General features: G+C 39.7%; 67 protein-coding genes and 3 pseudogenes (2 of these 70 only partly in view). All 70 read right to left on the bottom strand.

Annotated features, from left to right (window positions below):
* Positions 1-466, bottom strand: the start of a protein-coding gene (gene glpO, locus ACOXXR_RS04265) for a type 1 glycerol-3-phosphate oxidase (protein ID WP_445278821.1). 1,361 nt of this gene lie to the left of the window's left edge; 466 of the gene's 1,827 nt are visible here — the first part of the coding sequence; the start codon lies at positions 464-466; its stop codon lies beyond the left edge, outside the window.
* A gap of 33 nt (positions 467-499) precedes the next feature.
* Positions 500-2,008, bottom strand: a complete 1,509-nt coding sequence (glpK, locus tag ACOXXR_RS04260; RefSeq protein ID WP_195323855.1) for a glycerol kinase GlpK — start codon at positions 2,006-2,008, stop codon at positions 500-502.
* A gap of 313 nt (positions 2,009-2,321) precedes the next feature.
* Complete coding sequence (locus ACOXXR_RS04255) at positions 2,322-3,758, bottom strand: helix-turn-helix domain-containing protein (RefSeq protein ID WP_445278820.1); 1,437 nt, start codon at positions 3,756-3,758, stop codon at positions 2,322-2,324.
* A 147-nt stretch (positions 3,759-3,905) separates the two neighbouring features.
* Positions 3,906-4,565 (bottom strand): ankyrin repeat domain-containing protein, encoded by a 660-nt coding sequence (locus ACOXXR_RS04250; protein ID WP_223344400.1) that lies wholly within the window; start codon positions 4,563-4,565, stop codon positions 3,906-3,908.
* A 181-nt stretch (positions 4,566-4,746) separates the two neighbouring features.
* A complete protein-coding gene (locus ACOXXR_RS04245) occupies positions 4,747-5,634 on the bottom strand; it encodes an IS3 family transposase (protein WP_081697786.1) in 888 nt (295 codons plus the stop codon).
* Entirely contained in the window at positions 5,565-6,131 is a 567-nt protein-coding gene (locus tag ACOXXR_RS04240; protein ID WP_023023319.1) for a helix-turn-helix domain-containing protein, read from the bottom strand. Before ACOXXR_RS04240 ends, ACOXXR_RS04245 begins: the two co-directional genes overlap by 70 nt.
* A gap of 73 nt (positions 6,132-6,204) precedes the next feature.
* The gene (locus ACOXXR_RS04235; RefSeq protein ID WP_445278819.1) at positions 6,205-6,954 is read right to left on the bottom strand and encodes a CPBP family intramembrane glutamic endopeptidase; all 750 of its coding nucleotides are present in this window, start codon (positions 6,952-6,954) and stop codon (positions 6,205-6,207) included.
* A gap of 8 nt (positions 6,955-6,962) precedes the next feature.
* Positions 6,963-7,706 (bottom strand): lysostaphin resistance A-like protein, encoded by a 744-nt coding sequence (locus tag ACOXXR_RS04230; RefSeq protein WP_445278818.1) that lies wholly within the window; start codon positions 7,704-7,706, stop codon positions 6,963-6,965.
* A 61-nt stretch (positions 7,707-7,767) separates the two neighbouring features.
* Positions 7,768-8,619: a CbrC family protein gene (locus tag ACOXXR_RS04225; RefSeq protein ID WP_445278817.1), complete on the bottom strand. Its 852-nt coding sequence runs from the start codon at positions 8,617-8,619 to the stop codon at positions 7,768-7,770.
* A 66-nt stretch (positions 8,620-8,685) separates the two neighbouring features.
* Complete coding sequence (locus ACOXXR_RS04220) at positions 8,686-9,075, bottom strand: hypothetical protein (protein WP_445278816.1); 390 nt, start codon at positions 9,073-9,075, stop codon at positions 8,686-8,688.
* A 53-nt stretch (positions 9,076-9,128) separates the two neighbouring features.
* On the bottom strand, positions 9,129-9,320 hold the full coding sequence (locus tag ACOXXR_RS04215) for a hypothetical protein (protein WP_126404356.1): 192 nt from the start codon (positions 9,318-9,320) through the stop codon (positions 9,129-9,131).
* A gap of 54 nt (positions 9,321-9,374) precedes the next feature.
* Positions 9,375-10,262, bottom strand: a complete 888-nt coding sequence (locus ACOXXR_RS04210; RefSeq protein ID WP_414284089.1) for a DUF4300 family protein — start codon at positions 10,260-10,262, stop codon at positions 9,375-9,377.
* Between the two features lie 363 nt (positions 10,263-10,625).
* The gene (locus ACOXXR_RS04205) at positions 10,626-11,360 is read right to left on the bottom strand and encodes an Ltp family lipoprotein (RefSeq protein WP_314369653.1); all 735 of its coding nucleotides are present in this window, start codon (positions 11,358-11,360) and stop codon (positions 10,626-10,628) included.
* Between the two features lie 163 nt (positions 11,361-11,523).
* Entirely contained in the window at positions 11,524-11,835 is a 312-nt protein-coding gene (locus ACOXXR_RS04200; protein WP_445278815.1) for a hypothetical protein, read from the bottom strand.
* Between the two features lie 333 nt (positions 11,836-12,168).
* On the bottom strand, positions 12,169-12,849 hold the full coding sequence (locus ACOXXR_RS04195) for an Ltp family lipoprotein (protein WP_350018518.1): 681 nt from the start codon (positions 12,847-12,849) through the stop codon (positions 12,169-12,171).
* A 153-nt stretch (positions 12,850-13,002) separates the two neighbouring features.
* Positions 13,003-13,542 (bottom strand): RDD family protein, encoded by a 540-nt coding sequence (locus tag ACOXXR_RS04190; RefSeq protein WP_350018519.1) that lies wholly within the window; start codon positions 13,540-13,542, stop codon positions 13,003-13,005.
* Between the two features lie 229 nt (positions 13,543-13,771).
* Positions 13,772-15,520 carry a glycoside hydrolase family 13 protein gene (locus tag ACOXXR_RS04185; protein WP_445278814.1) on the bottom strand — a complete coding sequence of 583 codons (1,749 nt, stop codon included), beginning with the start codon at positions 15,518-15,520 and terminating at the stop codon, positions 13,772-13,774.
* A 219-nt stretch (positions 15,521-15,739) separates the two neighbouring features.
* Positions 15,740-16,615 (bottom strand): Abi family protein, encoded by an 876-nt coding sequence (locus ACOXXR_RS04180; RefSeq protein WP_445278813.1) that lies wholly within the window; start codon positions 16,613-16,615, stop codon positions 15,740-15,742.
* Positions 16,616-16,801: 186 nt separating this feature from the next.
* Entirely contained in the window at positions 16,802-16,978 is a 177-nt protein-coding gene (locus tag ACOXXR_RS04175; protein ID WP_173019392.1) for a hypothetical protein, read from the bottom strand.
* A gap of 119 nt (positions 16,979-17,097) precedes the next feature.
* A complete protein-coding gene (locus tag ACOXXR_RS04170; protein WP_445278812.1) occupies positions 17,098-18,117 on the bottom strand; it encodes a DNA/RNA non-specific endonuclease in 1,020 nt (339 codons plus the stop codon).
* Positions 18,118-18,300: 183 nt separating this feature from the next.
* On the bottom strand, positions 18,301-18,744 hold the full coding sequence (locus tag ACOXXR_RS04165) for a GNAT family N-acetyltransferase (protein WP_445278811.1): 444 nt from the start codon (positions 18,742-18,744) through the stop codon (positions 18,301-18,303).
* A 15-nt stretch (positions 18,745-18,759) separates the two neighbouring features.
* Positions 18,760-19,197 (bottom strand): hypothetical protein, encoded by a 438-nt coding sequence (locus ACOXXR_RS04160; protein ID WP_445278810.1) that lies wholly within the window; start codon positions 19,195-19,197, stop codon positions 18,760-18,762.
* A 13-nt stretch (positions 19,198-19,210) separates the two neighbouring features.
* Complete coding sequence (locus ACOXXR_RS04155) at positions 19,211-19,912, bottom strand: DUF443 family protein (RefSeq protein ID WP_445278809.1); 702 nt, start codon at positions 19,910-19,912, stop codon at positions 19,211-19,213.
* A gap of 11 nt (positions 19,913-19,923) precedes the next feature.
* Entirely contained in the window at positions 19,924-20,262 is a 339-nt protein-coding gene (locus ACOXXR_RS04150; RefSeq protein WP_445278808.1) for a type II toxin-antitoxin system RelE/ParE family toxin, read from the bottom strand.
* Positions 20,255-20,548, bottom strand: coding sequence for a type II toxin-antitoxin system RelB/ParD family antitoxin (relB, locus tag ACOXXR_RS04145; RefSeq protein WP_445278807.1), 294 nt, complete (start codon positions 20,546-20,548; stop codon positions 20,255-20,257). Before relB ends, ACOXXR_RS04150 begins: the two co-directional genes overlap by 8 nt.
* A 254-nt stretch (positions 20,549-20,802) precedes the next feature.
* Positions 20,803-21,540 (bottom strand): DUF4336 domain-containing protein, encoded by a 738-nt coding sequence (locus ACOXXR_RS04140; RefSeq protein ID WP_445278806.1) that lies wholly within the window; start codon positions 21,538-21,540, stop codon positions 20,803-20,805.
* 32 nt (positions 21,541-21,572) lie between these two features.
* Positions 21,573-22,349: an alpha/beta fold hydrolase gene (locus ACOXXR_RS04135; protein ID WP_445278805.1), complete on the bottom strand. Its 777-nt coding sequence runs from the start codon at positions 22,347-22,349 to the stop codon at positions 21,573-21,575.
* Between the two features lie 129 nt (positions 22,350-22,478).
* Positions 22,479-23,357, bottom strand: coding sequence for an aminoglycoside phosphotransferase family protein (locus ACOXXR_RS04130; RefSeq protein WP_445278804.1), 879 nt, complete (start codon positions 23,355-23,357; stop codon positions 22,479-22,481).
* Between the two features lie 106 nt (positions 23,358-23,463).
* A pseudogene (locus ACOXXR_RS04125) lies at positions 23,464-24,072 on the bottom strand (Type 1 glutamine amidotransferase-like domain-containing protein).
* A 47-nt stretch (positions 24,073-24,119) separates the two neighbouring features.
* Entirely contained in the window at positions 24,120-24,548 is a 429-nt protein-coding gene (gene aac(6'), locus ACOXXR_RS04120) for an aminoglycoside 6'-N-acetyltransferase (RefSeq protein ID WP_295347946.1), read from the bottom strand.
* A 248-nt stretch (positions 24,549-24,796) separates the two neighbouring features.
* Positions 24,797-25,117 (bottom strand): annotated as a pseudogene (locus ACOXXR_RS04115) (TfoX/Sxy family protein).
* Positions 25,118-25,138: 21 nt separating this feature from the next.
* Positions 25,139-25,288 (bottom strand): annotated as a pseudogene (locus ACOXXR_RS04110) (VOC family protein); the annotation flags it as partial.
* 110 nt (positions 25,289-25,398) lie between these two features.
* Positions 25,399-25,890: a nucleotidyltransferase gene (locus ACOXXR_RS04105; RefSeq protein ID WP_445278803.1), complete on the bottom strand. Its 492-nt coding sequence runs from the start codon at positions 25,888-25,890 to the stop codon at positions 25,399-25,401.
* A 489-nt stretch (positions 25,891-26,379) separates the two neighbouring features.
* Positions 26,380-26,778: a hypothetical protein gene (locus ACOXXR_RS04100; protein WP_125378369.1), complete on the bottom strand. Its 399-nt coding sequence runs from the start codon at positions 26,776-26,778 to the stop codon at positions 26,380-26,382.
* Positions 26,779-26,790: 12 nt separating this feature from the next.
* A complete protein-coding gene (locus ACOXXR_RS04095) occupies positions 26,791-27,756 on the bottom strand; it encodes a DUF4365 domain-containing protein (RefSeq protein ID WP_037596774.1) in 966 nt (321 codons plus the stop codon).
* A gap of 59 nt (positions 27,757-27,815) precedes the next feature.
* Complete coding sequence (locus ACOXXR_RS04090) at positions 27,816-28,148, bottom strand: hypothetical protein (RefSeq protein WP_125378368.1); 333 nt, start codon at positions 28,146-28,148, stop codon at positions 27,816-27,818.
* Entirely contained in the window at positions 28,148-28,816 is a 669-nt protein-coding gene (locus ACOXXR_RS04085; RefSeq protein ID WP_125378367.1) for a DUF4417 domain-containing protein, read from the bottom strand. Before ACOXXR_RS04085 ends, ACOXXR_RS04090 begins: the two co-directional genes overlap by 1 nt.
* A gap of 115 nt (positions 28,817-28,931) precedes the next feature.
* Entirely contained in the window at positions 28,932-29,462 is a 531-nt protein-coding gene (locus tag ACOXXR_RS04080; protein WP_445278802.1) for an ImmA/IrrE family metallo-endopeptidase, read from the bottom strand.
* A complete protein-coding gene (locus tag ACOXXR_RS04075; RefSeq protein WP_125378426.1) occupies positions 29,452-29,826 on the bottom strand; it encodes a helix-turn-helix domain-containing protein in 375 nt (124 codons plus the stop codon). The genes ACOXXR_RS04080 and ACOXXR_RS04075 overlap by 11 nt, the downstream gene beginning before the upstream one ends.
* A 188-nt stretch (positions 29,827-30,014) precedes the next feature.
* Positions 30,015-31,361, bottom strand: coding sequence for a recombinase family protein (locus tag ACOXXR_RS04070; protein ID WP_427151604.1), 1,347 nt, complete (start codon positions 31,359-31,361; stop codon positions 30,015-30,017).
* Positions 31,267-32,490 carry a recombinase family protein gene (locus ACOXXR_RS04065; RefSeq protein ID WP_445278801.1) on the bottom strand — a complete coding sequence of 408 codons (1,224 nt, stop codon included), beginning with the start codon at positions 32,488-32,490 and terminating at the stop codon, positions 31,267-31,269. The genes ACOXXR_RS04070 and ACOXXR_RS04065 overlap by 95 nt, the downstream gene beginning before the upstream one ends.
* 141 nt (positions 32,491-32,631) lie before the next feature.
* Positions 32,632-33,582 (bottom strand): LysM peptidoglycan-binding domain-containing protein, encoded by a 951-nt coding sequence (locus ACOXXR_RS04060; RefSeq protein WP_445278800.1) that lies wholly within the window; start codon positions 33,580-33,582, stop codon positions 32,632-32,634.
* Between the two features lies 1 nt (position 33,583).
* Positions 33,584-33,985 (bottom strand): phage holin family protein, encoded by a 402-nt coding sequence (locus ACOXXR_RS04055; RefSeq protein WP_445278799.1) that lies wholly within the window; start codon positions 33,983-33,985, stop codon positions 33,584-33,586.
* A complete protein-coding gene (locus ACOXXR_RS04050; RefSeq protein ID WP_002904770.1) occupies positions 33,982-34,323 on the bottom strand; it encodes a hypothetical protein in 342 nt (113 codons plus the stop codon). The genes ACOXXR_RS04055 and ACOXXR_RS04050 overlap by 4 nt, the downstream gene beginning before the upstream one ends.
* Positions 34,298-34,534: a hypothetical protein gene (locus ACOXXR_RS04045; RefSeq protein WP_101771487.1), complete on the bottom strand. Its 237-nt coding sequence runs from the start codon at positions 34,532-34,534 to the stop codon at positions 34,298-34,300. The genes ACOXXR_RS04050 and ACOXXR_RS04045 overlap by 26 nt, the downstream gene beginning before the upstream one ends.
* Before the next feature lie 12 nt (positions 34,535-34,546).
* On the bottom strand, positions 34,547-37,840 hold the full coding sequence (locus tag ACOXXR_RS04040) for a phage tail spike protein (protein ID WP_445278798.1): 3,294 nt from the start codon (positions 37,838-37,840) through the stop codon (positions 34,547-34,549).
* The gene (locus ACOXXR_RS04035) at positions 37,840-38,568 is read right to left on the bottom strand and encodes a phage tail protein (RefSeq protein WP_200771881.1); all 729 of its coding nucleotides are present in this window, start codon (positions 38,566-38,568) and stop codon (positions 37,840-37,842) included. The genes ACOXXR_RS04040 and ACOXXR_RS04035 overlap by 1 nt, the downstream gene beginning before the upstream one ends.
* The gene (locus tag ACOXXR_RS04030; RefSeq protein ID WP_445278797.1) at positions 38,565-41,681 is read right to left on the bottom strand and encodes a phage tail tape measure protein; all 3,117 of its coding nucleotides are present in this window, start codon (positions 41,679-41,681) and stop codon (positions 38,565-38,567) included. Before ACOXXR_RS04030 ends, ACOXXR_RS04035 begins: the two co-directional genes overlap by 4 nt.
* Before the next feature lie 186 nt (positions 41,682-41,867).
* Entirely contained in the window at positions 41,868-42,287 is a 420-nt protein-coding gene (locus tag ACOXXR_RS04025; RefSeq protein WP_445278796.1) for a hypothetical protein, read from the bottom strand.
* Between the two features lie 2 nt (positions 42,288-42,289).
* Complete coding sequence (locus tag ACOXXR_RS04020; protein ID WP_445278795.1) at positions 42,290-42,868, bottom strand: major tail protein; 579 nt, start codon at positions 42,866-42,868, stop codon at positions 42,290-42,292.
* A 14-nt stretch (positions 42,869-42,882) separates the two neighbouring features.
* Positions 42,883-43,200 carry a hypothetical protein gene (locus ACOXXR_RS04015; RefSeq protein ID WP_445278794.1) on the bottom strand — a complete coding sequence of 106 codons (318 nt, stop codon included), beginning with the start codon at positions 43,198-43,200 and terminating at the stop codon, positions 42,883-42,885.
* Positions 43,197-43,565 (bottom strand): HK97 gp10 family phage protein, encoded by a 369-nt coding sequence (locus ACOXXR_RS04010; protein ID WP_445278793.1) that lies wholly within the window; start codon positions 43,563-43,565, stop codon positions 43,197-43,199. Before ACOXXR_RS04010 ends, ACOXXR_RS04015 begins: the two co-directional genes overlap by 4 nt.
* The gene (locus ACOXXR_RS04005; RefSeq protein WP_445278792.1) at positions 43,552-43,896 is read right to left on the bottom strand and encodes a head-tail adaptor protein; all 345 of its coding nucleotides are present in this window, start codon (positions 43,894-43,896) and stop codon (positions 43,552-43,554) included. The genes ACOXXR_RS04010 and ACOXXR_RS04005 overlap by 14 nt, the downstream gene beginning before the upstream one ends.
* Complete coding sequence (locus tag ACOXXR_RS04000) at positions 43,896-44,177, bottom strand: head-tail connector protein (RefSeq protein WP_445278791.1); 282 nt, start codon at positions 44,175-44,177, stop codon at positions 43,896-43,898. The genes ACOXXR_RS04005 and ACOXXR_RS04000 overlap by 1 nt, the downstream gene beginning before the upstream one ends.
* Before the next feature lie 8 nt (positions 44,178-44,185).
* On the bottom strand, positions 44,186-45,367 hold the full coding sequence (locus ACOXXR_RS03995) for a phage major capsid protein (RefSeq protein ID WP_000036012.1): 1,182 nt from the start codon (positions 45,365-45,367) through the stop codon (positions 44,186-44,188).
* Positions 45,368-45,380: 13 nt separating this feature from the next.
* Positions 45,381-46,064: a head maturation protease, ClpP-related gene (locus ACOXXR_RS03990; RefSeq protein ID WP_004186346.1), complete on the bottom strand. Its 684-nt coding sequence runs from the start codon at positions 46,062-46,064 to the stop codon at positions 45,381-45,383.
* Positions 46,057-47,319, bottom strand: a complete 1,263-nt coding sequence (locus ACOXXR_RS03985) for a phage portal protein (RefSeq protein ID WP_268684888.1) — start codon at positions 47,317-47,319, stop codon at positions 46,057-46,059. The genes ACOXXR_RS03990 and ACOXXR_RS03985 overlap by 8 nt, the downstream gene beginning before the upstream one ends.
* A gap of 87 nt (positions 47,320-47,406) precedes the next feature.
* A complete protein-coding gene (locus tag ACOXXR_RS03980) occupies positions 47,407-48,999 on the bottom strand; it encodes a terminase large subunit (RefSeq protein ID WP_445278790.1) in 1,593 nt (530 codons plus the stop codon).
* On the bottom strand, positions 48,996-49,469 hold the full coding sequence (locus ACOXXR_RS03975; RefSeq protein ID WP_445278789.1) for a phage terminase small subunit P27 family: 474 nt from the start codon (positions 49,467-49,469) through the stop codon (positions 48,996-48,998). Before ACOXXR_RS03975 ends, ACOXXR_RS03980 begins: the two co-directional genes overlap by 4 nt.
* 48 nt (positions 49,470-49,517) lie before the next feature.
* Positions 49,518-49,733, bottom strand: a complete 216-nt coding sequence (locus tag ACOXXR_RS03970) for a DUF4314 domain-containing protein (protein ID WP_445278788.1) — start codon at positions 49,731-49,733, stop codon at positions 49,518-49,520.
* A 79-nt stretch (positions 49,734-49,812) separates the two neighbouring features.
* Entirely contained in the window at positions 49,813-49,935 is a 123-nt protein-coding gene (locus ACOXXR_RS03965; RefSeq protein WP_272943094.1) for a hypothetical protein, read from the bottom strand.
* A 106-nt stretch (positions 49,936-50,041) separates the two neighbouring features.
* On the bottom strand, positions 50,042-51,214 hold the full coding sequence (locus ACOXXR_RS03960; protein ID WP_445278787.1) for a DNA cytosine methyltransferase: 1,173 nt from the start codon (positions 51,212-51,214) through the stop codon (positions 50,042-50,044).
* The gene (locus ACOXXR_RS03955) at positions 51,211-52,470 is read right to left on the bottom strand and encodes a site-specific DNA-methyltransferase (RefSeq protein ID WP_445278786.1); all 1,260 of its coding nucleotides are present in this window, start codon (positions 52,468-52,470) and stop codon (positions 51,211-51,213) included. The genes ACOXXR_RS03960 and ACOXXR_RS03955 overlap by 4 nt, the downstream gene beginning before the upstream one ends.
* Before the next feature lie 9 nt (positions 52,471-52,479).
* The gene (locus ACOXXR_RS03950; RefSeq protein WP_445278785.1) at positions 52,480-52,902 is read right to left on the bottom strand and encodes a helix-turn-helix domain-containing protein; all 423 of its coding nucleotides are present in this window, start codon (positions 52,900-52,902) and stop codon (positions 52,480-52,482) included.
* Between the two features lie 208 nt (positions 52,903-53,110).
* Positions 53,111-53,476 carry an HNH endonuclease signature motif containing protein gene (locus ACOXXR_RS03945; RefSeq protein ID WP_445278784.1) on the bottom strand — a complete coding sequence of 122 codons (366 nt, stop codon included), beginning with the start codon at positions 53,474-53,476 and terminating at the stop codon, positions 53,111-53,113.
* A gap of 214 nt (positions 53,477-53,690) precedes the next feature.
* Complete coding sequence (locus ACOXXR_RS03940) at positions 53,691-54,284, bottom strand: PBECR4 domain-containing protein (RefSeq protein WP_268684894.1); 594 nt, start codon at positions 54,282-54,284, stop codon at positions 53,691-53,693.
* Positions 54,285-54,492: 208 nt separating this feature from the next.
* Complete coding sequence (locus ACOXXR_RS03935) at positions 54,493-54,732, bottom strand: hypothetical protein (protein WP_445278783.1); 240 nt, start codon at positions 54,730-54,732, stop codon at positions 54,493-54,495.
* A gap of 148 nt (positions 54,733-54,880) precedes the next feature.
* Positions 54,881-55,108: a DUF7678 domain-containing protein gene (locus ACOXXR_RS03930; RefSeq protein ID WP_053092366.1), complete on the bottom strand. Its 228-nt coding sequence runs from the start codon at positions 55,106-55,108 to the stop codon at positions 54,881-54,883.
* Positions 55,109-55,287: 179 nt separating this feature from the next.
* Entirely contained in the window at positions 55,288-55,638 is a 351-nt protein-coding gene (locus ACOXXR_RS03925; RefSeq protein WP_445278782.1) for a type II toxin-antitoxin system PemK/MazF family toxin, read from the bottom strand.
* Between the two features lie 11 nt (positions 55,639-55,649).
* Positions 55,650-55,937 carry the 3' portion of a hypothetical protein gene (locus ACOXXR_RS03920; protein ID WP_445278781.1) on the bottom strand. Its footprint extends 201 nt past the window's final position, so 288 of the gene's 489 nt are visible here — the last part of the coding sequence; its start codon lies beyond the right edge, outside the window; it ends in the stop codon at positions 55,650-55,652.

Here is a 55,937-nt window from a genome sequence, read left to right as displayed (position 1 = left end):
TCAACTCAGGCTCACGAGCCAACACTTCTTCTTTGGTCAAGACCTTGTTGGCAGCTGGAGTATTGCTGACACCTGCCAAGAGGTCATAGAGGTCCATGGCTACCTTAAGACGGAAGAGGCTAAAAGTTGCCCCATCTTCATCATAGACTGGTAAGAGCATTGGGTCTGGTTTTGGAATATGAGGAGCAATTTGTTGCACTACTGCACGTTCTGATACCGTATCTGATACCACTTCTACGTCAAATTGTTTGAGGTAACGAAGTCCACCGTGGACCAATTTTGTTGAACGGCTAGATGTCCCTTCCGCAAAGTCCTGCATCTCAATCAAACCAGTTTCAAGACCACTTGCCGCTGCCTGCAAGGCTACCCCAGCACCTGTGATCCCACCCCCGATAATCAAAAGATCCAGGGTGCGTTCTTGCATTTTCTTAATCGATAATTCACGAGTTTTCTTTGAAAATTCCATAATTCTTCACTTTCTATCCTACTGAAGTCTTGTCTAGTCTTCAATTTCTGCAAAGAGTTGGGTAGCTTTAACAGCTTTCTTCCATCCCTTGTAGAGTTGTTCTTTACGAGATTCGTTCATAGAAGGCTCAAATAGTTCACCAGTTGCATTGAGTTCTTTCAATTCATCTAGGTCTTTCCAGTAGCCGACTGAAAGCCCAGCAAGGAAGGCAGCACCCAAAGCTGTTGTTTCCAAGTTTTTGGCACGAGCGATATCAATACCGAGAATATCCGCTTGGAACTGCATCAAGAAGTTATTCATAGCTGCTCCACCGTCTACTTTAAGGACTTGAATAGCCGTCTTGGCATCAACCTGCATAGTATCAATAATATCCCGTACTTGGTAAGCGATGGATTGAAGAGTCGCCTTGATAAAGTCTTCTTTGGTTGTTCCACGGGTCAAGCCAAAGACAGAACCACGAGCATTTTGATTCCAGTATGGTGCTCCTAGACCTGTGAAGGCCGGTACCACATAGACTTCATCGTTGTTGTGAGAATCACGCGCATATTGTTCAGATTCAGGTGAGTTTTCCACCATTCGAAGACCATCACGAAGCCATTGAATGGCACTACCCGCGATAAAGATGGAACCTTCCAAAGCGTAGTAGACTTTACCATTGATTCCATATCCAATGGTAGTTAACAAGTTATTTTCAGATAACTGCATCTCTTCACCTGTATTCATGATGATGAAAGATCCAGTACCGTAAGTATTTTTGACCATACCTGGTTCGAAGGCCAACTGTCCAAAGAGGGCCGCTTGTTGGTCACCCGCCATACCAGAGATAGGCACTTCTCCACCGTAGAAATGGAAAGGAGCTGTTTTTCCATAGATTTCAGAGTTGGAACGCACTTCTGGAAGCATAGCCTTAGGAATATTGAGGATTTTCAAAATCTCATCATCCCATTTTAGGTCTTTAATATTGTAGAGCATGGTACGAGCAGCATTTGAATAGTCTGTTACGTGAGAAGCTCCGTCTGTCAACTTCCAAACCAACCAAGTATCGATGGTTCCAAAGAGCAATTCTCCTTTTTCAGCCCGTTCTTGTGCTCCTTCTACATGATCCAAGATCCAGCGAATCTTAGTTGCTGAGAAGTAGGCATCAATGACCAAACCTGTTTTTTGGTGGAATTTTTCGACATACCCTTGGCTCTTAAGCTGTTCAGCTAAAGGAGCTGTTTGGCGAGACTGCCAGACAATGGCGTTGTAGATTGGAAGGCCGGTATTCTTATCCCAAACAACAGTTGTTTCGCGTTGGTTGGTAATTCCGATAGCTTCGATTTGTCCAGGCTTGATGCCACTTTCGATAAAGGCACCAGCGATAACAGACTGAACAGAATTCCAGATTTCATTTGGATTGTGTTCAACCCAACCAGCTTGAGGGAAAATTTGCGTGAACTCTTTTTGGCTAGAGCTTACTTTTTCTCCTTTTTTATTGAAAATGATGGCTCTTGAACTTGTTGTTCCTTGGTCAATGGCCATAATGTATTTTTCTTGTGACATGAACTGTCCTCCTGGGAAAAAGAAATATTCTTTAGGAGACGTACTCCTTACATTGTCTAGTATACAAAATAAACCGCTTTCATGTCCATCAATTTTTTTAAGAATTTTAAAAAAGTTGAGTAGATGGATTCAGAACCCTTGTTTCATAAGGATTTTTTAGACTTACAAATAATGAAATTTTTAGAAAAATCTAATAAAAAAGCTAGGCAGAACAATTCGTTTAGAATCTGTTCTGCCTAACCTCAAATTTTTAATTACTACTAATTCAGCTCAATAATATCGTAAAAGTCTCATCAAGCATTGAATAGCTTTATTAACCTTCTTCTTGGTAGATCATCTGGCGAATATTGGCTAGATCAATCATATCTAAATCATATTTTAAATAATAGACAGGAATCCGCTGGGTAAGGTTAATCGGATTGTTGGTCACGATCAAATCGTAATCTGAAGCTGGATCAAAGGCTTCAATGGTAATAAAACGATTATACTCTAAGTAGCGCTTGAGGACTTCTGTCATCCGTGTATAGCCTAAATAGCCCACTGTTAAGTCTAAGCCGATCTTAATTTGTCTCCCACTATTTTCTGCGATATAATCCATTAACTGGAGCCACTCCCACTTGATTTTTTTATCCAGAGCTGTTCCTTGGCAAAAGATCGGAAGTTTGCTGAAGATAGTATCTGCTACTTCTCTATAATCATGACTACTAAAGACATAAGGATTGTGGCTTTCAAGTTGGTACTTATACTTGTCTTGAAGAAGGTAGCCTGTAAAAAGATAAACCTGCCCACAAATTTGGCTCAATTCATAGGTCACTGGACCCTCTATATACTCTCCTAAAAGCTTCTGCGTTTTCATCTCTTGAATGAGCTGCGTAGTCAAAGCCCCAATCTCTCCCCCAAAGCCTAAGATGTACTCCATAGTATGAAGCGGAAGGATCCGATGGGTGACAAGGAAAGCAAAGAGGACCAACATCTCTCCATCATCATGACTAAGGGCAATGTGTTTTCCTGAAAAGAGCTGGTCTACCCGACGAAACAAGCGTTGGTAAAAAATGTTATCGGTATATCCCTTCATCTTCTGTTCAATTTCTTGAAACTGACAGGCATTGACCTTAAGTCGTTGCTGGGTAATGTGGGACCAGAGAACAAAATCCAAGCGTTGGCCTTGAGACAACTGGGCACCACAGAGCTCTTCTAAGGTTTCAATTTCGGTTTGTCTTTCTTTCTTGGCAAGTTCTTGTTTCCAGTCTGCACTAGCCCAAACCTTTCGTAGCAAGCCAAAATAAAAATAACGAATTTTATGTTCAGGACCCTTGAGGCGCCCATTGTGGATGGAAAATTGAAACTCAGTTAATATTTTATTCAGGCCCGAAATATGACGCCCTAATGTCGCTTCACTAATCAAGAGCTCCTGAGCTAATTGTTGAGCTTGAAATTGACCATGATAAAGCAAATAGATCAATAGTTGGTACTTGATCGAATTGTCCAAAAAAGCCCGTCGAATGTCACGCCCCTTGGTATCCGAACCCACAAGAAGGCGAAAATTTTCATCTTCTCGTTCAATGGAAAGGGCCAGCTGATTCTCTTTGGCCTTGTCATTGATCAATGCAAGATATTTGTTCAAGGTTGCTTTGGAAAAATCTGTCTCCGCCATCACTTCTGACAGACTGCTTGGAGAATGTTGCTGCAGATGAGACAGGATTAAAAACTGCCCACCCTCACTTTTTTCCATTAAATCAGCTAAATGCATTTTCAGAAAACCCTTCTATTGTTCTATCTTTAGAGTACCATAATTTGGCCAAAAGAAAAAACAATCTGTTTCTATCCTCGTCGGCAAAAGAAAAAAGAGCCCTAAAGCTCTTTTAACTAGTATTTCAAATGCTTATCAAGATCTGCTTTAATCCAACCGATTTAAGAACTCCATGGTCGGACTGTCCTGGTAAAGTTCTTTTAGAGGAATCTTATGATAGGCAGAAATCTCTTCCGATGTCACACCGTAACGAATCAAGAGATCATAAATACGATTTAAATCATGACGTAATTCATCCGTAATGAGGACATTATCGCTCGTTTCTTTTGTTTTCCAATAATAAGAGGGTAGAACTTCCTTGGTTTCTATTAAAATAGTTTGCAATAAAGTTCCTCTATGACTATCCTTCTGAGAGATATCTGCTCCAAGTTCTAACATTTTTTTAAAAACCTTGAAGGATTGGTCAGCCTTTTCCTTAGACGAATACAACTGATATTGACCATTCCAACGTTTGATCATGCGCCTGCAGTCAAATACAGCTCTTCCACCGGCCGTTTGGATGACCGGTTGACAAAATGGATTCAGCTCTGTTGGTTCTTCGATAAAGTTAAGATCTGCCCCTCTATCAATGAGTAAGTCCGCAATATCTAAATGTCCCGATTTAATAGCGACTTGAAGAAGGGATTGGCCTTGATCTCTTTTAGGTTTGTCACCCGAAACAGCATTGACTTCTTCAGGCTTTCTATCCAATATCTGACGGACAGCCTCTATATCACCTCTTCTCAATAACTGAAAAGTTTTTTGCATGGCCTTTTCTCCTTAAATGATCGATAATCCTATCTCTGAGTTCTTCGTTAAACTAATTATATCATTTTACAGACTCCTATATGGTGGAATGTGTCATTAGCTAAATTTGATTATATCACCAAATTAAAAAAACCTCTCACCGAAATGATATGTACCCAGAATCCTGGACACATGTTATGAACTAAGTGGAACACATGGATGCTATCCTGTACATTACAGGTGGCATCCATTTTGTTTTTCCTTGTATTCTTTCATTGTTGTAATAACTTATGTATTCATCTAGTGCTTTTGAAAAGCTCTCAAATGATTCATATTCTTTCTCGTAGCTGTAGTACATTTCATTCTTTAGACGTCCAAAGAATGTTTCCATAATGCAATTATCTATACAATTGCCACGTCTAGACATTGATTGGATAATTCCCCTGTTTTTTAGTTCCTGACGATAGTAGTTGTGTTGATATTGCCATCCTTGATCTGAATGAAATATTAATCCTGTAAGTGATTTGAACTTTTTAAACGCCATCTCTAGCATTCTCTTGATTTGATTTAGGTTTGGACTCATCGACAAGTCATATGAAATAACTTCATTTGTGTACATATCAATTATCGGAGAAAGGTAACACTTTCCCCATGAAAAGTTAAACTGAGATACATCAGTTGTCCACTTCTGAAGTGGTGCTGTTGCTGTAAAGTCTCTATCTATTATGTTTGGTGCTACTTTACCTACTTCACCCTTGAATGAGTGATACTTTTCTTTAGGTCTTTTGCCTTGCAATCCAAGTGAATGCATGATACGTTGTACTCTTTTATGATTGACAGAATTTCCACGTCTTAAGAGCTCTCTATACACTCTTCTCACACCATATCTACCTTTATGCTGGCTAAATATTTTCTTGATTTCTTCAGTGAGCTTAATATTTCTAAAGTCTACAGTATCAACTTTACTGATTTCGTAGTAGTAAGTTGATTTAGGCATATTTAAACCTTTTAGTAGGTGCTTTAATTGGTATCCTTCTTCTCTGAGCGCTTTGATGATTGCTGCTTTTTCGCCTTGAGTTGCGCAGCCCATCTTTCTTGCCTCAAGGCGATCCTTTTTTTTACTACTTCAATCTCCGCTTTCATTGCCGCAATTTCTTCTCTTAGTCTGATTAACTCTTCACGTTCTGATTCAGTTAAAGGTTTGGGCTTAATCGTTTTCTTTTTCATAACAGGGTTCTTACTCTTGCGACCTTTCTTTTTATTCACAAGACCATTGTAACCTAATTCTTTGTATTTGCGAACCCAGGTATATAGCATTCCATTATTTATACCTGCAGAAACAGCAACTGACTTGTTGGATTGTCCTGCTAATACTTTAGCAACTAATTCATATTTCGCTTCAGGGGTCCACACTTTGTTATTACCTAAGTGCTTTAATGCATCTGGTCCATTTTCTTCTTCGATACGAGCCCAGTATCGAACCATTAGATGAAAGTTTGATGTTTTTATTCCTTCTGGTGTTTCAGGCCATATTCCTTTTCTATATAGCTCAATACACTCTAACTTATACTCATGACTGTAACGCATGAAAATACCCTCCTTACTGGGTGTCCAGTAAAGAGGGTACATATCAAAATTGGATGAGAGATTGAAGGCTTTTTTATGATTTTCGTATAGCCACTAACCAAGAGGATACTAGGATTTCGAAAATAACCAGAAGGATAATCTGAGTAATAGAACTCTGAACCAGCATTAGGACAGCCAGACTATCAATCAGCATATGGGCAAGGATACAAGGAACAGCTCCTTTCGAGTACTCCTTGAGCGCTCCAAATAGGAAGCTATTCCCTAAAATCATCAGGTAAAAGATGAGATAGTTGGACGAACCTGCAGTAATCCAAGGGAGTTGATAAATAGGAATATGCCAGAGGAACCAGACAAGGGAAAGAAGGATCATTTTAGATATAAAGTACTTGCTAAAGGAAAGATGATCTTGTAAGAACCAACGCCAACCGACTTCTTCCAGACCTCCATATAAAAATGTCCAGGGGAAATAGAGGAAGAAGGCCAAGAGGGAGTTCCCAGTAAAGCGAACGTTCATAAGCAGGATGGAAATCCCATAATAGATGACAGGGATGAAGAAAGCTAGAATCCAGGATAGGGGACTTTCTTTTTGAAGAAAGACCTTTTTGAAAAATTCACCCAAGGATTTGACTTCACTCAACACCAGAGAAAAGACAGCCGCCACAATCATCGGAATCAAGTTCATTAGGATAAACAGGAGTGAGGCCCCCATACTACTCCTATCTGGGAAACACCATAGGATAACTTGCCCTACTAGAAAAGTAGCAAGGAGGGCAGTCAGTGCATACCAGATCGCGACTGATTGTTTTGAAATAAATTTGCTCATTATTTCTCCTATAGAGTTACATACTTCTTTCTTGCAATCATGATTGCTAAACTAATAATAAGAATTTTACTGACTAGAGATAGCCATCCATCTTCATTCACTAGAATCTGAGACAAGGAATTAATACAGGCATGAGTCATGACACAGATCCATAAATTTTGCGTTTTATGATACAAGGCCGATAAGATAAAGCAGTTAGTTAGCAGACCTACTAGAAACGGAAGCAACTGAATGACACCTAAAGAACCATCAATGTAAAAGTAAAAAAGATGCCAGCTAGACCAGGCTAAAAAGGTGATCAAAGTAGCTGAAAGATAAGGTATTCTTTCCTCCAAAGTTGGTTGAAAGAAATAACGCCAGCCAATTTCTTCAATCCCACCAAAAAGAAGAGCTTTGAAAAAGAGCACCACTGGCAAGACCAACGATTGAGTGGTGATCTTGCCACCAAAGCTAAAGGGGAAAAAGTCGAGTAGCAAGAAAACAAGCACCAAACAATAATTTGCTAAACTGTCTTTGACTTGAAAAAAATCTTTGAGAACTTGTTTAAAACTAGATTGATGGTAACTAATGCTTGCAAGACTGCCCCACAAAGCTGATGACAAACCACCTAGAATAACAGCGATGATCCCCATTGGTGATGTAAAATCAACCTTTACTCCTCCTATTCTTAAAAAGCAAACCAAAAGGCTGACACCTAATACTTGACCAAAGGTTCCTAACAAATACATAGATAGGGCTTGCTTTCTACTCATTCGTGATTCCTTTTCTATTCTTTCATCTAGTTCATGACTCTATTAGATTTGGAGCATCCCCCTAATCCGCATCGACCCAAAGATGGTATTGTTCACAGTGTAGACATCGAAAAAGATAGCCACACATAGAACCATCCTTGACTAAGTATTCAGCTACATCCTGAAATTCATTACGTGACTCGTATTCTGCTAAGACTTGCTCAGCAATGCCCATTTCTTCCAGTTCACGAGTGCCAACTGTCCCCAGATAGGCACAGTAGTCTCGGCAACAGGAGAGCCAATATTCGCCCTGCCAGCTAATATAGCCTGGAGTTTGACTGAAGAGGACCTGGTCTTTTTCCTTATCCATGACCCCTTGCCAATCAGCATCTTGGATAAACTCTGCTTCAAACTTTTGGGCAGCACGACCAGTAGAAATACAAGTTGGACAGAGATGTCTTAACTCTTCTACACAATAAGGTCTCAGAGCATAATAGATGGTGTGGTCTTCCCCACACGAAGGGCAGGTCTTAGGCTCCCCTTCCTTAAAGGAACCTGTCGCTAGTGGATCCGGATGATAGCGGAAGGTTGGCAATTCACTGACTTTCTCCTTATGAGCCTCTTTTTCTTTTTCGGTCAAGGGACGAGGGAGAGCAAAGCGATCCCCATGACTTAGACTCATCTTTTCTAAGGTAAAAAGTTTCTTAACTTGCTTGCGATCAGACTTGTCTACTAGCTCTAAGAAGAGAGCATAGGCACTGGCATATAATCCCAACTCTTGGTAAACATCCACCAAGACCTGCTTAGCTTCTGGAGTTTCCAGTAAGGTCAGCCGATCCGCAAATTCATAGAGAGCCAGCACGCTGGATGAACCCTTATCTTGCTCTTGGAACTGCTTTTTAAGATGGATATACTCTTTCATAGAATCATTCATAGGACTACTCGCTTTCATTTTTAAAGGAATCAAATCGTAGATTCAACTCTTACAGATGATTGTATTCTAACCTGGATCATGTACTTTAAACCCATACCTGCCAGCATTTCGCTTGAGTTTCGCAACTAACACTTCATTGCGCTTGCTTTTCCCAAAAAAGAAAGAAATAGTCTTTCCATTTCTGAGTTCGATATAGAAAGCATAGCGACTCCCACCACCAGCGCGACCACGGAGCAATAAGTAGGTTATCTGCTTCATCTCTTTCAATAGGATCATACGACGGCTGAAACACAAAGGCACATGAATGTAGAAGATGCCCTTCGAAATGTGGTAAGGTTCAAAAAATGAGCCTCCACTACGTCGGCTAGCTAACCACCGACGAACGAATAAAGTAATGCTGAAGAAGCCAATAAAACCAACACTTAATAATACTGGTCCTGATTCTAAACTCTCCATTCCATTTCTCCCACCATAAATTCTAAATACACAGTACAATTGTTGACTCGGCCTTAATCAGTATGCTTTTTAGTCTTTGTTAATAAGATGATGACACCCACTAAGATTAGAACTCCAATTATAAAAACAGCAAGCTCTAATTCTTTAAATCCTTCAATATAGGGTAGGATATACATACTTGATTCTACTAATAGAAAACCGATAAGAATAAGGGCTAGAGCAAAGTAGCTCCGTTTTTTATTCATCTTTAGCTCCTTTCCTTAGCTGGAGCTCCCATCAAACTTAACTAGCTGGAAATTCTATTTGGTTTCAACCCATTTTTCATTGTCCATGATAAAGGGCTTAGCTAGACCTTCACCGGTGTAATCTTGGTATTTGGTCTCCAAGTATTTGTATACATCTTCCTTGGTCGCAAACTTGATCGCTTGATAGGGCTCTTCAAAGGTCAGCTTTTCTACAAAGAGATAGCCGTCCTTGGCAGGAACCAAGACACCGACGTGCCCGACAAATAGGGTATTGCCATCTAGGTTATCATGAACGATGACGGAAAGCATGCGGGCATTTTCATTGAATTTGAAATTGGCAAAATACTCTTCCATCTTCTTGGCGTGAATCTTGACATCCGTTGTCGCCTCTGTCGGAACCCGTGAATAGAGAATGTTAAAGGCTTCCTTGTCTGCCTCATCGAAGACTTTCCCTTTCTCAATCGCATCATTGTCCACGAACAAGAGTTCACTGTCCGCCTTTTGCTTAGGGATCTCGATGCGGTTCTTCAACAAGGTATAACTATTGATCCGGCAGTTGGTTCCAACGAAATCTCCCTTTTTCTTGGTCCACAAGTCACTAATCTTCTCCACATCGTATTCCGTCTTTTTGAACGTACTAAAGTCGCCCGTCAAGCCAACAGAGCCAACAATGCTATCATAGTCCGTTACTAGACCCAAAAACTTATCTACACTTTCCTGATCCAAATAAGCAGACAAGAGAGCGCGCACTTCTTCGACACTTTCCTTGCTATTGAGGTTGCTGTAAGTTCCCTTGTAGTGCTCCTTGTCTGAACTGGCCTTTTGGACAGTGGAGCTTTCCTGTTTTTCCTTGGATTGCTTTTGGTTGGTCCCACAAGCCGCTAAAGCAAAGATCGCCAAGGCACAGCTAGTAAGGAGCGTGATTTTTTTAGATGGTTTCATAAACTGGTTCCTTTTCTATATACTAAGATGTTTTGTAACATTGAATAGCGTTTTATAACATGATTCTTTTCTTTTTCTTATCGAATCTCCTTATCCTATATTATAGTTTAAAACGGACTTAGCTCCAACTATTTTTCACGAAATGAGGAAACTTTATAGGTAGCAAAAAAAGAGCTGGCAGACTATCCAGCTCTTCAATATGTTACATTGGACTTGTTTTGTATTCATCCCTGTTCAACTAGCAATTATTGGTAGAAAACGTGTTTTGATCATCATTATGCCTCTTTTCATCATTTTCTATCCTAGCTATTTTATATTCATCAGCCTCTTTTAAGTTCTTCAAATCAAAATTAAAATTATTGTTTAATTCAACCAATCTACTTGAGCATGTTCTATTGCGTACTCAGCTTCTTCTTGAGTAAATTTTCTTTTTTTGACAAGTAATTCTAATAACTCCTCTTTTGACATGTTTCCAGGGTTTGCAATAGCTTCCACTTTTTTCACAGCTTCCTCCTTCCAATCGAAATTAACTTGTTCTATAGCATAGTCAGCCTCTTCTTGAGTAAACAGTTCAACATTTATAAGTTGCGAAACTAACATTTCTTTTGAAAAATGAAACATTTGAAGTGATTTTGCTTTTAAAACAGCTTGCTCTTTCCAGTCTATATTAAGTTTATTCATAGCGTACTGGCAAGCATCCTCTGAATACCACCTTGTTAGATCTTGTTCAATTTTCTGTTTCGATAAATGAGAATTTTCTGACAAAAAGAGAGCTTTTACATATGCATCTGTAGATTTATTTGAATTTTTATAATCATAATACTTCGTACTAGAACTTGAAGTCTTACTAGAACTTGAAGAAGAGTATTTTTTATAATCATAATACTTCGTACTAGAATTTGAAGAAGAGTATTCTTGTACAGGATAGGTTACCTTTGATCCTGAATGTGAATTTTGCCATTCATTATAACTTCTTTGATAACTATATACCATAAAAGCTATCCATATTACCATCATTCCAACCATCGCAAAAATAACTATCAAAAATTTTTTCATAATGAATACCTTTACTTGTTTTTCTCCAATGGAATATTTCATCTCTATGAAACTGCTTTCATTAGTATTATATCATGAAATATTGTTCATTTTTATTTACTAGTGTAAAAGTCTTTATGCTAGTGAATAAAAAAGTGACTGCAATCTTTCAACTGCAATCACTCATTCAATTGTGAGATAAAAAATAACAAAGTATTATAAAAGATTATTTAATCTTATGTTTGTTCATCTTTTCTTCAAAGATAGCTGTCATAATGACACGCAATTCTTCCCGTTCTTTTTCAGGAAGGTCTCCTTGACGCTTGGCCACGGCATAGAGTTCAGGATAGTGCATAGCTACACGTTCGATGGGCTTTGTTGTTGCATGCCCTCTGACAAAGAAAGGAATACGCTTGATCCATTCTTGCGGGACAAGAGCGAGCAACTTCTTCGCCGCTTCTTTATCAGAAATCTCAGCTGTACTCAAACCTTGGTTGATTTGTTCTTGTTCTTTTTCTGTAAAATCTTTTAATTCCATATCCATCTCCTTATTCTACTAATTTCTTTACCTAAGGACACATTATACACCTCTGTAGGGGGAAAGTACAATTAAAGGAACTGAAAAATAGAACAAGGGTAAGCCATCCCTCATCTATCTCTTAATCGTTAAATCATATGAAGTTTATTAATCTCCAATTTATTGTGGAGCATCTCCTTTTTGCTTTAAGTAATAGTCACTGTTCAACTAGCGATTATAGATAGTAATCGTGTTTTAATCATCATCATGCCACTTTTTATTAATTTTCTATCCTAGTTATTTTAGATTCATTAGACTCTTTTAGGTTCTTCAGATCAACACTAGAAGTATTGTTTAATTCGACCAATCAATTTTAGCATGCTCTATTGCGTACTCGGCTTCCTCTTGAGTAAATTTTCTATTTTCAACAAGTATTTCTAACATCTTTTCTTTCGTAATCTTGCCACCTCTTACATAAGATTCCGCTTCTTTCACAGCATTCTCCTTCCAATCGAAATTTACTTGTTCTACAGCATAATCAGCCTCTTCTTGAGTAAATAGTTCAACATTTATCAGTTGCTCTGCTAACTTTTCTTTTGAATAACGATACTTTTGAAGTGATTTTGCTGCTAAAACAGCCTGCTCTTTCCAGTCTATATTAAGCTTATATACAGCGTACTGGTTGGCGCCTTCAGAATAATTATAAATCTTTATTTTATCTTTTATAGCCTGCATCGAAATAGGAGAATCCGCTGACAGATTTTTAGCTGTTTCATATGCCCTTTTAAATTCTTTTTCTACTAAAGTTGGAGAAAAAAGTTTTTTAACAAGCAAATTAAATAATAATTCGAAATTATCATTATATTCATCAATTGGATTAGAGTATTTTTCTACAGGATAAGTTTCTTTTGTCCATGAATAACTCGAATGATTATGAGCTTCTTCATAAGCTTTAATATATCCATTATACATAATAGCGAACATTCCTATCAACAATACAAAAATCGCAAAAATAAATATCAAAAATTTTTTCATAATGAATACCTTTACTTGTTTTTAGTCAAATTAATTTGTTATTTTGTTCTTAATAAAAAAATATTGTAAACTCTACGGTCTCATTCATACAAATACTTCCTTACTATATTTGTCTTTTTCTTTAAGGATAGGATAGGATAAACAATCTGTACCCTATTCTTCTTTTGGTTGGACTTGCGTATGGGCTAGCAGATCTCCTAGATGCCTCTTATCTTTCCGAAACACCGTCATTGCCAGTAAGGAGACTGCGAGTGAAGTCGCCGAAATAGAGAGGCTAATGGATAACATATCAAAATCACTATAGAAGCCATGAATCGTGCCCATATGACCGAGTTGCCAAGGTAAAAATTTGATGACATTTCTAATCAAGCTTGCCTGCACTGTTTTTTTCTGGTAGACCAGTTCAAATCCCGCTTTTACCTTCCCCAAACTCCCATTTTTTGCATAATCCAAGAATGTGAACAGGAGCATGATTGGCAAAACAGAGGTGAAAAATACAAGCCACTGCGACTGAATTTCTATAAACTCTGGGACACCATTAAAAAAAATGATGTAAATAAGCATAGAACCTAAAAACAGAAGAAGTAAATAAGCTAGAATGAAAAGATAATCGAATAGAAATTCTATCATTCTTTTTTTAACCGAAATAGGATTGTTTGCTAAGATCTTCATCGCCGGCTCCCCCTTTCTCATCTCCCATTATAATATAAGGGCACAAATAAAGAAACCATTTATATAAAGAGGCTGGGACAAAAGTCCTAGCCTCTCATTTGTCTTTGGATTGTCGAGCAAGACGCAGTGGTTGAGTGGGCTCTACTACGCTGATTTCACCAGCTTTTATGACCCTACTCAACTGTGCGGAGGTGGGACTACGAAATCGAATTCTAACGAATTACCGATTTCTGTCCCACTCTCTTTCTTACTAATTTTCCCTATAAATAACAAAGCCATTTGGCTGAATGATCAAGCGATCATCGGAAATGCTTCCAAGACTCATCAGATCTGCCTGTCCTCTTTCTAAGACAAAGTCTGTCTTCGAGTGGTTAAAGTAGGCTTTGAGAATCTGACCCTCATATTGCCATTCTACTACCACCACATCTGGCTCTACTTCTTTCAGACTCACTTTACCATACTGAATCATGCCCGCTACTTCTTTTCGGAGCTGGATCAAGTTCTTCATAAAGTTCAGCATATCGTTGTCCGATGACACGCGCTCCCAAGGCATGACACGCCGGCAATCTGGGTCTGGACCACCGATGAGGGCTAGCTCCGTTCCATAATAGATACATGGCGTTCCGCGTTGCAGATAGAGGAAGGCGAGGGCAGACTTGACGGACTGGAGATCGCCTTTAGCCGTCGTCAGGATACGCTCTGTATCATGCGAGTCTAAGAGGTTGAACATGACCTCAGAGATCTGCTGCCTGTAGTACATAGACTGGCTATTAATCTCCCAAATGAAGCGCTGGGTCTCCTTATGCCCCCGTAGGAAATAATCCTTGATACTCTCAGAGAGCGGATAGTTCATCACTGCATGGAACTCATCACCATTGAGCCAAGGTTGGGATGAATGCCAGATTTCCCCGAGGATATAGAGGTCTGGCTTCTTGGCCAAGACCGCCTTGCGGAAATCCCGCCAGAATTGATGGTCGATTTCATTAGCCACATCCAGTCGCCAAGCATCAATATCAAACTCTTCAATCCAGTATGTCGCAACCTTCAAAAGATAGGCCTTCACCTCTGGATTAGCCGTATTGAGCTTGGGCATATAGCCTGCAAAGGCAAAAGCATGGTAAGACAAGTCGCGACTATTCCACAGATTTTCTGAGGAGACAGGGAACTCTTTGATATGGAACCAGTCCTTGTAAATCGAATCCTCCCCGTGTTTGACCACATCCTGCCATTGGGGTGAATCATAGCCAATATGGTTGAAGACGGCATCCAGCATGATCTTCATCCCACGCGCGTGAGCCTCTTTCACCAACTGGCGGAAGGTTTCCTTATCACCAAAATGTTGATCGATTTTAAAGTAATCTATGGTGTCGTATTTGTGGTTGCTCTGTGATTCAAAAATCGGGCAAAGGTAGAGACCTGTAATTCCTAACTCCTGCAAGTAGTCCAAGTGATCAATGATCCCCTGCAAATCTCCACCAAAGAAATCCAAGATTTGAGGAGCAATAGAGGCATCCCAAGGACGGACGCCTTCTGGCGAGATGGCTGGATTCCCATTGGCAAAGCGCTCAGGAAAAATCTGATACCAAACCGTCTGAGCCACCCAATCCGGAACAGCACAACCATCAATCTCATGGATAAAAGGAAGCTTAAAACCGTTCATGACGAAGTCCAGGTTCTCCTTGGTGTAGGCTGCCACACCCCGGTCCCCGTACAAGATCTTCTCTCCCGCTCTATCCTCTAATTCAAAGAGGTACTGGATCCGGGCATGGCCAACAGATACCGACACTTGCCAATAATCAAAGAGGTCATCGGTCGTCACCTTGTCCATTTCCTTGGTCGCCTCATATAGATCCTCTATAAAAATAAAAGGATCCCCATAGTGCAAGACAATCCGTTTGATATCCTCTTTCTTGGTCCGGATGCGAATATGGAGCTGGCCATCCTTATAAAGATAAGCATACTCCGATTCAGGCCGGTGGTAAATCGCTGTTAATTCCATCTGTCTCGTCTCCTACTATACTCTCTTTTCATCATTCACTGTTTTATGCAAACGATTACACAAAACTCACTCTAGTATACAACTTTAGAAAAAGGTTTGCAAGATCTTGAAAAAATTTTAGACCTCTAACTTTTTAAGATTGTAATGCTACACAAAAAGCCCAGCGATTGGGCTTAAAGATCTTTGTGGAATTATTCTTAAATAGTTATTTCAATATTTTTATTTCTTTAGTACTTCTTTCCAATTATCAATAAAGCCAATATGATGGAGATGAATCGCTTCTCGATAGCGTTGAATAAGTTCTGATAATTCACGTAAAAATCCATCATTCCATTTTTTCTTATCAGGATAAAGGCATTTAATAGCATAAAGTTGAGCCATTAATCTATTTTTTAACTTGCTATTTTCATGCATAAAAGAAGGAAGTTGACCAGGGATTTTTGTAAAGCTTGTATAGTATAGTCGATTATAATGAGCACAGTAATTTCTTAAAACTACAGAAACTTCTAGATAGGTTCTGATTTGAGAAGATTTCAGACCAACATTGTTAGCAATAGACTGTTGAACATCTGTAGGCGAATCGGCAAAAAATTTTGATGTCATACCAAAGGTGAAAAACTCTACTAAAACCCAAATAGGGAACACTCCATCATATTTTATCTGATGATGTTTATAAATAAGACTTTTCTTCCTATGTTCTAATTCTTTGTCAATACCTTCCAAAAATTCATCATGTTTATGAAATTTATTAAAAGAAGTTTTATCTTTATAGGCTAAAGCTCCGTATAGTTTCCCATGATAGTAGGCAACTTGGGTTCTAAAGTATAATTCAATATCTTCAATATACTTAAAAATGAGCAAGCGTAACTCTGCATCAAAACAGTAAATTTCATAGATCTTTTCCAAAGAAACCTTATTAGAATCATATTTCTGCGTTTCCTTATCACGAAAAGGTAAAAAATAAGCAGTCAGCCTATAATAATTAACTTTCTTCAAAATATCAATCGCAAACTCATCCGATTTGATATCTATACAACCGTGCTCAATTAGTTTAGCTACTTGCTCTTTCCAAGTCTTAAATTCTTTAACATCCATAAAAACTTCCAGATAAAAAAATGTCCGCCTTGTCACATCAAAGAGAGGTGGGCGGTCCTATTAATTACATTATACAGTTTTTACTAGATAATTCAAGTGTTATTCGTATTTTTTAAAATTTACTTACACAATTATTCATACAATCAGAAAATTAAACCTACGAGTATAGTTCAAAAATAGATCATTCTAGTTTGCACTTTCCAGAACGGCCTCTTCTCTCAGTCGCTCCACGTCTTCTACCGTGGGATGCCATCCTTCAATCATATTGGTGCTCAGAGCAAACCAGACGCTCTTAAAAACCTTTTTGTTGTCAAAAATCACACCCATAATCATCATTTTTTCTATATCTACATCTACGGTCATATTCTACCTCCGTCCTATTATTATAGCATATTTTCAATCATTTTAGTTCTCCTATTTAGTACTTACCCTACACAAAAAGCCCAACAATTGGGCTTTCTCATTATCAAAATAACTTATACTCATTCCTTACTTGTATGCCGCTTTCCAAGACTTAGCGCTTGCTCTTCTGACATTTGAACAACCTTAGAAAAATTAGTATTGCGAGGCATACTGTCCAAAGAATACCAATAAACTTCCGCACTCCCATTTCTAGCTACATAAACTACTGGAGCCAGTTGACGAGTTGGCGCTGCAGGCTCGACAGGTTGAACTGGCTGTGCAGGTACTGCTGGCTGACTCGGTTGAGGGGCTTGACTTGGTTGCGTCTCTACAGAAGGACTAGCAGGTTGTGGTTGACTACTTGGTTCTGTCGGCACTAAAGATGGCTTGGCAGTCCCCTTCAGATAGTCAATGGTCGCATTCTTAGAGTAGTTGTCCAAGGTAACGGTGGTAATCCCATAAGCATCTACTGACTCTTTGGGGCTACTTAAATTGATTGGTAGAAGGTTGCCATCTCGGTCAATTCCTACATATTGCAAGGTCACCTGCCGAGGAATCAATTCATCCCCCGTATAGACTGGTGTCACCTTATAATCTAGCCAATAATTGGGGTGGGTAGCCAGCCAGCTATCGAGCCGTTTCTCGTAGTAAAGCATGCCTTCCACATTGCTATCCGCTGTCCCTTTATAATTCCCCGTATTGGTCCAGGCAGTTAGAGGAACCAGATTTTTCCCTTCATTGGTCAGACCACTAAACTGATAGCCGATCAAATGCCCTCTATGGAACAACCAGGCCTTCTTTCCTTTATTTCCATAAGCAATCTTATAATTGTGCCAACCAACCGGATTATAGCTGAGACGCGGTTCTCTTTTTTTCTTTGGCTCATCCTTGTCCTGCAGCTGAATATGAGCGGAGGTCGCACGACCTAAATGATCAAAATCCCCCAGTACTAGCTGCTTATTGCCATTAAAAGGCAGTAGATGAAGACTCTGGTAATCGAGTCCAGTTTGCTGAGCTTGTGCCCCTTGAACAGCGACCAAGGACATAAAAACCGAGACGATCGCAACAATAACATTTTTCAAAAACCGTTTTGTAACCATAATAAACTCCCGTATTACTATCTAGTATTATTATAGCAGAAAAAACGTTTACAAACATAAAAGATAGATAATTTCTTCTCCTATTTCAATGAGATTTTATAATGAGTTTATTTTTACTTTAGATTTCTTTAGTGTACAAAATGCAGACTATTATTTAAATACATAAAATGACACACAGCTATTCTAAATCAACTTATATTCATACCACTTTTCATCTACTTTCTGAAATCCCAAGGACAAAAACATTCTTTGACTTTGAGTATTAAAAGGATAAATCTGAGCAGTTACCTTAACCATTTCTTTCTCTTTGGCCAACTGTATCATTTCAGAAATACATCGTCTTCCGATCTGTAAATTCTGATACTCTTTGCTGATCACTATAGAAAGCTCTGAATTATCTTGAAGTGTCACATCTCCAACTAACACTCCTTTATATTGGATATAATAGCATGAACCATGTGAAGTTAGGTAATCATACATTTTATGAAGTTTTGTTAGACTGTAAATCTGATCAGTATTATCCACTTGTTTGCAAACCTCACTATCTTGATACCAAAGAAGGGAAATGTCATCATTCCTATAATAAGGAATAAGAGTGATCTGTTCGTCTACTATTCTATTCATCATGACTTGTTCTTATTTCTATCTAGAGGTTTCGTCCGATACTTCAATATTCCCCATCACCCAATTGGACATCTTTTTGTCCTTGTCTTTATAAGGGTTGGGAGGAAACAAGGTGAAAGGGGGTATGCTGGCATCTGGGAAGAATAGTTCTACGCTTATCGTTCGCTCGCGATTATGATTGACGTAGGCTGTAAAATAGATATGGTAATGTCCACTCACATCACCACCATTATCATACTCTCCTCTAGCAGTATTTGGTAAGAGCGTTACAGATTCTATGTCCTGCTTTTCCTGGGCTAAGTGTGCGATGATCTCACTCTTAATAGCAGCCTCATGATTTCTAACGAAATTCCCATCATCACTGTATCCAGGATGCTCACTAAGAGAATAGAAAACAATGACCATCAGAAAAGGTAGGGAAATTAAAAAAATGATTAGCTTATTGGATTTTAACATGGGGTTTCCTCATTTATTTTTCTTTTGAAAGCTCCTCAATTTTAATCAAAGATAAGGTTTTATAGTACTCTGGGATTTGTGGCATTCTCATGATCACAAAACCGAACCACGATATAAGGCCATTCACAATCAATAATGCTCCTTCAGTTCCATTACTAGTTCCGATAAAAAAACTCAAACAAACAATATTGGCCACTACTGTGATATACCAGTCGATCATTCGTTTCCCTTTTGGTTCAAAAACAAGACAGTATGATTTGCTATCTTTAGGAATTCTCGAATCAAATGTCCGTTTGGCACGTTTTCCATACCAAACGGCCATTAGATAGGATAAAAGCATCGAGAAAGCAAATATTCCTAATTTCAAAATAATTTGTTGACTGACTCCCCAGCTGATAAACGCCTTTTTCATGAACCTGTAGGAAATACCGACAAGGGGTTGAACCATAATGGCCACAGTAGATGTTCCTAACCGAGTTTTAGATTTTATTTCAAAACTGTCATTGGAAGGAGATAACTCAACCATATTTGCAGTAACTTTCTTAGGAAGCCAACCTAAGAAATAGGATTTTCCTTTTATTGAAGTAGAATCTAAAATAAATTTTTTATTGTTATACTCAACGATTCTAAAAACTGCTATATTCGAATATTTAAATTTTAAATCTAAAATAATGCTCCAAAAATTTGCTCTGTTGTAAAATGAAGTGCAACACAAAGTTCCTCAATCTACTTATAAAAAATCTTGACCCAATCCTGCTTTGCACTTAGAATACGAGCAACATACACCCTATGCTTCTCCATATAATAAAATGCGAGATAGTTCTCTATTGGCATATAACGATAGGGTTTTCCATCATTCGTCAACTCACCATACCCCCGGCTTGATACCAGAGGACAGGCTTCTGGAAAGAGTTCTAGGGTCTCCAAAGCACTTAATAGCAAATCAACTTTTCCATCTGCAGCTTGCTGGCTATAAAAATTCACAAGAATATAGTCGTGAATGTCACGCAAGTCCTGCTTAGCCTGATCTGCAAGAAAGACCTGATAGCGCTTCAACTTAGTCAAGACCAAATTCCTTTCTCACATCGGCTACAGAAGTAACTTTTCCTTGAGCGATTTCCTGGTGCCCCACTAAAATCTCCTTCTTCAAATCTTCAAAGGCTACTTGATACTGCGCGTTCTGCAAATCACTCGAAACAAATTCTTCTGGATCCACAGTCCCGTTGGCAATTTTTCGAAGTGCTGCATTTAGGACATCTGACACAGAAATTTTTTGATCTGCAAGCACCTCTTTTGTTTTTTGGTAAAACATCGCATCTGCGCGAAAATTCACTGCTTTCGTGTTTGCCATTTCTACCTCTCCTTTGTACATACAATTTGTATATACATACTACCATAAGATAGAGAAGGGAATCAAGTGAAAAATGGATTCTTCTTTCACTAAATCTAATTGAGAGATACCGAGAGTTATATTCTTTCTCTCGAGTCATCTGATACCTCTTAGAATCAACAATTTAAGTAGATTCCACATCTTAATTTAACAACTCCAAGTAATTGTAGTCAATTATATTAGATATATTTTATTAATTTCTTTATAGTAAATTCCTATTTCTCTAGCCAAGAGAACGCTTGGTTTAGCATTTCTTTTGCTTGTCCAACTATACACGGTCCATGAGAAATAATAATATTCTTAGGTTCCCATTTCTTTATTTTGTGATAACTCCTCAAAGCTTGTTTTTTGCCAAATAAGAAACTTATTCTTAAATCTCTTGGTGTTTTACCATTTGGATGGTGATTATCACCTATTTTAAAAAGTAGCTTTTCAAAAAGCGATAATTTCTCAGTCTCTATGTTTTCAATAAGATCCGTTAAAATCAAAGTTGAACTTTCAGTATGAAAAAAAACAACCTCTTTCACGTAAAAACTTCCTTCAAATGTTGTAAAACAAATTTCTTCGTTCCAATTGGCCTTGCTTAATTCCTGACCATAATCTAAATTCATTCCCGATTTTCTGGCACGCTTTTGAACACCACTAGCTAGCCAGACTTTTGCGTCAGGAAATAGTTGATGCCACTCATTTATATAACTATAATGTAAGACATTTGGAGCAATAAGGTGTTTTACCTCACCCAATTTCTTGATTTCAAAAAGTAAATTGTCATTAAGCTTAGTCGGTGAATGCACCCAAAGACCACCATTCTGTAGACGGATAACTGTCATTCTAGTTGAAAAAGGCACTTTGAAGAATTTGAAATCCATTAGTACTTCTTCCCCATCCACAACCCATAGATTATCTGCTATCTTTTTTAAGGAATTGAGGGGACTATATTTTTTGACTTCCATGAAACTCTGCTTTCTAAATTAATAAAGTATAATCAATCGTTATTCTCCAAAAAGGGTAGCACCAAATCAATCCACTCTTGAGGTAGATAAGCTGACAAATAGCCGTGGTTATAGCCCTTAGCTTCATACAAGATCGTGTTTGGATGTAGTTGTTGAAATAATTTCGCCGATGCTTTCACACAGTTCAATTCTTTTTCACCATAGATATACAGAACCTGAGCCTTGCTTGCAGAAATCGTGTCCTTCACCTTGTAACGCCCCATATAGGTTTTGTAAATGGTCACCAATGTTTTGATAGGCGTCCTTGGCAAATCCTCCAAATAATAAGCTTTTATCTCCTCTGGATAAGCCAGTTTAGGATAGAGTTTGTCCATCATGCTTAATTGAAGTTTGCAAGAGAATTTACTGAACATCAGTTTACCAAATAGAGCTACTAGAAAGATGCTGATTTTAGCTAACCTTGGTTGAGGAATACAGAGGCTTCCATCTATGATAACCTTCTCAGCTATCTCGCTGTCTAATGACAAAAGCTCCATGGCAATTTGACCACCAAGAGAAACACCACCGATCGCAAACAGCTTCCCACCACAGTTTGCTTTGACATAGTCTAGGATCTCCAAAGCAGAATCTTCCGTAGAAACATAATCGATGTGATATTCTTCGCCGTGGCCATTCAAAGTGGGTAGAATAACACGGTAGTCTTCTGACAAAATCCGTGCTTGACGAAGATAATTCCACCAAGAACTGCCACCGCCATGTATCAGTAAGATAGGAGGCAAATTCTTATCACCAAATTCATGGAATTTCATATTTAAACTCCTTACCGTAAGACTTTAACTCGTAGTGATAAAAATCATCTGTTTTAAAGATAGTTAGATATATTTGAAATTGAGCAAATAATCCGGACATTTCTTCAAATTGATATTTAAGCTCTTTTATTATTCAGCCGTCTTCTTTGTCAAGCACCAACTAGGAATGATTTGCTTCATATCATCGTACCATTCCAAAATTTCCTTAGCTTGATGTTGCATTACAGATATTTCTTCAGCTCCGTATGGTACAGCCCATGGCAGAGCACCAACTAGGTTACTTAGAGTATAGATGGCGAGAAGCTTCCAAAATAAATCCGGAACCTTATGATCAAAATATCCATCTATCATACCAGACGCAAAAGAGGGAGAGACTTGAGCGGACCACACAATGCGATTGAACTCCTCCCAAGGATCTCCGATGTCAAATCGATCAAAGTCAATGACATAAATTTTACGATTTTCACCAATCATGAAATTTCCGATATGATAATCTCCATGTTGGAAAACCTGAGGTCTATCTTTTAACAATTCTCGATTTGCATTTAAAAACTCAATAAAGATCTGACCATTTTCATATTGAACGGGACATTCTTTGTATTTGGAGATTTTGTCATCAATTTTTCGATTATAAAAGACCTCCCAATCTTCACGAACTTCTGTAATAGGGAGTGAATGAATTTTTTGGAGGATTCTTCCTGCTTCTACTCCGTAAATGTATTGTTGTTCTTTTGAAACAGTTAAAATGGTTTCTCTTGCATCTTTCCCATCTATCCATTCATGTAAAGAATGTACTTCGTCATCGCAGAGTTCTATGCTAATCGGTTTACACATAGGAACTCCAAGAGAAGCCACCTTCTCCATCATATCAAATTCAAATCTTTTAGAATCTAACTTCTCCTTATCAGAAACACGCAAGAAATATTTTTGCTGATTTTGATCTGTCACACAATATTTTTTATCATCTGACCAGCCTTTATTTATGCCTATCTTACTAATAAAATTCATCAAGCACTCTCCGATTCACCTTCCAACACTTCTTGCAGCTTTAACTAGTAACCCATCCAGTTCGTCTACACTTTAATTTCCTAGATCCAGATTTACATTATGAAAACTAGTCAATTTTCTCAATAATGTTTCCAAGTTTATCTAGTACAAGACAGGAATGATCATTTAATGGAATTATGGGAACATTAACGAGTTCTTCAGCTCTATCCTTATTAGCTTTATCATTTCAGGAATCATAATGGACACTAATTAAAAACTGACTAAAGAGTCCTAATCCATTTTTTATCTTTATCTGATGATCTGAATTATCATTAGGTGAAACATAGACTTTTTCTCCTAATAATAGGGCTCCTGCAGAAAATCCCATAACTTTCGCCCCTTTATTCAGCATACGATCGATATAATTTTTGAACTGCTGATTGACGTAAGTAGCTAAATACTTTTCCGTATTTCCACCACCGATAATAATTAGATCAGCATCTAGATAGCTATCAAAATTAATCTGCTCAGTGTCCAAGAGTAAGTAATCAGTGTTTAGATTAGGACATTGACTTTGGAAAACTTCCGTGTACTTTTTCATATACGGTTCCCAATTTTCTCGATAAACTGTAAAAATGACAATTCTTTCGATCTTCCTTGATGACACAATTTTATTAACAACCGTATGGTTCTTTATCGGCGGATTTCCACCCATCAAAAAAATTTGTTCGTCCAATCTTTCACACTTCCTAAAGATACATAAATTTTGACCACGTTCTGAAATTATAATTTCTTCTTAAAATGAATAATTCTATTTGCCTCCTGAAATCCAATATTGAGATGAAATCTTATAGAATCCGTATTCGTTAAAGTACAGTCACTTGCAAATTCCTTACATCCTTTATTTTTCGCCCATTCCTCACATTTTGTACAGAGGTTTTTAGCAATACCCTTTAAACGATATTCCTCGTCGACAATAATCCCTTCTAAGAATCCCACAGGACTATATTTACAACCTTCAACATAGTCAAATCTGAGTGAACATAGTGCTAGACCTACAATTGTGTCACCTTCAACTTCAGTAAAGATTGCAGTATTTTTGCCATTCGTATATTTTTTAACTTCATCAATAGCTTCTTTATCGGTCAATTGGGGCCATAATTGTTTCATTAATTTAGCTGTTTTTATAGAATCTTTTGTTATTCCATCCATATTGATGTTCCTCCGCGAATTACAAGCAAATGTTACAAATCATGCTGTTACTTTGTTACTCATTGATTGATACCAATACCATCCCCTTCTCCTTTTCGACTGTCTCAGATTGGAAGAGCAGTGGTACGACCTCAACATGAAACGAGTGAACACTAATTATGCTAGGTAGTCTTGTCTGTTCTATAAACTTTTTAACGATAGCATAAGGTTATCGTTAAATGGTATAACCTAGATAAACTGAGATTTTATTATTTCTTTTTCTTTGGTTTTGGTGCAGGTAACTCATCATACATTGAATTAAATAAGCCGGTTAAATATTCTTTGTTGTCAACATCATCTACCAATAGCATTTCCTTTGCACCTTCTTACGGCAATTCGTATTCTACATTCGGCATATATGCTATTGCAGATTTGACAGGCTTCACTAAAAATTTATCATCATAAATTCCACCTATGATTTTCCCTCGATAATAAATTATATATTCACCCATCATTGCTCTATATGATATTTCTTCCAACTCGGACAATTGTTCTAAAATGAAATCTAAATATTCTTTACTTGAAGCCATTTTTGCTATCTCCCTTAATTACTAAAATTTCAATAGTCCATTTTCATAAAATTGAAAATTGGGTCCCCAAGAAACTTCCCAATAATATCCATCTAAATCCGAAAAATATGCGTGATATCCACCCCAGAAAAGTACCTGTGGCTCTTTTACAGTTTTTCCACCTGCTTTTCTTTACTAATTCAATTACTAGCCAATATAGTATAAATTAAATAACCAATAAAAATGATAATAAAAACAATATAGCAGCCAGTCTTACAACTTACTACTTTTTATATGATAATTTACAAATGTCTTTCCAGCCACTCGATCTTTTTAAAATCCTTATTGTTATTGTGATCATTTCGATAGGAGTCTTGAGAAGAAGCTTTGTAAATACTTAGATACTGCTCCAGACTTGGAAGACGAAAAGTGATGCCTTCAATGTGAATAAGCTCTATATCCGATTCCGTAACTCCTGCAAAATCAGGTAAGGAATCGATACTTCCAAATTCAACACTCACTCGATCCTTTTTGAATTCATGCTCATGAATATCTATTAAGACGTAGCCTAAGTCTTTCATCACTTTCATAATATTGTCCCAGTCATAAATTCTGAGATGATCAGGTGCTTCCCAACCTCTAGGGTCACCAGGCACATGAATGTCAATGTCAGACGGCCCCCAATTTTCTTTCGTTCTAAACTCCAATCCCAAAGACCCCATCAGTGTCGGTGTAATTCCAACTCGATTTAAATGGAAACAAATGGTTTTAAATTCTTCAAATAAGAGACTCATGTTTACTCTAAACCTTCCATATAAATGTTCGTTATTTCTACTTTATTACCTTGAACAAAATCATCTTCATTTTCTAGAGTATATCCAGTTATTTTGGATACAAATTCTTTTCCTTCTTTTAAGGACCCAAATGCGACTAGATTTTATAGGAAGGATTTTGATATAATTCCAACATATACATCTCTCGTTCTTCTGATTTTTGAACGATTATCCACATTTCACTAACAAACTTACACACTCGACGGTTCGCTGTAACCGTATCGTTTCGTCGTAAACTCCTTACTCTACGACAGCTATCGCATGGGCGGAACATCTCCTTCTACTACGCTGATGCCTCAGCTCGTACAAGCAGTGATACTGCCTCAACATGTTTTGATGGTTACTACCTATACTATGAAACGAAATAAAGGCTGTCTGATTAACTGAATTAAACAATTAAACGTAACAAGCCTTTATGGTTACTCATTATATATTATGTCCTTCTCTAATCTAGAGACATCCTCCCATGGTAAGAATAATTTGTGTGTGTTTGAAACCTGTATTTTTACTACTACATTCCATAATAATGTAATAGTCATCATAACCTTCTGCTTTTACGACGAGCCCCATTGAGTATGGCGTTTTCCAAAGAGGTTCTACTCCATAGAACTTTGCTACAAACTTATTTGTTGGATTTGGTGTTTCCATACTAAAGCCATTCTCAAATAGCCAAGCATGCCAATTCTTAAATGCTGGTGGAAAACCAAACATATGAACTGCTTGCATTGTCGATATTGCAAATTCCATTTCATCTTCCAAATTAATAACATACTTCTCAGTAGGATTTAGTCTATATCCATCTATAGTTTTTTCCGATTTCATACCACTATTAAGTTTAAGCTTTTTCATGATAATGCTCCTTTATTTATCTTTTGATTCTGGTCTTGCTTTGGTGTATGGTCTGGTTTCGGATATAAATTGCTCTACCTCTAAGAACGATTTTCCCAATTCATTCAAACTGAGAACCAACATATACTCTGCAACTTCACCAGCATGGTCAACGTAGCGCATAGGGTGTAATTTTTGGCGGAATTGCTCAAATGTGTCTCCTACAACGATCCAATCATCCATTTCATTATCATACCAACAATGAAGTTGTTGCCATAATTCAGAATCACTTTCTTCAAAAAATTCTTCATCAACAGAAAAATTAGCCCAAGGGAATAGCTTAGGAAAAACTTCTTCATAAGGAGTAAAAGGAAACCAGTACGGGTACAAATACTCCTTGGTTTCATCTCCATCATTAACAATTAACTTGGTCTCACCTTTTCCACTTGATTTGTTAACCCACTCCGTTGAATGTAGTTTAACTTCTCCACCACTCTCAATAATTTCCATAAATTTTTTCTGAGATAACAGAAAATTATAATTCTGCAGATGTTGTGGCAAATTTGTATAAGAAAGAATTTTTCTATTCGAGGAGTCGTCCAAAAAAATCTGACTACAAGGCACTTTAACATAGTAACCTTTTCCCTCACCATTTCGAGTTTTTTGAATCGTTTCAGTATTAAGCTTTCCCCAAATACACATCTCATCAGTAGGATTATAAAGGACTAGAATACAGGGTAAAGAATTCATTGTCCAATAGTTATACTGTCTCTCATTAATATCTCTAAAGATAATACAGCCATCTTTTTTCTCCTTAAACCAACTTTCACCAGATTTGATTTGCAAAGCAAGAAGCTGTTTAGGTTTTCCTTCTTCTATAAGCTCCATATGCGCATCAATACCTATATCATTTATAGGTTGCTCTCGGAATAGCCAATTATTCCGTTCCGCAATTTTGCCACACTCATATATACCAATTCGCTCTGTTGAATTTGCCATAAATAGCTCCCTTTAATTATATCACTATGATTTTTATATACATGTTTAAATTTCACATACTACTCAAAATACTTTTTAAATTCAGAATGACTAATGTGATGCAAAAGTAATCTCGGTACCGAAATGATAACTAAGACCTTATTTTCTCGAGTAAAAAACTTCACTTTGTATGTATCATTACTATCTTTTGATAGAACTATCCCAACCAGACCTTTATTATATCCATTATAATCAGCAATAAGCTCAACAAAAAAGCCATCAGTCTCGGTACTAGGATTCGTGTGATTAATTAACTCAAAAATAGGAAACCCACCTAGATTATCAAATCGTTTTAAGTCTAATTCCTCAGCGCCAGTAGTCTTACCAAATCCTCCGTGAAATCCAGTCCCCATTAGGCACCTCCTTGCATATAAGCCAACGAAGTGTTACTTGGATAGTGAAGAATATTAATTCCTTGAAGACGATACCAAGCAAACACATCATCTAGTAAGGCACCATATACAAGAATTGTATGAGGACTAAGTTTATCAACAACATAATCAAGCCCGTTGATAAAATGCCTTCTATCATCTAAATCTCTCATCTGACCATGCGAGCCGACAGAAATCACATTATCTTTTGATATACCCAGACAAGCAATATCGTAAGTTCTCTCATCCCCCCAACGAATATTTGGAATGACTGGAATTCCCATTGATTGAAGCCAAGTACCTATAGCACGACTTCTGTATATATTATTTACTTGCATGTTATACGGCATGTCTCTAAATAGACTAAAATCAGGAAGGATAACCCCTTTAAACTTAGAAAGTGTATCCAAATGAAGTTTTGGATTCTTCCAAATATTTTCAAATTTATAATCATCCTCATAAAAACATAACCATGAAAATTTCTCCTTAGTTTGATGCCTTTTTGAAAATAGAACCATTTTTTCTGGCAAATTGCCATTATAAGGTCTAATAATCGGAATTTCTTCTTTTCCTGCGTAAGCAGCATCTTTCACTAGGAATGCATTAAAAACGTCTTTGCAACCTTTTCGGTTACCTTGAATTTTTACCATAGAGTAAACCTTTCTATTGAAATATCCAGACGACTATGGTAAACTGATACTGTGTATGTCGGTTTACCCAGCCGCTCTATCCAAGCCTTGAGTCCCCACTCAAAGGCTTTTTCTTTTACCAACCTTCTTTTTCATATTGTCCAAGTTGAAAACTAGCCATTGCTTGTGTAACTTTGCATTGTTCTACGACCTCTTCAACAGATAAATTTTTAACTAATCTTTTTGGAACTAATAATTCTCCTGCGAAGCAGTTGGCTTGCCACTCAGGGTCTTCGTAGGCTTTTCTACTTTTCATTTCTTCAACCGTACGACAAAAAACTATCTCTTCTTGACGATGTTTAAAAAAATGAAGAAGTTCGTGAGCAATTGTGGATCTGGAAAATCCATCATCTTCACAAGTTTTCTCATATATATCTTCACGAATACGAATTAAGTTTTCACCTTTGAGGGTTTCTCCATAGTTATTAGGCATATCCTCAATTGGAACAATCTCATAATCATAATATCCAGTTTCCGCCAATAATTCAAAAACCTCAACAATTGGATAGGCAAGTTCATTAGACAACTTTGTCTTATCACGGAAATAATCAGCATAGTTTCGAATTTCTAATCTAGAACATGGGACTACTTTATAATTATAGGTCATTAACTTCCTCCGAATTCTTATTAAAAAATTTAGCAAGTTTTGATAAATCTTGAGTATCAAATCTTTCAAGACTTCTCGCAAAAGCAAATGCTGTATCTTTTTGTGCATCAGTTAACATTTCCAGATTGATTTCAATCAACTGTTGACTATCTTGCTGGGAACGTCTCAATTCAGCTAACTGCTCTCCATCCAACTTGTACTCCTTTACTAGTTTTTCTTCCCAAGTTCTTGGGATTTTCTTTTTACCATTCTCTACAGCTGATAAAAAGGCTGAGCTGACACCTAGCTTTTCTGCCATTGTTTTGAGGATTTGGCCTTGGTCTATTCTTAATTTTCTTAGAAATTTTCCATATTCTGTAATCATTTTATTTTCCTCCATTTTACCTCTTACAATATAATTATAAACCATTTTCTAATATTTTTCAACCTTTTAGGTTAATTTTTTAAATATTATGGTTAATTCAATTGCTACACTAATCATAATAGATAATAAATCGTATTTCAAAAAATAAAAAGGCCATAGCATGAGCACTTCCTCTCTTAGCTATGGCCTTATAAATTTACTTCTGTTCCTTCTAAAAACTTAACGGTAATGCTGCCGTCTTCACCAAGCATAATCTTCTCAAGTACCTGGCACATCTTTCTTCCATCAAATACTTCCTGCTCGCTATCAAGGAGTCCCTTTAGTTGAGCCGCATGGTACTTCTCTAATTTTTGCTCTTCATTCAAGCTATTCCACTTTTCTAGTAGCTGTTCCTTTTTTTCATGAAGAACCTCTATAGCCCTGAGGAAAGCCTGCTGCAGGGTTTCTTCATCAATATGACGATTAGTGCACCCCTGTATTCCTTTTACCTTATATCGGTTGTTGCATTGCCAGACAGGCCTCTTTCCTCTACTGGTTGTCCAGTTCTTTCGACCAAATAGACCTCCGCATTCCTTACAGAATACTTTGCATGTGAATGGATTTTGTTCGCACTGGATAATGTAAAAATTGACGTGATTATCCTGCCTATACTGATTTCTTCGCTCTACCTCAAGCTGAACCAAGTCCCATTCTTCCTTATTAATAATAGCCTCATGGTTGCCTTCGATATAGTATTGATTCACCTGTCCCTGGTTCTCACTGCGCTTCTTGGTCAGAAAATCAACCGTATAGGTTTTCTGTAAGAGGGCATCTCCCATGTACTTCTCATTTTGAAGCATTCTTTGAATGGTAGTGGGATACCAGTTAGCTTTCCCATTCCATCCTGGAACCCCTTCTTCTTTTAGACTTCTCGCTATACTTTCTGGTGTTTCTCCTTGTAAAAAATCCCGAAAGATTCGTCTGACAATCTTGGCCTGCTCCTCATTGATGATGAGATTTCCATTCTCACCCTTGTCATAGCCTACAAATTTGGTTGTGTTGACTCTTATCTCGCCTCGTTCGAACTTCTTTCGAATCCCCCAGGTCGCATTCTCTGAGATAGAACGGGATTCATCCTGAGCCAAGGAAGAAAGAATGGTCAAGAGCACCTCCCCTTTGGCATCCAGACTGTCAATATTCTCCTTTTCAAAGGTAATTCCAATTCCAAGTTCCTTTAATTCCCGAACATATTTCAAGCAGTCTAGCGTGTTCCTAGAAAAACGGCTGATAGACTTCACAATGATTCTATCTACTTTGCCTTTTCGGCAGTCAGCTATCAACCTATTAAACTCTGTGCGTTTCTTGGTATTAGTTCCTGAAATCCCCTCATCCGCATAAATATCAACCAACTCGTAGAGAGGATTCTGCTGAATATACTCTTTGTAATACCGAACCTGGTTCTCATAGCTTGATAGCTGTTCGTCTTGGTCGGTGGATACTCGGCAGTAGGCCGCCATTCGGATTTTCTGAATGTGTTGCTTCTGCTCGACTTGTATCGTTTTCTTTGCTGGAATAACTGTAATATTTTTTGCCACCGATGTTCTCCTCCTTTACCACTGTGGGCTCATGGATACTCCAATCCTGTACTACACTGTCTGGCACGCGCATGCCGATGCAGGCGACCTTCCCTTCTCGGATATACTTGCTGCAGACCCACACAACCTTTCCTTTGTAGTACTTCTGTCGTTTTAAAGTAGAGCCACAATGCTCGCATTTCAATAAGCCACTCAAAGGATATCGTCTATTGTAATCAATGCTTAGCTTTGCCTTTCGATTCTGTTTCAGACGCTTTTGAACGGCTTCCCAATCTTCTCTGGATACAATAGCTTCATGGTTATCTGTAATCAGGTACTGTTGCACCTGACCTTGGTTGAGACGTTGCTTGGCCTTGATTTCCGCAAAATAGTATTTTTGCAGGATTGCATCCCCCTTATACTTCTCGTTTTTTAGAATATTGGTAATAGTACTTGAATACCATTTCCCACCGTCTACAGTAGAAACTTTCTCTTCATTAAATAGCTTTGCGATGACATGAACTCCCATACCAGATAAATAAAGGTTATAAATCCGTTTGACGATTTTAGCTTCCTCAGGATTGATGATTAACTCACCGTTCTCATCCTTGTCATAGCCTAAGAAGCGCTTAGTGTTAATCACCAGCTCTCCTCGCTGGAACTTATTCTGAAAAGCCCACCGTTGGTTTTCACTCATGTTGCGCAGTTCTTCTTCTGCGTAGCTGGCAAGAACCGTAAGCATGACTTCACCCTCATTTGACAAGGTATGGAGATTTTGTTCTTCAAAGAAGATATCCACTTGAATAGTTTTCAGTTCCCGGCTTACTGCAAGCAATAACTCAGTGTTTCTGGCAAAGCGAGAAATGGACTTTGTATGAATGACATCAATTTTCCCGGCCCTGCAATCCTCCAGCATCTGCTGAAAGCCTGGACGCTTGGCCAGTTTGCCTGAAATCCCCTGATCATAATACACTCCGATGAACTCGACATCATTTTTATTTTGATAAAAATGATTATAGTAGGATTGCTGATTGGTGAGGGAATCCTGTTGCTTTTCGGTCATGGTCGAAACACGCGCATAGGCACAAACTCTTATCTTTCCTGGCTTCATCCCATTCTCCTTTCTTCCTTACTATATATCACTCTAAAGGCCAAATTTATCAAGTATTCAGCCCACTCATTCAAGCTTTTTCTAGTTGAAATGCTGTCTATGTAAAAGGCCCGCATGGACAACCACACAGACCTTGATGGATTATTCAATTCGTAACACTTGGCCAGGGTAAATCAAATCTGGATTTTCAATTCCATTGATAGCTGCTAAGTGCTGGTAGTTCGTGCCATACATGGCCGCAATGGCTAAAAGCGTATCGCCGCTTTCAACTGTATAAGTGGTGCTGCTAGGTGCTTGCGAACTTCCAGTCACCTGCAAGACTTGTCCCGGATAAATCAAGTCAGGATTGGCAATCCCATTGATAGCTGCTAATTCCTGATAACTTGTCCCATAAAGAGCCGCAATAGCCGATAAAGTATCCCCTTCTTGAACCGTGTAAGTCCCAGTTGACGCTGGGGTCGTTGCTTGTTGCGGCACTTCTGACCGAGGTTCTGGTACCTGTCCGGTATAAACAGAACGCAAATCCCGATACATATAGTTGGAATCCACTCGGCCACTGATACCGCCAACAACTCCGTCACTGGTAAACTGCCAAATATCTGTTGGAACAGAACAAGCAGTCACCTGCCACTGAGCTACCCAATTCGTATAACGGGATAAGTCGCCCATATTCTGGAACCAGTACAGGCTCGCATACACACCAGCCCAGTAACCAGCGGCTTCTACATTGTCACAAAACAGTCGGCAGATAGCCGTGGAAGTTTCCCAGCTCACACCCCCATTGTTTGCTTTCCAGCCGTCCGCATCCTCCATATCAATGTAGAGTGGCATAGAAGGATGAAATTGTCGGACAAAGTTTAAAAAGGCATTGACCTCAGCTTGTGCTTCTCCCAAATTTCGAGCATAGCTATAATGGTAAAATCCGTACGGAATGCCAACCTGCTCACATTCAGATGCATTTCGTCGTGCACGCAGGTCTTCCGCAAAGCTACCCCAAGACGAACGGATAATGACAAAGTCAACATTGTTTTTCAACTGATCAAAATCAATAAAACCATTGTGTTCACTGATATCTACTCCAAATAATGCCATCTTATTTTTCCTCCGATTTTAATTGTTTCAAAGTTTGTTTGAGTTTCTCTGGAACTGGCAGACCAATCCGTGCTGTATTTTCTATAATACTGAGCCCCTCGTTAGACAAGTAATAGAAAATAATAGCAGTTCGGATGATGCCTCCCTGTTTCAAGATATGAGTATCAATAATCTGCCCCATAGCCACTAGCATCAAAATAACAACTTTTTTAAACAGTCCTTGAAAACCAACTGCACTGGATAGCTTCTTTTCAACAACTGCTGCCATCAACCCACTGATATAATCAATAGATATAAAGACAATCAAGGCAAAAATAAAACCATCCCAATCACCAAAAACACTTCCTAAAAGTCCTCCTACTGTGGAAAACAAGACTTTATTCGCAAAAACTAACTGTTTCATGATGCATTTTCCTTTCTATGCGGTTCGCTCCAGTTGGGATTTCCCTTTTCGTCAAATTGCATGATATAAAAGTTTTTATGAAATAACTCAGACAAATTAATGGTTGGAACTGTCGCACCCCACTGAGTCAAAGCTCCCACTGTTTCGACTTCCATCAACTGACGTCGACCTTCCTTAATCACGGGACGCTTTTGTACTTCTCTGTACATATAAAAATCCTCCCCCTCACTCTTGCAGCGAATGAACTCACCATTCTCGCGCATATAAGTGAGTGCTGCCACCAAATCAAAAGGTTCTGTAATTCTACTTAGATCAGGTAGTAATTCCTTTTCTTCCATCTTTCTTTCCTCCATCTATTTTTAATGGTGTAGTTGCTTCTTTGAGATTAGCTTCCAATTCTTCTTTCTTCTGAAGGAGAACTTGGTAAGCTTCCTCTTTCTGCGTCAATTGAATGGCTAAGAGGTTCTTTGAAGTTACCTCATCAGCCAGCTTTCTGGTCAGCTCTTCAATCGTCAAACGAAGAGCCTGATTAATTTCTTCTGGGTTCATTTGTTTCCTTTCTTATAAATGTCCCACTAAGTTTCTGGTATCCCACCAGGCTGGATGCCCTTCACTATGGCTAGCCCTGTATTCATAGAGCGCCCCAATGCTATTAGACATCCGTTGTAATACCTCGTGAAGTGAAACATAATTACCGCTTGTATCTAAATAGAGCCAAACATCGCCTGTATTAATGGTTGAATCCCTTCTGTCCTGTTTCCTGCTCGGACGCAGTTGAAGTTTTCCTGTTGTAGTCATGACCCAACCATCTTTATTATCATAGGCAGAACTGGCAAAGGACAATTCATCCCCAACCAGATCAAGTGAATCAATATTGTACCCATTCCAAGCTCGAATACCGACAAAGCCACTATCATTGGAGCTTTCAGTGCCATAACGATTGGATCCAATAACAGTTACACCCGCTCTTCCTTTGCCATCGACATTCCCTGTCGCAAACTTAATAAACTGGGTTGGATAACCAGTCAGAACTCGTTTCAAGGCAGCTTGGTCTGTATAATACAAAATTTGACCCGCATTGAGACTGATTTCCATAGCTCGGTTAATGGCTGTTAGGATACCACCTGATATCTTGTTCGCAGATAAAGTTACCGACTGCACCTGGCTGATGAATGCCTGCTTTGAGAAAAGCTTCCTCAGATAAGCTTCGGTCGCAGATAGCTTGTTAAACAAGGCATCATCAACTTTCAATTTCTCAGCCGTTACTGCTTCTGCACTTAAGATTGCGGTTGTGACTGATCCCGATTCAAAGTTGGCTGTCTTTAACTTATCCACCATGGCAGACTTAATCACAGCATGGTCAATTAAAGTTTGTCCTGTGATATGAGTGAGTCTACCATGGATATGATTTACTCCATTCGCTAATAGATTCAAACTGTTTAGTACTGCCCCACTTGAAGTCAAATGCTGAACCGACCAACTGTTTGCGAGCTGAGTTTGAACAGTAGAAACTCTCTGGGTCAAATCCGTCACCTTGGTCACATAGGAAGAATCTGTCAGGACAATCTGGGCCAAGTTATGTTTGACACTGTCTTCCTTTGAGCCAATGAGCCGTGAGTACAGATTAACTGTTTCCTGAACCTTTTGAAAATCACTGCTGTTGGTCTTGCCATTGACTGTCTGCAAAATTTCTGAAAAGCGTCCCTCCACTGTTTGAGAATAGGAGGCAATCTTGGTTTCTGTGTACTGCCGGTCATCCTCTGGAGCTGGACTCGGTGTCGTCGCAATTGTCCCATCTTCCAATTGTGGATCCCGAATATAAAGAACATCACCAACAAGCCAGCCATTCGAATAACATACCCAGGACCAATATCTCTCAAACTTCACGGTAAAAGGATGAACAAACCGATGCCATTCAGTTTGAAGTGTCACGGTTGAAACACCACCGGTCTCAAAACCAAACCGAACAACTACCGACCGACTCGCTTTCATGTCGGCCGAATAGACCATTTTCTTCCCTTGCCATTCAGCCCCCCTTAAATCAAAAATGGGCTTATGAAAGCCACCATTCCCTGCTTTGGTACAAGTAGCTTTGAGATAGTATCCACTTTTGGCATTCGTATCCGGTACCCGTTCAAACTTCCATTCTGATACATTAGACGAGAGGGGCAACAGACCATCAAAATCATAATGACGAATGTAGTTGCGCCCACCAATTTGCAAACTCTCAAAGCGACGATTTAAGCCTTTCACATCTTCTGAATAGGAGGCTTTTGCGACATAGTCCTTGGCTACTTGCTCTCGGACAGTTCTGGCCTGATTGGCTGTTTCCGTCCGTACATACTGCTCCAGTCGTTCCCGCCGTTCACCATCTTTTGAAACATACTCCTGAACCTGTTGGAGAGTTGTTTCAAGACCGGATAGAGTTTGCTTGACTTCTATCTTACTGACAAAAGTGCCCATTTTCTGAAGAATTTCTGTTTGAAAAACTTTCAAGTCTGCTGTTGTTCGATTCGTTACTTCTTGGACATTGTTCAGAGCTTTCTGAGTGGCTCCTGCCTTGCCTAAGGCTTCTTCCGTCTTTTGAGTAATCGTATGAAGAGTCGACTCTGTCGATTTCGTAAAAGCAGTAAACGAACTCTGAATCTGATCACGAGTCTGAGCTGCAATTTCCTCTGCCTTTGCTTTTGCCTTTTCAATGCCATCTAATACCTTACTCTCTTGCTTCTCAAAAGCAGCATCAAAGGCCCTATTGGCATTTTCTAAAGCTCGTTCAACCATCAAATCATGGCTGCCTTGAGCAAGGGTTAAGATGGAATGAGCTGCAGCCGTCAATTTTGAAGAGGTATTATGGCCACCTTCTCTGACTTTATCGTCAAAGGTCAATGAGAAATATTCTTTAGTCAGTGCATCGTATTCATAAGCCACGGCTTGCTTTAACAAATCCACATAATGCTTTCGGCTTTTTAGAGTGACCCAGTCTCCCAAATGAACCGTTTGACCATCTAGCTCATAGGCTTCTATCACAATGGCATCCTGCTCTCGGTCAATCTTATCATGATAGAATTTACTCTCACCCCATTTTCGCAATTCTTCAAGGGTTTTAAGATTGTTATTCGTGAACTCTTTTTCATTGATGTAGGGATAAGCATCAAGCAAAGGACTGTCAACAGTCACGGTTAACGTCTTCTCTTCTTTAGCTCCTTCTGGTTTAAAGGTCGAATGAACATGGATACGTGTCACTACAGTTTGCGAACTTCTATTCCGTTTGTAGGATTTCAGGTTCTGATGAGTCGTAATAATGACACCACGATTCTCTCCTCGGTGCTCTTGAATAGAGAATAAGAAATTATCTCGAGTGACCTCACCTTCCCAGGTTCCAACAATGGAATGCGCTCCATCTAGCAGTACACTGTATAGTGTTGTTGTCTCTTTGGTATTGAAATCCCTGTGCTTTACGATATCACTGGTAAAAGAGAAAGGACTAAGACTAGTTTTGGCTGCCTGAACCATACTGGATAAGGCCGTCATACATCCGACCTGAGAATTTCCAATTGGCTTAATGGAATGCTGCATGACATCATCCGTAATGTGATAGCATAGTACCTCCACATGTTCATCCATCTCAACTGGTTTCTTAATCCGAAACAGCTGTTCTCCCAGTTCAGGTACAGGAGCCTTAATGAGTTTATCTACCTTCAACTGACGATAAAGATGGCTGTCCGTTATAGGATACTTGAGGGTTAAGGTAAAATCTCCATTCAAGGTTTCCTTTACCCTAGCAGATACCGCTTCATAAAGGGGGATACCGTTCCATTTAACTGTTTGTACTTCCTTATCCAATAAATAAAGCATTAGGCCCACCCCCAGACAATCTCAAAACGAATGGACTGAATCCCAGTTCCCAATACGACTCCCACTGTTTTATCTTTTGAAGAGTCAATCGTCAAAAAGTCACCAGACCAATTGATTCTTTTTCCTGATAAGGCTCTAAAACTTGGTTTGTCAGGGTTGTTATCCATCACTAGTGTTTCACCAGACTCTATTTTCTCCAAACGAATAACCTGACTACCAATCGTAAAACTGGTTTCAGTTGAAGTGTTTCCCATTATGGTCAATTGGGGAAAAGCCAAAGCCGAACCTTTCGTTCGCAAAGCACCATTTTGAGTGAATGACTGACTATCTGTATCTTTAAAGAATTTTGTAGGATGGCATTGGAAGGTCGCTTCCATCTCATAAACTCCATGCTTGTCCTTTATCATTTTTGAAACAAGTACCTTATAGCACCAAAGACGGACTGTCTTCAACTGCTCACTCTCCAGCCAAAACTGTTCTTTAGAAAAGAGAGTCAAAAACTGAAAAAGTTCTTCTTCACTTGGCTTGACCACATAAATCTTAAATGTCAACTCCATCACATTTCGATGCTTGTTGGTTTCCATGACGGCACCACTGATCCCTCTATGCTCAAGGAGCTGAGTCTTGCTGCCTTTCATGACAATCGGTGGACTGTTTTCCACTATTACCTTAAAAGGAAACGAAGAGGTATGCACTCCATCAATGACTAATTCATTGTATCGAATCATGTTCCCAATCCTTTCAGTTGTTTTTGCCTAGCGAGTTCTTCTGCCAATCTTCCTGCTACATGTTCTGCCAAGCGTTCTAAATCCGCTTCTTCTCTGATCATAACATCTGAAATAGTGATAGTAATCTGTGGCAGAGCATCCAAGGTAGAACCAATTCCACGACCAATCTGACCCAATGTTTCTCGGTTTAAGGGAAGAACCGCTTCTCTGCCTGCCTCCCCTCCTGCTAAGAGATTCGTACCATTTAGGCCAAAGATGGTTGGCTTGGTTAAAATCCCACCCTTGGCATACCATTCAATCCCAATCCGTGGAATATCCCCCTTTAACCAATCAAGCGGATTGGCCGACCCGCTGACACTAAAGTGCGGCAATGGAATATGCGGCCAAGAGATATGAAAATTAAAGAGATTCTTTATGGCATTGATGGCAGAGGATACGGCATTTTTAGCCCCATCAATCGCTCCAGAAATGGCATTTTTGATTCCATCCCAAATATTTCGAACAGTTGAGAAGATGTTGTTTAGGACATTTGATATGGTCTGCAAGATCCCATTCCAGATATTGGATAGTGTGCTTGCAATCCCCTGAACAATCCCTGTCACCGTGGATTGAATGGCATTCCAAATGGATGAAAATAAAGAAGAAAGGGCTGATAGAATATTTGAAACACTATCTCTGATACCGTTCCAACTATTCACTATAAATTGCCAGATGGCATTAAGAATGGTGCCAATGATGGACTGAATCCCTTCCCATACGGTAGATACAATTTGCTTAATGGTTTCCCAGGCACCAGACCAATCCCCAGTGATCACTTGCATGACCAATGTGATAATACTAAGAATAACATTTAGGACTGTTTCTATTATCGTCTTGATAATATCCCAGGCTGTTGTGACAACGAGCTTGATATTCTCCCAAACAGCTGTTAGATAAGGCCCAATTAAATCCATAATGGTGGTGATTACCGTCGAAATGGCATTCCAGACTGTTGTTGCAGCATCTTGAATCAACTGGTGATTTTCCTGCCACCAAGAAACCAAGGTTCCCCAAATTTCCATCACAAAGTCTACGACTTGCTGAACGATGAAAGAAATAGCCGAATAGATAGCATTCCAAGCAGCCGTAACAGCTGCTCTGAAAGCTTCATTATGTTCCCACAGTTCCTTAATGCCAATGACCAATAAAGCAACAGCTGCTATCACCGCAAGAACAATCCCTACAACAGGAGCAGCCGCAGCTAACATCCCTCCAATCGTCGTCCCAAGAGCTAAAGCTGCAGCTTGTAAGGCCACAATAATGGGTAAGAGAATACCCGCAATAGTCACCAGTCCACCCACAACCAGAATGAACTCCCGCACCGGTTCTGGAAGGTTCATGAACCATTCCGCAACACTTTTCAAAAGCGGAACAAGTTGTTGGAGAATCGGAGCTAGAGTTTCTGCAATCGCTCCTCCAACTTCGGCCATGGCCTCTTTAGCTGCATTTTGTGCAAGCGTGAACTGATCAATAGGGTCAAGAGTTGCTTCATAGGTAGAAGCAACTACTCCCTTTGCTTTTTCTGCGGTTCCTGCTAAATCATCAAAAGATAGAGCCCCCCGCTTAATGGCATCCACCATCCGTGGAGCAGCTTTAGTACCAAAGATACTGGATGCAAGCGTTAATGCTTCCGTTTCACTAGTGCTGTTTCGGATTTGTTCGACCGTTTCTCTTAAGCCTTCACTCAGTGTCTTGCCCTTAGCCGCATAGTTGACTGCTGCTTTGGAGAGGGAAGAAAGAGCAGCCGAAGAATCGACCCCACTTTTTTCAAACTGCCCCATAAGAGCCACACCCTCATCAAACGAAAGTCCTAAAGCCTTAATTTGTGGAGCACCTTGGATGGCTTTGGTCATCAAATCCTGAACGCTAACACCAGTCGTCTGTGCCGTATAAGTGACGGTATCTAAGACACGATTTAAATCACTCGTCTCAAGTCCATATGCTTCAATGGCTTGTTTTGCGGAAATGGCTGATTCCGTCACGTCCGAACCATTGATTTCCGCATACTTAATCAAAGTCGCAGAAGCGTCCTTTAAGGCATCACCAGTCAACCCAAACTGGGTATTAAGCTCACCAACAGCACTGCCCACTGTTTGAAAGTCCGTTGGAATTTCAGTCGCAAGACCTTTTGCAATACCCGTCATCTCATCCAGCGCTTTTCCACTGGCACCGGTTTTGGTGACAATGATATCCATCCCTTCGTCCACTTCTCGAAAAGCTTCCAGTGTTGCTTTTCCGAAGTCAATCAGCTTCTGACTGATTTCGCTCAGTTTTTCACTGAAGTTAGCTAAAATCTCAGACTTTAGAAGATTGTTGGTTTCTGCTAAGCTGTTGTTGGCATTATCACTTGCCCCACTCATGTTGCTCATCTCATCTTGCAGATGATGGTAAGCCGTCTTGGTTTCATTTAGTGACTTCTCTAACTTATTGGCTTCAACTGAGTTCTCACCGTACTCAGCCTTGGTCAACTCTAACTGCCGTTCTAAATTGGCAATCTGTTTCTCGACAATCTCTGACTGAGCCGCAACCTTTTTCTGAGCAAGGGCCAGTTTTTCAGATTCACTGGCATTACGACCTAGCTGACTTTCTTGCAACTTAAAGGAGGAAGCGACTTTCTCACTCTCTGAAGCTAGTTGATTTTGTTCAGCTCCTAAAGCAGCTAGTTTACTTTTGTTGCTGGTGACACTGGAGCCATTTTGCTCCAAAGCTCGGTTGACACCCTCTAGCTTATTCTCATAGCTTTTGAGAGTGTTCTGAGTGATTTCGACCTCTCTTTGAAAAGCCCGATACTGATCAGCTCCGATTTTCCCGCTTTGAAACTGAGCTTCTACCTGAGATTGGGCTTGACGTAGTGTCTCTAGCTTCTCTTTGGTTGTTTGAACTTGCTTGGCTAAAACCTCTTGTTTCTGAGTTAAGAGAGTGACATTGCCTGTGTCAAATTTTAGTGCCTTATCAATTTGTTTCAGCTCTCGGCTTGCTTCTAAGGCTTCGTGATTCACCCCTTTTAGAGCTTTTTGTAAGGGCTGGGTATCGCCTCCAATTTCAATTGTGATTCCTTTAATGGTTCCAGCCATACCCTACCTCCTTATCGCTACATCAAAAGTTATCAAAGTCTGTCTGAGTGGCTTTCCTGCTTCGACTTTCTTCTTTAGTACGCACTTCCACATAGTCTGTCTGATAATCCAGCGCCATGCCAATCGTTATCTCCTTTAAATCTGACATGGATAGCCCTGTCTCTTTACAACAGTGAAAATAGGATTCTACCGTGAAGGTTTCGCTGCTCGCTTCTTCCGACGCATCGACTTTTTTCTGGTTGTCATCCCTTGATTTAACAATTCCATCAGAACCGGTCCTACTGTTTGAAGAGGAAATTCTTCTAAGCCCATAAAGAACTCTTCAAAAGGTTCAATTGATGGGGTAGCTGATTTGGCAAAAACCCAAAAGAGCCGGTGGAAAAACGTCATATCAAAATCCGCCAACATGCTCATATCCACATCCGATGCAGATAAAGTTTTGCCTTCTTCTAGCTGTTCAGCTTTTTTTAGAATCGACTCTGCCTGCAACATTTGAAACAGGTCCTGGAAATAATCTTTCCCAAATTCTTTTTTATAGGCAATTGGTGTGTAAGCATTGGTCGCAAGCTCAATTTTCTTACCTGATAACTGAATCGTTTTCCTCATGATTAACCTCCCGGTTTCATAGTTGGCTCATAGACTTGTGTAAACCAAGTCTTTTTGACATCTTCTGGGGTATCCTCTGTGGTCCTGCGACGGACGATTTTATCCAGCGGCCGAGGACTAGCTTTGAATTTCAATTCTACTTCGTTGATGTCTGAACCACTCTTTGTTTTAGAAGCAACGGTCGGCCTGCTTGCATAACAATAATAGAGCACATGGAGCGTTTCTTTCTTATCCCCTTCAAATCGGAACATCAAAGCAAAGTTTTTCTTCTCACTGCTTGCGATTTCTGAGATGACTTTACTCTGGGCATCAATCGTTTCTCCTAACACTCGGGTCAAAAATTCCTGTGTCAAAAGAGCCAGTTTCAAAGTTCCTTCATAGCCATCATTAGATTCTGTCGTATAAAAATTGATGTTGTCTGCTTTATAGGATCCTGAATCCCCTTGGGGTTCTAAGGTCAGCTCTGCGGCACCCCTAAGTCGCTCCACTGTCCCGTAGGTCAGCGCCCCATCATCTCCTTCTTTGGTTACTTCTGCCCAATGGACATCCTGCAAACCAAAGGTGACTTTATTTTTCTCCATCGGATTTTTCCTTTCTATTGATTTAAATGATAAATGACCTGATACAACTTTTCCGTATCCAGGTAGGTTTCTTCCTTGTAAAAAAAGAGAGAATGACTGTCGAGTTTGGCTTCTATTTTCTCTTCTAATTCAAGGTCTTTTTTCTCGGTATAAAGCTCCAGTCTGACTTGACTTCCTCTGTGATAAACCAGATTATCTGCACCATAATTTTGAGAAGCAGGAAACCAATACACCAAAAAGGGAGGAGCTGGACTATGCCCCTCCTCAAAATGGTGGTAAGCACAGGACAAACCTAGACTGCTTAAAAATGGAAACCACTCATCTTTTTTCATAACTTCTCCTTCAAGTGCTCTTCAAATTGTCGAATCATCTTTTCTTCAACAGGAGCAATATGCCGAATTCCTTCAACCCTGCCACCGCCTCGTTTGGCATGACCATTTTCAAGGAGGTGTGTCAGTCCTGGTGTTCGATTATAAATCGTTTTTGTCAAAGCTAGATTCGTTTCTTTAGTCGCAGTAGAGGTCCAGCCTCGTGCATATTTTCCCCGTTTTTTTGGAGAATGTTTCTTTAACTCATTAACAGCTTCCTTCGTGCTATCTTCCACCACTGCTTTCACTGTTTCAGTAGACCTTTCAACATAATTCTCCAACTCCTTTTGAACAGCTCGAGCTAGGTCAGACGGGTCAATTGTTGCCATATTGTACCTCCTCTGTCGCATCTATCAGGATTATCTCCTGAGGATAAGTCAACGAATCAATGGCCTTGATATTATAAACCTTATTATCAAAGCGAAGACGAGTGGTTTTACTATCCAACTCTTGAATAGCTGGGTCATAGCGCAGCGTAAAGCGTAACTGATGAATATTCTTGACCATTACTGTTGCAGTGCCTTCCGTTTCAAGAAGTACCTTGCAGGAACACCACCTAGAAAACAATTGCTGCCACTGACTGCTTTCATTGCCAATAGCATCTTTCACAATGACTCGTTTTTCAAAGAAAACCCGTTTGCTTAATGGAGCTATCTTCATCAGAACACATCCCTTCTGTGAGCAGAAAGAAGAGCCTTGAGGAGTTCTACCAAACTCTCCTGCCCTCCTTCTTCTCGGTGCTCGTAAAGATAAGCTGTCCCAAACAAAACAATCGTCTGAAGGAAGTCAACTTCTTTCTCCTCCGTCACTTCCTCCAGATTCTTGCGTAGGATACTGGAACACAACTCTTCACTGGCAGAAATCATGACTTGAATCAACTGATCATCCTCTGAGTGTTCAACCCTTAGATAGTTCCTTGCTTCCTCCAAACTAATCTTCATGAGAAGCCTCATTTCATGGTCAAAACTTTAACCGCTTCATTCAGAATTAACTTACCATCCACACGCTGACTAGCAAGGAAGCCAACTTGACCACTTTCTGCATAGAGCTCATTCAGACGCTTAAAGGAACGTCCTTGACGGTCCGCAATCCAGTAGTAAGAAAAGTCACCGAAAGCCAAAACTTTCTTACCTGTATCAATCGTTGGTACAAAGCTAGAGGTGAAATAAGGACGATTCAGAATCATATCTGGTACACCAGCTTGAACAGATGGCTGCCAGATATAGTTGCCATTATTGTCCTTGAGTTTCCGTAAGGCTTTGACAGTCGAATCGTTCAAAATCCATACTGCATTTTTCCGATAAGGTGATTTAAGCGAGTGATACAAATCCATGACATCGTCAAAGGTAATCGTCGCACCACCACTAGTCGCCCCTTCAGTGACCGTTTGAAAAATTCCAGTTGGCTTACCTGTTCCATCACCAATCAGAAAAGCTTCTTCTTCCTTCACACCAATACGACGAGCAAATTCATTAGCCATATAGCTTTCCAAATCAAAGACGGAATCATAGAGCAGCTCATCAGAAATCTTAATGGCTGTTCCAACCTTATGGGAACCAAGCGTTACTTGACTAAAGGTATCTTCTGATTCCTTAAACTTAGAGTTCTCATCCATCCAAGTGGCTTCACCGTTCCCTGACACAACTGGAATCTTCCGCTCCCCGCTTGAAGTCTGAATGACCGTTGCAAGACTCCGCATGAAGTTTTCTTCTTGAAGAGCCTGAATCAGGCGTTTCTCATATTCATCTGGAACCAAGTAACCGCCACGTGAGTCGTCTCCAATACTGAGGGTATTTTCGATATCATAGAAGTTTTTCTTGCGGATATTGTTCCAAAAAGCTGTGTTATAGGCTTTAGAGGAACGTCCGCCTTTTGGATTTCCTCCGCCTACAGTTGGATTGGCAACAATCGCTTGACTAACCGGACTGGCTAATTCCTTATCCAGTGCTTCCTGCCGCTCCAAGCGTTCAATCTCTTTACCAAGGCGAACAACCTCATCTTCCATTTCTTCATAACGGGCCGTATCTTCTACAGAAACCAGCCCCTTATCATCCCGACAGGTATCCAGAAAGCTTTTTGCTTTCTCCCATACCTGTGCTCGTTTTTCCCGCAATTGTAAAATTTTACTCATGGTTATTCCTTTCTTATTTCAAGAGTGACAACCGTTTCTCTAACTGAGAAACTGGTGTTTTGGGCTGAGGTTTTTTATCAGCCAATTTTAAAAGCAGCTGGTTGGTCACCGCTGCTCGACTAAACATCATACTTTGAACCGTCCCATCTTCATGAGGTGCAGGCTCATACAAAATAGAATCCGCAAATCCAAGTTCAAGAGCCTTCTTAGCATTAAACCAAGACTCAGCATCCATCAAGTGGGATAGCTGTACCCGAGATAAACTAGTCTTAATTTCATAGGCATTGAGAATGGACTCTTTGACTTCCGATAACATAGCAATGGCCTTCTCCATTTCTTTAGAGTCGCCAATTGCGACCGTCATCGGATTGTGAATCATCATCATAGCTACCGGACTCATATTGACTGTGGTTCCCGCCATAGCAATGACACTGGCTGCCGAAGCTGCAATGCCATCAATATTGACGGTCACGTCATCTTTGTAGTCCATTAACATGTTGTAGATTTGGGCTGCCGCAAAGACATCTCCACCCGGTGAATTAATCCATAAGGTCAATGGACCACTGCCACTCATGAGTTCATTCTTAAAGATTTGTGGAGTCACATCATCATCCACCCAGGATTCACTGGCGATTGTGCCATTTAGATGCAGTACGCGCCCCATTTCATCCTCGCTGAAATTCCAAAATTTATTCATGACTCTCTCCTTCTTGATTTGTTTTCATAAATCCTCCTGCATCCTTTAACTTGGTCATATTTCCATTAATGAGATAAAGGTCACCACCTTCTTCTGACGGTATAGGGTTAAGTTCTTCTAACTTCCTGATGTCATTGGTTGATAGCCAACCGTTTTGTCGGCCAATCGCATAGCCATTCATCCGACTTTGGTAATCCCCACGAAGCAAGCCGTCCACATTAAATTTGATGAAATGGGTCTTCTTCTCTTCCGGCAGCAGCAAACTTTTCTTAAGAGCCTGTTCAAACCGAACCACCCAGGGGTCCAAGGTATACTTAACAAACTCAAGGGATTGCTGTTCAATATTAGAAAAACTGGACTTCTCTAAATCTCCTACCATATGCGGTGGAATCCGAAAGAGACGTGCAATCTCATTGATTTGAAACTTGCGGGTTTCCAAGAACTGTGCTTCTTCAGGCGGTATCCCAATTTGCTTATAGCTCATCCCTTCTTCCAGGACAGCTACCTTATGAGCATTTCGTGTCCCCTGATAGACTGCATTCCAAGAATCTCGCACCTTTCCAGGGTCTTTTAAGATACCCGGGTGTTCGAGAACTCCACCGGGGTTAGCACCGTTGCTAAAGAAACTAGCGCCATATTCTTCACAAGCAAGCGTCATCCCCACCGCATTCTTCGCCAGAGCAATCGGAGAATAACCAATCAGACCATCAAACCCTAAGCCTGGAATATGAAGTACCTCTTCTTGTGATAAAACAATGCTTCCTTTTTCCTGAAAATTAGGATTGTCTTCCTCATAACGATTGTAAACATAATAGAGCTTCCCCTTCTCACTTCGATGAACGCTCATCTGATCCGGTAGCAATGGATACAGCCCAATCACCTGACCTGAACGGTCACGAAGAATCTGAGAATAGGCATTTCCCCAGATTAAGAGATGGCTCATCAAGGTTTCCCGAAAGACAAAAGATGTCATATCAGGGTTCGGTTCATCATGCAAAAGCGTGTAAAGGACATGTTCCGTATCCTTTGCTTTTCCTCCTTCGGTGTATCGATAAACATGAAGAGGTAAAGATGCAATGGTCTCTGACAAAATCCTTACGCAGGCATAGACCGCTGTCGTTTGTAGTGCCGTCCGTTCATTGACCGTTTTCCCACTCGTGGTTCGACCAAAGAGTAGCGAAAAGTCATTTCCTTCATACTTATTTTTGGGCTCTCCCCTCTGTCGTTTTAGTCCTAATCGTTCCAATATTCCCATAGTCATCTCCTTTTCTAGGCATGAAAAAAAGCACCTCGCTTGAGATGCTTTACAATCACTCTTTCAATTGTGGAAAATCTAATAAATTTAAAAGTATAAGATTCCTCGCTCATCATAAATACTACCGTCATTCTTTTGATGTCGAATGCACCTGTCTAAAGCCATAATGGTCGCAATAATCCCGTCAATCTTTTCGACAGATTTTTCTTTATCAGGCTTAATATTTCCGGCTGGGTCCTGTCTCATGACTACGTTTTGGGCCATCCATTTTAGAACCGGATGACCTCCATGCTGGATTTTACCTTCCATCATAAGTTTATAGTACTCTTTGGAAGGTGGACTCATGTCCTTATAGCCCTGACCAAATGGAACCATTGTTAAGCCCATGCCTTCTAAGTTCTGAACCATCTGTGTCGCATTCCAGCGGTCATAGGCAATTTCTTTGATATGATAGATAGTGGACAGTTTTTCAATGTACCGTTCAATAAATCCATAATGAACAACATTCCCTTCCGTGGTAAGAAGAAATCCTTTCTTTTTCCAGACATCGTACAACACATGGTCTCGTCTAGATCTAAGAACCAAGGTTTCTTCAGGCAACCAAAAATATGGAAGAACTTGATAGTTCTCTGCTTCATTTCTTGGTGGGAAGATTAGGACAAAGGCTGTAATATCTGAAGTGGAAGATAAATCCAGACCAGCATAACAATCTCTGCCTTTGAGACTCTCAACATCAATCGGCTGTCTTCCTTTATCGTAGATATGTTCCGGAATCCAAGTCACAGCTGAATTGGTCCAGATATTGAGTCGTAGCTGCTTGAATACATTTTCTTCTGCTGGGTTATCTAAGGCATTCAGATAAGCTTCCCTAACCCGGTCAATCCCAATCGTATAACCAAGGGAGGGATTAGCCTTTAGCCAGTTCTCTTCATCGTTCCAATCATCTTCTTCTGAAAGGCCATAGACAACTGGATAAAAGGTACTATCTTTTTTTCGCCCCTTTAGTATATCTAAGGCCTTGGTATGCAATTCATAACAAATAGAGTTCTTATCGTTTCCTGCTGTCGTGATAATAAAAAAGAGCGGCTGCTCCCTGGCATCACCACTCCCTTTGGTTAAGACATCGTATAAATGGCGATTGGGCTGGGCATGAATTTCATCAAAGACTAAACCTGATACATTGAGTCCATGCTTGGTCCCAGTTTCAGCCGATAACACTTGATAGAAGCCAGCATTGGAATAATTGATGATACGTTTAGTGGCTCCCATGACTTTGGTTCGTTTCTCCAGAGCTTTACTCATCAAAACCATTTGCTTGGCCACATCAAATACAATAGAGGCTTGATTTCGGTCACAAGCTGCCCCATACACTTCGGCACTGGCTTCTCCGTCTGCGTATAAGAGATAAAGAGCAATCGCAGCAGCCAGTTCAGACTTCCCATTCTTTTTGGGAATCTCTACATAGGCCGTCAGGAACTGTCGATTCCCATCTTCCTTTACGATACCAAAAAGGTCACGTACAATTTGTTCCTGCCAGGGTAATAAGAAGAATTTCTGTCCCGCCCAGCGCCCTTTGGTGTGGCAGAGATTCTGAATGAAGGTTACTGCCCGGTTTGCCTTCTTCTCGTCATAATGAGAAGTTGGAAGCATAAAGGGAGAAGGAATATAATGGTCCATCATAAGCGTCCTCCTAATAATTCTTCCATTTCATCACCTGACCCCACATCTGTATCCATCGAAGCAAGTCGTGTTCTGGCAGATGGAGTCAAGCCAAACTGTTCACAGAATTTAAGCATGATTTTAAGATTGGTCTGAGAAATAGAAACTTGTGGCACTTGTTGGAGATAGCCATTGGGAGTTTTGATGATAGAGCCGTGTTTTGAAAGAAACTCTTCTGCTTCCTTCCAGCGTGCATATGCTTGGCAGTAACCTGCAAAAGCCGTCATATCCATATCGGTTAAAAGTCCCAATCCTTCTAGGATTTTGCTCATACGCTTCCATTCTTTCTTGGCATCTTCTTCAAGCCAGGAAGGGCATCTAGGAGCTTTCTTCTTAGGCTGAATTTCATTCTTTGGAAGTGGACGCTTGCCAGGATTCCCTTCTAAGATTTTTAAACTAATTGGTTTGGGCTTTCTGCCCTTCTGTGCCATGCCCTCACCCCCTTCAGCCCACAAGAAAAAGCCCGAAGGCTTAATTTCTTATGAATCGATTTTCTCTACTTCATCAATATCATGTAACACATGGAGTTGTCGACCATTGTCCCATTGAACAACCAAGGAACCAATATCATCTACATCTTCCACCGTTCCCAACATACCAATTGGCACTGGATTCGGGTCTTCCATTTTTAAGAGTCGCACCCTTGTTCCAGCAGGATACCGCTTTTTTAATAATTCTACAATCTTCGCATTCATATTTGTTCTCCTTTGGGGTTCAATTTGTTCAGTGATATAATAGCTCTATTATACATATTTATCCAGTCACAAGAGATAATTATTCGAATATTTTTTGACTTTCAAGAGTGGTCTCCACAATCAATTGCTCAATCATTTGATTGATATATTTCAATTCTAGATAACCAAACTGATTGGTCTTCAATGCCCTCTTAATATGCATAAGCAGTTCCTGAAGTTGTATTTTGGAAACTGGTGATATCGATGGAAACGACTCCAATTGAACAGCAATTTTTTCAAGATAATGCTTGGTTTCTGATTCAGGAAGATTATTCGTCATGATTTTCCTTTATCGCATTTAGAATGGCTTTCCCAATAGCAAATACAACTGATACTGTCACACCGTTACCTGCTTGTTTATACAACTGAGCATCCGAATTTACGGCACAAGCTTTTTCAAATAACTCATCAGGAAATCCTTGAAGCCTGAAGCATTCTTTAGGAGTCAATCTTCGAATCTTAACTGTTTTTCCCTTCCAGACAACAGCTCCCATTTGCCCTCCGCAAGAAAGGTTATGAGCCAATCCTTTTCCAACTCGTGCTCTTCTTGTTCTGGATCCTGGATAAGATAAATCAACTGAATCTCCAACATTCGCAACTTGATAACCTTTCTTAGTACCATTGCGAACCTTTATCCCCTCTTGATCAGCAACTTCTAAAACTGCTGTATTCATAGCTGTTCTTTTTGTCGCCCCTGATGTATAGCGAGCAGTGATACAGCGTGCTGTATTTGTTACCTTGGGAGCTGTCAAAGATTGGTCAATCATATAAAGTCCTGTTTTAGCACCTACTCCGCCTCCCTCACCAACAAGAGTCGTTGAAATGCCAGAAGTATCATAAACTCTGTAACTTTGCATGCCACCTATAAGCTGCTTAAGATGGCTGCTGCTTTCTCTGCGGACAGGTAATACTTGTCGTCTACCTCTGCTTCTAAGATGTCCGAGAGTATAGACTCGTTCTCTGTTTTGTGCGACTCCGTAATCTTTGGAATTAAAAATCTGCCATTCGAGGTCATACCCTGCTTGACCCAGACTAGAGAGATAGTCGAGATAATCTCGTCCCCCGCCGCTTGATAAAAGTCCCTTAACATTTTCAAGGAGTATCCACTCGGGTTTATCCTTTTCTTCTTGGCTTTCGAGCAAAGCAACAAATCTAAAAAAGAGTCCACTTCGTTCACCGTATAATCCGGCTCGCTTTCCTGCGATAGACAGATTTTGACAAGGGCTTCCCGCACACCATAAATCTGCTTTTGGAAGTTGTACTGGGTTGATGCTTGTGATATCGTCATGGAACCATTCTCCTTTCGTTTCATACATGGCTTCATATGATTTTCTTGCAAACTTATCCTTCTCGCAATAGCCAATACATTTCATTCCCGTCAACTCTAATCCAAAACGAAAGCCACCGATTCCTGCAAAGAAATCTAGAAAAGTTATCGTCATTGTGCTTCCTCCATTTCATTCACAGCCTCTTCAAAAAATAATGTCCTGCCTTCACGGATTAGTTTCACATCCGTCTTTTCTGTTGCTTCCATGTAGCGTTTGACAATAACATCGACAAACTTCTCATCCAGTTCTATGCCATAACAAATTCGACCTGTCTGATCAGCCGCAATTAAGGTAGAGCCACTGCCTAAAAATGGGTCTAGAACAAGAGTTCCTCGAATAGAAGAATTTTGAATCGGATAAGCCATGAGCTGAACAGGTTTCATAGTTGGATGCTCCTTACTGGATTTTGGACGGTCATATTCCCAAATGGTCGTCTGCTTTCTGTCAGAAAACCATTGGTGCTTCCCTTTTTGTTTCCAACCATAAAGAACTGGCTCATGTTGCCACTGGTAAGGGCTTCTACCTAATACCAGAGCATTCTTTTTCCAAACGCAACAACCGCTCAGATAAAAGCCAGCATCCTTAAAGGCCCTTCTGAAATTCAATCCTTCTGTATCTGCATGGAAAACATAGATGGAAGCATCATCCTCCATGGACTGTTCTACATTGACAAACATGTTAAAAAGGAACTGATAAAAATCCGCATCGGACATATCATCATTTTTGATTTTTCCCGCAGTTTCTTCCACATTAACATTGTAAGGAGGGTCAGTTACGACAAGGTTGGCCTTCTTATCTCCCAGGAGAAGCTGATAAGTTTCTAGCTTTGTAGAATCACCACAAATCACTCGGTGTTTCCCAAGATGCCAGATATCTCCTTGTTTTGAGATAGTCGGTTTTGTCAGCTCCCCATCTACATCAAAGTCATCTTCTTTCACTTCCTTGTTGTGAACCTTAGAAAATAGCTGATCGATTTCCGGGGCTTCAAAACCGGTTAGGTCTAAATTGAAATCCGCATCTTGCAAGTCCACCATCAGGTCTGCGAGAAGTTCTTCATTCCACGCGCCTGTGATTTTATTTAAAGCAACATTCAGAGCCTTCACCTTATTCTCATCATCAATCCGAACCTGAACACATTGAACTTCTTTATAGCCTAAGTCAGATAAGACGGTCAGTCGTTGATGGCCTCCAATTACAGTGCCATCGAAATTAACAATAATCGGGTCAACATAACCAAACTCCACAATGGATTTCTTGATTTTTTCGTATTCCTTATCACCCTTCTTGAGTTTCTTTCGTGGGTTATAAGCTGCTGGTTTTAAAGAGTCAACGGGTAAAGAAACCCATGTCATATCTTGTGTGACTTTCATACTACCTCCTTAGTAAAAACGAGATTGAATATAGCAGGCATGGCTACAAAACTTCCGGTTCGCATTGCCGTATGATAAAAAAGACTTACCGCAATGTTTGCAAGTCAATTCATAGTAAGCTGTATTTTGCTTCTGATGTAATTCTGGATGGTTCTGCCACCAGTATCTCCGACAGGTATCTGAACAAAACTTCTTAGGTCGCCCAGTTCCTTTGGGGATAAAGGTTTCTTTACAGTGAAGGCAACAAGGAAGGCCGCTGGCTTGGTCTTTCATCATCTTTGTGACGGCATTTCGATAGCCCAATAGTTCCGGATTGCGTTTGCAGTAATTGCGAACAGAATCCCTAGACAAACCGACTATCTTTCCAATTGATTGGTATCCCAAACCTTCAGAACGTAGTTTTCTAATCTGTTTTCGTTGAAAATCGTCCATTTCTGCCTCCTTTCTTTACTGAAATCTCTAACCTTTTAAACCATAAAACGAAAGAAAAATAAGCCATAACATCTTGTTACAGCTTGTTTCTCAGTTATTTATTTCTTCAAAAAATATACCCCTTTTGCATTTTGCGAAAATGCACGTTTGAGGGGGCCACGGTCTTGTGAGAGACAGCTCACAGAGATTTTATCCCCCCTCCCCTTCACTAAAAATCATATCCATAAATCGGAGTATGGTCTTCGATCACGGTTTTATGATCATGACAGGATTTACAAAGAGGTTGCCAGTTGCCCTCATCCCAGAACAATTTTTGATTTCCTCGGTGAGGAACGATATGGTCCACCACTGTTGCCTGCCTGTAGCGATTCCGCTTCAGGCACCGTACGCAGAAGGGATGAAGTTTCAAGAAACGAAGCCTAGCTTTGTTCCACCGTGAATCATATCCTTTAGCTTTCGTGGACTTTACTTCCAGTGAATGAAGCTGGCTGTGTTCCTCACAATACTTGGAACCGTAAGGCACTAGCCTTGGACAGTTTGGATGCTTGCAAGGCAGAGCGGATCGTCTTGGCATGGCCTTCACCCCTCTCTATATTTTTTCACATCTTAATCATATCACAATATTTCGTGCAAAGCAGTACCGACTTAGTACCGTATTAGTTCCAGGGTAGTTCCGCACTAGTTCCACCCTAGTACCGGAGTAGTTCCGTCTTTTTGATTTTTGCAGTTTTTACTTGACAAATAAAAAAAGTTCTATCTCATAAATGATAGAACCTCAAAGTTTAATCTTATAAATAGTCATCCCAATCTAACCCATCTTTTAGGAAATGTTGCTTTAATTCCTCTCCCAATAAACTTTTAGAATATATGCAAGTTACAGGGTCACCCTTTGGAAATACTTCCTTTGACTTTAAATTTAGTAGTGACTGTGGAACTATTTTAGATTGTGTATCCTTGAGTGTCAGTGCCAGGATTTGCTTTCTTGTTCTTAAAGAATAGTCAAATTCTAAACGCAAATACTTACCAGAGCCAGTCAAACAAACAAATGTTCCAACCAATTCTTGAACAGCTCCTAATACTTGTAGCTTTTGCATTGTTGTTCCGTCTTTCTTTATGCTCACCTGGTCAATACTGATATGATTAGCTAAACAATCGTCAAAGAAACTCCCTGGTCCTTTTTGATAATATATTCCACATAAATGCATGAAGTTGGTTGGAGAAAAATAAACCTCAACTACATTAGATTCTGTATGGTAATACATTACTTTTCCCACAAAATTTTTCTTGAAAAAAACCGCCGCAAAATGTAACTGTATTAAAAAGCGTTGAAGCTTAATTCTTTCACCATAATTAGGTTTTTTATATTCTTCTTGTTTTGCCATACTCTCCTCACAAAAAAAGTGGCTTACAGAATCTGTAAGCCACTCAGTCAGTCGGTTTATTCTGGTGTCTGCCACCGCCTGGCCCTTACGTCCAAGATTAATATCGGATTTAGTTCTGGTGTCCGCCACCGCCTGGCCCTTACGTCCAAGATTAATATCAGATTGACCATGAGCCGACTACTCATCTATGATTATATTATACATCATATCAGAGAGCTATGCAAGTAAAATCTTTTTCCAAAGAACAACGAACCATATGCCTGTAATAGTTCTCCATCATGTATGTTGCCATATCTGAAATGGCTTCCTTTGTCACTGGCATAACCTGCATGCTGTAGGTTTGTTGATTATAAAGTGTCAAAAATTGAACCTTGATATGGTAGATGTGAACTCCTGAAGCAAATAAGGTAGATAGGATTTCAACTTCTAAGATTTTCAAGTGTAGCACCTCTTTCTGTTGATATTTCTAGTATAACTCAAAACAACTGATCAGGGATTGCTATCCTCTCAAATGTACAAAAAAATGCCTGAAATGACCATTCTTGTATCTCAGACATTTTTAGGGAAGAAACTTCAAATATTTCTGCCCTCTATATTTAAGCTGGAAAACGTTCTAGAATCTGGTCCAAAATTTCTTCTAGGCTTTCATCTTCCGGGTACATTTCCCAACCCCTGTCGTAACTAATGACTTCCTCACCGTCTACGTCCACTCCCAATTTAAAGATTCGTCCGTTGTCTATTCCATCCTCGAAAGGTTCAGTGCTCACCTTTGCTAGGTAAACCACCTTTCGATTGCGGCTTGTAAATATTCCTTCTTGCCACATGTTTCTGCCTCCTTAGTCCAACCAAACGTAGTCGTCAACTTCCAACGTGGTAAAATCCGTATTTCTTAATTAAGTCCGCTATTTTTTTCATGGCTTTTACCCCTTTTCTTTTTTGTATGTGTATGTTACCGTACTACTCTTTATTTATCAAGTCATTAGCGAAGATTATTCAAAATTTTTTAAACTCCTATCTGGATCCGTAAAGCCCGGTCAATCCGCACCAGCCAGGCTTCTTCTCGAATGGTCATGACCTTATTTTTCAACTGAAATTTATCCACCGTAAGAACCTGCTCTGCCAAAACCAAGCTGGACCACTTGAGCCCTTTGAAAACTTTCCTCGGTAGATACACATGAGTAGGCAGGTGCTTTTTCTTTTGAACTTGCTTGGTTAGGGGAACAACCGTAACCAAATGAGAATGGTCATTAGCCTTATTATTGCTGACGACGATGGCCGGTCGAATCCCTTGCTGAATATGACTGTTTTTCTGATTTCCAAAATCTACGTAATAAATATCTCCTCGTTTGCACATATGGTTCTCCTCTAGCTAAGTAAAAAATCTTCTAACTGCTGGTTTCTAATGGCATAAATCAATCGCAGTTCCTTAATGGCTTTCTGCTTCCACCTGCTAATGGTACTGCGGCTGATATGGTACTTGACCATGAGATTGTCCCAGCTTTCTGACACAATGACTAAATCCGTCACAAATTCCGCCAAATCATCTGGAAGCTGACTGATAGCTACTTCAAAAAAATGCAATTCCTGAACTAAACGACAGTAGCGCTTTGACAAATATTGATAAAGCTCCCGATTGGCTTTCTCTGTTTCTTC

It is taken from the genome of Streptococcus sp. KHUD_013 (genome assembly GCF_052588545.1).
Note: the sequence above shows the minus strand (reverse complement) of the source record. Positions and strands in the feature narration are given on the sequence as shown.

Excerpts from the sequence above, each read along its gene's own strand:
- ACOXXR_RS03950 (WP_445278785.1), bottom strand. The coding sequence starts at position 52,902 with ATGGACGATTTTCAACGAAAACAGATTAGAAAACTACGTTCTGAAGGT.
- ACOXXR_RS04035 (WP_200771881.1), bottom strand. The coding sequence starts at position 38,568 with ATGATTCGATACAATGAATTAGTCATTGATGGAGTGCATACCTCTTCG.
- ACOXXR_RS04220 (WP_445278816.1), bottom strand. The coding sequence starts at position 9,075 with ATGGAGAGTTTAGAATCAGGACCAGTATTATTAAGTGTTGGTTTTATT.
- ACOXXR_RS04210 (WP_414284089.1), bottom strand. The coding sequence starts at position 10,262 with ATGAAACCATCTAAAAAAATCACGCTCCTTACTAGCTGTGCCTTGGCG.
- ACOXXR_RS04060 (WP_445278800.1), bottom strand. The coding sequence starts at position 33,582 with ATGGCATTATTTGGAGTAGATATCAGTGAACACAATGGTTTTATTGAT.
- ACOXXR_RS04055 (WP_445278799.1), bottom strand. The coding sequence starts at position 33,985 with ATGAAACAGTTAGTTTTTGCGAATAAAGTCTTGTTTTCCACAGTAGGA.
- ACOXXR_RS04205 (WP_314369653.1), bottom strand. The coding sequence starts at position 11,360 with ATGAAATATTCCATTGGAGAAAAACAAGTAAAGGTATTCATTATGAAA.
- ACOXXR_RS04085 (WP_125378367.1), bottom strand. The coding sequence starts at position 28,816 with ATGGTAAAAATTCAAGGTAACCGAAAAGGTTGCAAAGACGTTTTTAAT.
- ACOXXR_RS03965 (WP_272943094.1), bottom strand. The coding sequence starts at position 49,935 with ATGCATATTAAGAGGGCATTGAAGACCAATCAGTTTGGTTATCTAGAA.
- ACOXXR_RS04140 (WP_445278806.1), bottom strand. The coding sequence starts at position 21,540 with ATGGAAGTCAAAAAATATAGTCCCCTCAATTCCTTAAAAAAGATAGCA.
- ACOXXR_RS04015 (WP_445278794.1), bottom strand. The coding sequence starts at position 43,200 with ATGAAAAAAGATGAGTGGTTTCCATTTTTAAGCAGTCTAGGTTTGTCC.
- ACOXXR_RS03955 (WP_445278786.1), bottom strand. The coding sequence starts at position 52,470 with ATGAAAGTCACACAAGATATGACATGGGTTTCTTTACCCGTTGACTCT.
- ACOXXR_RS04090 (WP_125378368.1), bottom strand. The coding sequence starts at position 28,148 with ATGGGGACTGGATTTCACGGAGGATTTGGTAAGACTACTGGCGCTGAG.
- ACOXXR_RS04050 (WP_002904770.1), bottom strand. The coding sequence starts at position 34,323 with ATGGAAGAAAAGGAATTACTACCTGATCTAAGTAGAATTACAGAACCT.
- ACOXXR_RS04235 (WP_445278819.1), bottom strand. The coding sequence starts at position 6,954 with ATGAGCAAATTTATTTCAAAACAATCAGTCGCGATCTGGTATGCACTG.
- ACOXXR_RS04240 (WP_023023319.1), bottom strand. The coding sequence starts at position 6,131 with ATGCGTTACAGTCATGAGTATAAGTTAGAGTGTATTGAGCTATATAGA.
- ACOXXR_RS04185 (WP_445278814.1), bottom strand. The coding sequence starts at position 15,520 with ATGGAATTAACAGCGATTTACCACCGGCCTGAATCGGAGTATGCTTAT.
- ACOXXR_RS04040 (WP_445278798.1), bottom strand. The coding sequence starts at position 37,840 with ATGCTTTATTTATTGGATAAGGAAGTACAAACAGTTAAATGGAACGGT.
- ACOXXR_RS03930 (WP_053092366.1), bottom strand. The coding sequence starts at position 55,108 with ATGTGGCAAGAAGGAATATTTACAAGCCGCAATCGAAAGGTGGTTTAC.
- ACOXXR_RS04165 (WP_445278811.1), bottom strand. The coding sequence starts at position 18,744 with ATGATGAATAGAATAGTAGACGAACAGATCACTCTTATTCCTTATTAT.
- ACOXXR_RS04180 (WP_445278813.1), bottom strand. The coding sequence starts at position 16,615 with ATGGATGTTAAAGAATTTAAGACTTGGAAAGAGCAAGTAGCTAAACTA.
- ACOXXR_RS04230 (WP_445278818.1), bottom strand. The coding sequence starts at position 7,706 with ATGAGTAGAAAGCAAGCCCTATCTATGTATTTGTTAGGAACCTTTGGT.
- ACOXXR_RS04080 (WP_445278802.1), bottom strand. The coding sequence starts at position 29,462 with ATGACCTATAATTATAAAGTAGTCCCATGTTCTAGATTAGAAATTCGA.
- ACOXXR_RS04195 (WP_350018518.1), bottom strand. The coding sequence starts at position 12,849 with ATGAAAAAATTTTTGATATTTATTTTTGCGATTTTTGTATTGTTGATA.
- ACOXXR_RS04170 (WP_445278812.1), bottom strand. The coding sequence starts at position 18,117 with ATGGTTACAAAACGGTTTTTGAAAAATGTTATTGTTGCGATCGTCTCG.
- ACOXXR_RS04010 (WP_445278793.1), bottom strand. The coding sequence starts at position 43,565 with ATGGCAACAATTGACCCGTCTGACCTAGCTCGAGCTGTTCAAAAGGAG.
- ACOXXR_RS04215 (WP_126404356.1), bottom strand. The coding sequence starts at position 9,320 with ATGAATAAAAAACGGAGCTACTTTGCTCTAGCCCTTATTCTTATCGGT.
- ACOXXR_RS04250 (WP_223344400.1), bottom strand. The coding sequence starts at position 4,565 with ATGCAAAAAACTTTTCAGTTATTGAGAAGAGGTGATATAGAGGCTGTC.
- ACOXXR_RS03975 (WP_445278789.1), bottom strand. The coding sequence starts at position 49,469 with ATGGCACAGAAGGGCAGAAAGCCCAAACCAATTAGTTTAAAAATCTTA.
- ACOXXR_RS04105 (WP_445278803.1), bottom strand. The coding sequence starts at position 25,890 with ATGAGTCTCTTATTTGAAGAATTTAAAACCATTTGTTTCCATTTAAAT.
- ACOXXR_RS04255 (WP_445278820.1), bottom strand. The coding sequence starts at position 3,758 with ATGCATTTAGCTGATTTAATGGAAAAAAGTGAGGGTGGGCAGTTTTTA.
- ACOXXR_RS04065 (WP_445278801.1), bottom strand. The coding sequence starts at position 32,490 with ATGAAGCCAGGAAAGATAAGAGTTTGTGCCTATGCGCGTGTTTCGACC.
- ACOXXR_RS04130 (WP_445278804.1), bottom strand. The coding sequence starts at position 23,357 with ATGAATTTTATTAGTAAGATAGGCATAAATAAAGGCTGGTCAGATGAT.
- ACOXXR_RS04095 (WP_037596774.1), bottom strand. The coding sequence starts at position 27,756 with ATGGCAAATTCAACAGAGCGAATTGGTATATATGAGTGTGGCAAAATT.
- ACOXXR_RS03995 (WP_000036012.1), bottom strand. The coding sequence starts at position 45,367 with ATGAGTAAAATTTTACAATTGCGGGAAAAACGAGCACAGGTATGGGAG.
- ACOXXR_RS04190 (WP_350018519.1), bottom strand. The coding sequence starts at position 13,542 with ATGAGAAAGGGGGAGCCGGCGATGAAGATCTTAGCAAACAATCCTATT.
- ACOXXR_RS04100 (WP_125378369.1), bottom strand. The coding sequence starts at position 26,778 with ATGAAAAAGCTTAAACTTAATAGTGGTATGAAATCGGAAAAAACTATA.
- ACOXXR_RS03925 (WP_445278782.1), bottom strand. The coding sequence starts at position 55,638 with ATGTGCAAACGAGGAGATATTTATTACGTAGATTTTGGAAATCAGAAA.
- ACOXXR_RS04020 (WP_445278795.1), bottom strand. The coding sequence starts at position 42,868 with ATGGAGAAAAATAAAGTCACCTTTGGTTTGCAGGATGTCCATTGGGCA.
- ACOXXR_RS03960 (WP_445278787.1), bottom strand. The coding sequence starts at position 51,214 with ATGACGATAACTTTTCTAGATTTCTTTGCAGGAATCGGTGGCTTTCGT.
- ACOXXR_RS04075 (WP_125378426.1), bottom strand. The coding sequence starts at position 29,826 with ATGATTACAGAATATGGAAAATTTCTAAGAAAATTAAGAATAGACCAA.
- ACOXXR_RS04000 (WP_445278791.1), bottom strand. The coding sequence starts at position 44,177 with ATGAAGATTAGTTTGGAGGAAGCAAGGAACTATCTAAGGGTTGAACAC.
- ACOXXR_RS04200 (WP_445278815.1), bottom strand. The coding sequence starts at position 11,835 with ATGGAATTAAAAGATTTTACAGAAAAAGAACAAGAACAAATCAACCAA.
- ACOXXR_RS04175 (WP_173019392.1), bottom strand. The coding sequence starts at position 16,978 with ATGACCGTAGATGTAGATATAGAAAAAATGATGATTATGGGTGTGATT.
- ACOXXR_RS03940 (WP_268684894.1), bottom strand. The coding sequence starts at position 54,284 with ATGGCAAAACAAGAAGAATATAAAAAACCTAATTATGGTGAAAGAATT.
- ACOXXR_RS04225 (WP_445278817.1), bottom strand. The coding sequence starts at position 8,619 with ATGAATGATTCTATGAAAGAGTATATCCATCTTAAAAAGCAGTTCCAA.
- ACOXXR_RS03945 (WP_445278784.1), bottom strand. The coding sequence starts at position 53,476 with ATGCCAAGACGATCCGCTCTGCCTTGCAAGCATCCAAACTGTCCAAGG.
- ACOXXR_RS03980 (WP_445278790.1), bottom strand. The coding sequence starts at position 48,999 with ATGATGGACCATTATATTCCTTCTCCCTTTATGCTTCCAACTTCTCAT.
- ACOXXR_RS04030 (WP_445278797.1), bottom strand. The coding sequence starts at position 41,681 with ATGGCTGGAACCATTAAAGGAATCACAATTGAAATTGGAGGCGATACC.
- ACOXXR_RS04005 (WP_445278792.1), bottom strand. The coding sequence starts at position 43,896 with ATGAAGATAGCTCCATTAAGCAAACGGGTTTTCTTTGAAAAACGAGTC.
- ACOXXR_RS04160 (WP_445278810.1), bottom strand. The coding sequence starts at position 19,197 with ATGTTAAAATCCAATAAGCTAATCATTTTTTTAATTTCCCTACCTTTT.
- ACOXXR_RS03970 (WP_445278788.1), bottom strand. The coding sequence starts at position 49,733 with ATGAATGCGAAGATTGTAGAATTATTAAAAAAGCGGTATCCTGCTGGA.
- relB (WP_445278807.1), bottom strand. The coding sequence starts at position 20,548 with ATGGCAAACACGAAAGCAGTGAATTTTCGCGCAGATGCGATGTTTTAC.
- ACOXXR_RS04135 (WP_445278805.1), bottom strand. The coding sequence starts at position 22,349 with ATGAAATTCCATGAATTTGGTGATAAGAATTTGCCTCCTATCTTACTG.
- glpK (WP_195323855.1), bottom strand. The coding sequence starts at position 2,008 with ATGTCACAAGAAAAATACATTATGGCCATTGACCAAGGAACAACAAGT.
- ACOXXR_RS03990 (WP_004186346.1), bottom strand. The coding sequence starts at position 46,064 with ATGAATAAATTTTGGAATTTCAGCGAGGATGAAATGGGGCGCGTACTG.
- ACOXXR_RS03985 (WP_268684888.1), bottom strand. The coding sequence starts at position 47,319 with ATGGGAATATTGGAACGATTAGGACTAAAACGACAGAGGGGAGAGCCC.
- ACOXXR_RS04045 (WP_101771487.1), bottom strand. The coding sequence starts at position 34,534 with ATGAACCCAGAAGAAATTAATCAGGCTCTTCGTTTGACGATTGAAGAG.
- ACOXXR_RS04025 (WP_445278796.1), bottom strand. The coding sequence starts at position 42,287 with ATGAGGAAAACGATTCAGTTATCAGGTAAGAAAATTGAGCTTGCGACC.
- ACOXXR_RS04245 (WP_081697786.1), bottom strand. The coding sequence starts at position 5,634 with ATGGGCTGCGCAACTCAAGGCGAAAAAGCAGCAATCATCAAAGCGCTC.